Source organism: Sphingobium sp. FW305-3-2-15-F-TSA7, assembly GCF_058787155.1.
Window position 1 is genome coordinate 17,929 of the sequence record NZ_JBYSZM010000028.1, and the last position, 57,671, is coordinate 75,599.

Below are 57,671 nucleotides of genomic sequence, written 5' to 3' on the forward strand. Positions count from 1 at the left end.
ATTCCGGCGAGAGCCGGAATGACGTGCCGGGTCATGCGCTTAGGACACACATCGCATCGCTATCCCGCCCCCAAGCTTTTCACCCATTGCTTTCCGAGCCATATTTCCGCAAGGAACGCCGCTCTTTCCACCATTCGGACTCGACGATCATGGCCGCCAAATGGGCCCCTGAAAGCTGGACGAAATACGAGGCGCGCCAGCTGCCAAACTATCCCGACGCAGCGGCGCTTGCCGACGCGACGAAGACGCTTGGCAGCTTCCCTCCGCTCGTCTTTGCGGGCGAGGCGCGCAACCTGACGGCCGAGCTGGCCAAGGTCGCCGAAGGCAAGGCGTTCCTGCTCCAGGGCGGCGACTGCGCCGAGAGCTTCGCCGAATTCCAGGCGAACAACATCCGCGACACGTTCCGCGTGATCCTGCAGATGGCCGTCGTCCTCACCTATGCATCCAAGCTGCCGGTGGTGAAGGTCGGCCGCATGGCCGGCCAGTTCGCCAAGCCGCGCTCGGCCGATCTTGAGGATATCGGCGGCGTCTCGCTGCCCAGCTATCGCGGCGATATCGTCAACGACATCGCGTTCGAGGCGGCGGGCCGCGTGCCCGATCCGCAACGCATGGTGCGCGCCTATAGCCAGTCGGCGGCGACGCTCAACCTGCTGCGCGCCTTTGCGCAGGGCGGCTATGCCAATCTCCATCAGGTCCATCGCTGGACGCATGATTTCATGGGCCGCAGCCCCTGGGCCAAGAAGTTCGGCGACGTCGCGGATCGGATCGGCGAAGCGCTCGACTTCATGGAAGCGTGCGGCATCAGCCCCGAGACGGTGCCGCAGCTGGCCGGCACCCAATTCTACACCAGCCACGAAGCGCTGCTGCTGCAATATGAGCAGGCGCTGACCCGGCAGGATTCGCTGACCGGCGATTGGTACGATACCAGCGCGCACATGCTGTGGATCGGCGATCGCACCCGCTTCGAGGGCAGCGCGCATGTCGAATTCCTCCGCGGCATCGGCAATCCGATCGGCATGAAGTGCGGCCCGAGCCTCGAGCCCGACGCGCTGCTCAACCTGCTCGACACGCTCAACCCGGCACGCCAGCCCGGCCGCATCACGCTGATCACGCGTTATGGCCATGACAAGATCGAGGCCGGCCTGCCCAAGCTGGTCCGCGCGGTGATGCGCGAAGGCCATCCGGTGGTGTGGAGCTGCGACCCGATGCACGGCAATGTCGTCAAGGCCGCCAATGGTTACAAGACGCGCCCGTTCGAGCGCATCCTGGCCGAGGTCCGCGGCTTCTTTGCGGTGCACCGCGCCGAGGGCAGCTTCGCGGGCGGCATCCATGCCGAGATGACCGGGCAGAACGTCACCGAATGCACCGGCGGTGCCGTCGACGTGACCGAGCAGAGCCTGGCCGATCGCTACCACACCCATTGCGACCCGCGCCTGAACGCAAGCCAGTCGCTGGAGATGGCGTTCCTGCTGGCCGAGATGCTCAACCAGGAATTGAAAGAGCGTCGCAAGGCTGCGGCCTAAGCACCTGACGATGATTGTGCAAGCGCGCCTCGCAGACCGATAGGTCTGCGGGGTGGAGCTCTGTCGCGCGCTTCGTTATGATCGATCCGGGCGCGTTATGATGCCCGGGAAAGGACCGTCATGCCCCAGTTCCATCGCCATACCGAAACCATCGTCAAATCCGGCATCAGCTTCGGCTCGGCACTCGCCATCGCGATCTCGTGGAGCGTCAACAAGTCGATCATCTGGGCAATCATCCACGGCTTCTTCTCGTGGCTCTACGTGATCTGGTATGCCGTGATGCGTTGATCTATTCCGCTATCGGGACTCAGTCCCGATAGCGGAGCGCCTCTACCAGCAGGGCGAAGGCCGGTGAGAGCTGCCGCCGGCTCGGATAATAGAGATGATAGCCCGGAAAGGGCGGACACCAGTCGGCCAGCACATGCACCAGCCGCCCCCGGGCCACATCCTCATGGATGTGATCGTCGGGCATGAAGGCAATGCCGAAGCCCGCCCTGGCGGCATTCAGGATCATCTTCGCGTCGTTTAACACGAGTTGGCCGTCGACCCGCACTCTCAATTCGCGACCATTCCTCTCGAACTCCCACGCATAAAGCCCACCAAAGGTGCGCAAGCGCAGATTGATGCATTGATGGTCGGCCAGGTCCTGCGGCGTTCGAGGCCTGGGCCGCTCCGCAAAATAGGATGGCGCCGCGACGGCCGCCATGCGCAGATCGGGCCCGATGCGGACCGCGATCATGTCCTTCGCGACCTGCTCGCCCAGCCTGACCCCGGCATCGAAGCGCTCGCTGACGATATTGGTCAGGCTGGAATCCACGCTGAGTTCGACATGGATATCGGGATAATCGGGCAAGAGTTTCCCGATCACCGGCCAGAGCACGGTGTTGGCCGCATGTTCGGGGGTGGTGATGCGGATCGTTCCCGCCGGCTTGTCGCGCAACGCGGACAGCGCGGCCAGTTCCGCGTCGATCTCGTCCAGCGCCGGACGGAGCGTGCGCAACAGCCGTTCGCCCGCATCAGTGGGAACGACGCTGCGCGTCGTCCGCGTCAGCAGGCGGACGTCCAGCCGTGCTTCAAGCCGGCGAACGGTGTGGCTGAGTGCCGATTGCGAGGTGCCGAGCTTTGCGGCGGCGCGCGTGAAGCTGCGTTCCTCCGCCACGGTCATGAAGGCGTTGAGATCGACCAGCTCCTCACGACGCATTCATGAATCTCCGATATGACTTCATGCCAATTCTAGCGTCTTATCGGGGGCAATGGCAGCGACTATTTCCATGATATGCGGCATCGGTGCCGAACGATCCAATATGGAGACGATCATGCAGACGCGCAGACTTGGAAAGAACGGACCCGAGGTTTCGGCGATCGGCCTGGGATGCATGGGGCTGAGCTATGCCTATGGTCCGGCGACCGACCGGCAGGATGCGATCGCGCTGCTACGGGACGCGTTCGAGCGCGGCGTGACATTCTTTGACACCGCCGAAGCCTATGGTCCCTTCGCCAATGAGGATCTGCTGGGCGAAGCGCTGGCCCCGATGCGCGACCAGGTCGTGATCGCCACCAAGTTCGGCTTTGCGAGGGGTGTCGTCACCGACGGCCTGGACAGCCGGCCGGAGAATATCCGCCAAGTCACCGAGGCCGCGCTGAGGCGGCTGCGCACCGACCGGATCGACCTGCTCTACCAGCATCGCGTCGATCCCGACGTGCCGATGGAGGATGTCGCCGGCACCGTGAAGACGCTGATCGATGAAGGCAAGGTCGGATATTTCGGCCTGTCCGAGGCCGGTGCGGAGTCGATCCGGCGCGCCCATGCAATCCAGCCCGTCGCGGCGCTGCAGAGCGAATATTCGATGTGGTGGCGAGAATCCGAGCAAGAAATATTGCCGCTTTGCGAAGAACTGGGCATCTGCTTCGTGCCGTTCAGCCCACTCGGCAGGGGTTTTCTTACCGGCACGATCGACGCAAGCACGCAGTTCGACAGCGACGATTTCCGCAATATCGTGCCGCGCTTCACGACGGAAGCCCGGACAGCCAATCAGGCGCTGGTCGAACGGCTGGGCGAGATCGCGAAAGCGAAGCAGGCGACATCCGCGCAGATCGCGCTCGCCTGGCTGCTCGCGCAAAAGCCCTGGATCGTGCCGATCCCGGGCACGACCAAACTCCATCGGCTGGAGGAGAATATCGGCGCCGCATCGGTCGTGCTGACGCCCGAAGATCTGCACGAGATTCGCGATGTACTCGCCGCGATCGATGTGCAGGGCGATCGATACCCTTCGCATCTGCAAGCCCGGGTCGGCCGCTGACAGCGCCCACCTCGCCGAATGGATGGATCGCGGGGTCGACGCACATGCAATTCATATCGCCAACGGATCAAAAAACCGACCTCCTGCGTCTAGCACATGAACACCTTCGGAAGGCAGCACCGCATGACATCGGATGACTATGTCGGCTTCTCACGCAGAGCGGTGCTTGGCGGCAGTGCTGCCGCCTGCGCGGCCCCTGCCATTCCGGTATCCGCCGCACGGCCTGATGCACGCCGGCCAGCCAGCGCCACCTTGCCCGTGACCTTCAAGGTCAATGGCAAGGAGATGCATCTCAATCTCGATCCGCGCACCACCCTGCTCGACGCGCTGCGCGAACATCTGCGGCTGACGGGTACAAAAAAGGGCTGTGATCATGGCCAGTGCGGCGCGTGCACCATCATCGTCGACGGGCGGCGGATCAACAGCTGCCTGACGCTGGCCGTGATGCACGAAGGCAGTGAGGTCACCACGGTCGAGGGGCTGGGCACGCCCGAGCGGCTGCACCCGATGCAGCGCGCCTTCGTCGTCCATGACGGCTATCAATGCGGCTATTGCACGCCCGGGCAGATCTGCTCGGCGGTAGCCATGCTCGACGAGATCGAGGCGGGCATTCCCAGCCATGTCACGGCCGATCTGAACAAGGTTTCTTATTCCGACGCGGAAGTGCGAGAGCGGATGAGCGGCAATATCTGCCGCTGCGCCGCCTATTCGAACATCGTCGCCGCGATCCGCGACGTGGCGGGAGAAAAGGCATGAGGCCCTTCACCTATGAGCGCGCGACGAGCGCGGCGGCGGCGGCACGTGCGGCCGCCCAGCATCAGGGCGCACGCTTCATCGCGGGCGGCACCAATCTGCTGGACCTGATGAAACTGCAGATCGAGACGCCGACGCATCTGATCGACGTCAATCCACTGGGCCTCGATACGGTCAGCGAGACCGATCAGGGCGGGCTGCGCATCGGCGCGCTCGTCCGCAACACCGATCTGGCGGCGCATAAGCGCGTGCGCCGCGATTATCCGGTACTCAGCCGCGCGCTGCTCGCCGGTGCCTCGGCACAGCTGCGCAACAAGGCGACGACGGCCGGCAATCTCCTCCAGCGCACGCGCTGCCCCTATTTCTACGACACCAGCAAACCCTGCAACAAACGCAAGCCCGGCAGCGGCTGTGCCGCGATCAAGGGGTTCAACCGCAATCTGGCGATATTGGGCACGAGCGATGCCTGTATCGCGACGCATCCGTCGGACATGGCGGTGGCGATGCGGCTGCTCGATGCGATGGTCGAGACCGTTGCCCCCGACGGCACCACGCGCGCCATCCCGATCGCGACATTCCACCGGCTGCCCGGTGATACGCCCGATGTGGAAACGGTGCTGATGCCCGGCGAACTGATCACCGCGGTGACCCTGCCCCGTCCACTCGGCGGCACGCATATCTATCGCAAGGTGCGCGACCGTGCATCCTATGCCTTTGCTTTGGTTTCGGTCGGCGCCGTATTCGGCAAGGACGGCAGCGCACGCTTCGCATTCGGCGGACTCGCGCCGCGGCCGTGGCGTATCGACGCCGCCGACGCCGCGGCACGCAACGGCCCCGATGCCGTGGCCGATATCGCGCTGGCCGGTGCGGTGACCACGCCGCTCAACGCCTTCAAAACCGACCTGACCCGGCGCGCGCTGGCTTCGGTCTACGCCGAACGGGAGGCACGGTCATGAAATTCGACCAGCCCGCAACCGCCAATCCGATCGATCGCGGCCGCGTGGTCGGCATTCCGCACGACCGCATCGACGGCCCCGCCAAGGTCACGGGCAGCGCGCCCTATGCCTATGAGCGCCATGATGTCGCGCCCAATGCCGCTTATGGCTGGATGGTCGGGTCCGCGATCGCCAAAGGCAGCATCAGATCGATCGACACGCGCGATGCCGAAGCGGCACCCGGCGTGCTCGCCGTCGTCACCCACAAAAATGCCGGCCCACTCGGCAAGGGCCGGATGAACACCGCGCATCTACTCGGCGGCCCCAGGATCGAGCATTATGATCAGGCGCTGGCGGTGGTCGTTGCCGAAACGCTGGAACAGGCGCGCGACGCGGCGAAGCTGGTGCGGATCGACTATGCCCGCGAGGATGGCCGCTTCGACCTGAAGGACGAAAAGGGCAAGGCGGTTGAGCCCAAGAGCGACCCCGATACCAAAGCGGGCGATTTCGCCGCTGCCTTTCCGAAAGCGGCGATCCGGATCGACCAGACCTACACCACCCCCGACCACAGCCATGCGATGATGGAGCCGCATGCGACGACCGCGTCATGGACGGGCGGGAAATTGACGCTCTGGACCGCGAACCAGATGATCGCCTGGGCAGTCAGGGAATTGGCGCTGACCTTCAAGATGAAGACCGAGGATATCCATGTCATGTCGCCCTATATTGGCGGCGGGTTCGGCGCGAAGCTGTTCCTGCGCGCCGATGCGGTGCTGGCCGCACTTGGCGCACGCGCCGTCGGGCGACCGGTCAAGGTCGCACTGGCCCGGCCGCAGATTCCCAACAACACCACGCATCGCCCCGCCACCATCCAGCGCATCCGCATCGGCGCCGACCGCAACGGCGTGATCGACGCGATCGGCCACGAGGTCTGGTCGGGCGACCTGCCCGGCGGTGGCCCCGAAGTCGCGGCGCAGCAGACACGCCTGCTCTATGGCGGTGCGAACCGGATGACCGCGCATCGGCTGGCGACGCTCGATCTGCCCGAAGGCAATGCGATGCGCGCGCCCGGCGAAGCGGTCGGCCTGCTCGCGCTGGAAGTCGCAATGGACGAGCTGGCCGAGGCATGCGGGATTGATCCCGTCGAGCTGCGCATCCGCAACGACGTGCAGTTCGATCCGGAGAAAGGCCCCGAGCGCCCCTTCTCCAGCCGCAAATTCGTCGAATGTCTGCGCCAGGGTGCCGATCGGTTCGGCTGGTCGCGGCGCAATCCCATCCCCGGCCAGGTGCGCGACGGCCGCTGGCTGATCGGCATGGGCATGGCCTCCGCCTTTCGCAACAACCTGACCCAGGCATCGGGCGCGCGGGTGAGCGTCGATGGGCAGGGCCGCGTCATCGTCGAGACCGACATGACCGATATCGGCACGGGCAGCTATACGGTGATCGCGCAGACCGCCGCCGAGATGCTCGGCGTGCCGCTGTCCGAAGTCACGGTGCGATTGGGCGACAGCCATTATCCGGAATCGGCCGGATCGGGCGGGCAATGGGGCGCGAACAGCGCCACCGCCGGCGTCTATGCCGCTTGCGTCGCGCTGCGGAGCAAGCTGGCGCAGCAAGCGGGCTTCAATGCCGAAGATGCAGTGTTCGAAGGCCGGACGATCAAGTCTGCTGGCCGCACGATCCCGCTGAAGGAGGCGGCGGGTCGCCAGGGCACCACAGCCGAGGACAAGATCGAGTTCGGCGACCTGACCGAGCGCTATGCCCAGGGCACGTTCGGCGCGCATTTCTGCGAAGTCGGCGTCGACATGCACACCGGCGAGACGCGCGTGCGGCGGATGGGCGGCGCCTTTGCCGCCGGGCGCATCCTCAACCCCAAAGCGGCGCGCAGCCAGGTGATCGGCGCAATGGCGATGGGGGTCGGCGCGGCGCTGATGGAGGAACTGACCGTCGACACGCGCTTCGGCTATTTCGTCAATCACGACATGGCCGAATATCATGTGCCGGTGCACGCCGACATTCCCGAACAGGATGTACTGTTCATCGAGGAACTCGACGACAAATCCTCACCGATGAAGGCAAAGGGTGTCGGCGAGCTCGGCATATGCGGCGCGGGCGCGGCGGTCGCCAACGCAGTCTACAATGCCTGTGGCGTGCGCATCCGCGAGTATCCGCTGACGCTGGACAAGGTTATCGGCGGGATGGCGAAGCGGGTGGCGTAGGAGACCCCATGCACCTCCCGCGCCGCCGCCAGCCATCTTCACGCAAAGCTGATGAAATCCCAGCCGAGCGCGGCCTTGGCTTCGTGTAACGGGGAAATCGGGTTAGGATCGAGCTGGATCAACATCGGCGCCTCCGCGCTGGCCTGATAAAGCTGGATCATGCCCATTTGCGGAGCAAGCGGAAGCGCGGTCTGCGCGGTGGTGGCGGTGACCGACTGGTCGCCGATCCTGACGGTCTGGCTCACCGGATCGTAGCGCAGGATGCGGGCATCGCCGTCGAAGTCGAGCGTCATCCCCACCGTGCCGACCGGGATCGCGACCCTGTCGTCACCGGAGGTCAGGATCACGAAGGATCCCGTGCGATGCGCGGTATAGCCATGCGCGGGATCGGGCAGAAGCAGCGTGTCCCCTCCCCTGTTGAACGATGCGCCGAGAACGGCGTCGCCACCCAGTAGCGTGACCCGCGCCGTGCCGTTGGCAGCGAAGACCGTCGTATCGCCCTCGAAAATGGCGTCGCTGTCGGGGGTGACGATAAGGCGCGATGTCGCCGCCGGGTTCGCACCTGTCGGCAGCACGGTGCCATCCGCCGCGGCGTTGATCTGCAGCGCGGTCGCGGACAGCGTCTGCGTGCCTATTTTGACGCTGGCGCTGGCGCTGTCATAGACGAGCGCGCGCGCGCCATCGGCGAAGACCAGCGCCATGCCCACATCGCCGACCGGAATCGAGACGGTGGTGTCGCCATCGGTCAACACCGCATAGGAGCCTGAAAGCACGATGCTGTAGGCATCGGCATTGCCGGACAACCGCACGATGTCGCCACCGCTGCTGAACGAGCCGTTGAAGGTGATCGCGGACGGCTTGTCGAGGATGGTGATGTCCTGGAAGCCGCTGGTTCCAAAGACATTGCCCTTGCCGCTGATCGCCCCCTCGAAGCCGCTCGCGGCGATCAGGCGAAAGCCGGTTTTGGCATCGGGCATGGTCGCCACCTGCACCGTCACCAGCTGCGAGCCGGTACCGCCATGGCCATCATCGGCCGTGACGGTAAAGCTGTCCGTGCCCGTGAACCCGGCAACCGGCGTGTAGATGAAATTGCCCGCGCCGGTCGTCGTCACACTGCCATGCGCCGCCGTGCCCGTGGTGTAGGTCAAGGCATCGCCATCCGGATCGCTGCCCTGGACAGTGAAGCCGATCGATCGCCCGGACACGCCGCGCAATTGCAGCGTCGGATCGGAGAAGCCGGGCGCTGCATTGACGGTGCGGATGAGGCTGGCGGACGCCGTATCCCAGACATAGGTGCCATCGGCGAAACGCAGATATTCGATATCCACAAGCCGGTCGTCACCTTCCGCCGCACTCGATACGAGGAGCGCACCGGTGCCCGCACTGACGGTATAGGCCGAGCGCGGCCCCACGAAGATCGCGACGTCGTTCCCTGCACCGCCGTCGAGCCGGTCGTTGCCCACGCCCCCCGTCAGACTGTCATTACCTCCCCCTCCCCGCAATTCGTCGGGGCCGATATCGCCGGTCAGGCTGTCTGCCCCGCCAGTGCCAATGATCGGGAGGAAGGTCATATTCGGATCGACCGATGTCGGTCCCGGATTCGGTGGAGGCGCAACCGCATCCGGAGCGTCGGGGATGACCAGCACCGCGATCTCGGTCGCGCCAAAGCGGATCGCGCCCCCCGTCAGATCCGCGACCGATACATTGCGAACAAGCAGCGTGTCGCCGGCTGCAAATGTGACAAGGACATCGCTGCCCTGCTGGACAATCGACTGATAATTCGAATAGCCGCCGATATCGATGAAATCGTGGCCGGCTTCGAAATCGGTGATCGCATCCTGACCAAAGCCGGTGCCAAAGCGGAAGCTGTCAATCCCGCTCCCGCCGCTCAGTGTGTCGTTGCCAATACCGCCGGACAGCGTGTCATTGCCGAAACCACCGAAAATATATTGATGGCCGGCGCCGGCGAGCAGCATGTCGTTGCCATCATAGCCATGGAGCGAGCCGACCAACTGGCCGGGCCGTCCGTCATAAATATCGTCGCCACCGCCCAGATTCACATCGCCGTCGATCGTGCCCGTGTTGATGAGCACGTCGCCATAGGCGCTGAGCTGGACACGCCCGTCGAGCGTACCGCTGTTATAAACCCAAAGGCCATAATCGAGCACCGGCGAATAGCTCGAAAGTTGGACGACGCGGATCGCGTAGTCGGCGCCGATCGTGCCGCTGTTCCAAACCGTCGCGCGTGATGCGATGTTGAGGTAGAGGCCTGCGCTGTCGATCGCCGCCGTATCATCGGTGACAGCGATCGTTCCGCTGTTGACCAGCATCGGCTGCCCCGCCAGTGGGTGTGCCGACATGGAGTTCTCGATTCCGTTGCTGGCAGAGCCGCCATGCACGGCTATCTGACCCGAATTGACCATCTGGCTCACCGAGCCCGTATTGGTGCCTTGGTCGATACCGCGGCCGATGCCGGCTGCGTTTACGGTGATCGTGCCGGCGTTGACGAAGGTTCCCGCAACTGTGCCGAAGGTGTTGGGATGGAGCCCCAGGATCGCGCTTGCGTCGTCGTCGAGACTTGTCGCGGCGATCGTGCCGAAGTTCCAGACCGCCCCGATGCCGTTGATGCCGATCGCCTTCGCATGTTCGGCGGTCACCGCAAACGTCGCGCCACTCTCGTTGACGAACCAGTGATTGCGCCCGCCATAACCGTTGGCGATCGAGCTCGCCACGCCCGCAGAATAGGGCGCGTCGATGGTGGTCGAGAAACGGACGGTGCCGGCATTCCACACGCCGAGCCCGCTGATGCCCAACGGTGCCTCGAGCGCGATCGCGGTCGACTGGATCGTCGAATAGCGGATATGCAGTGGTTGAGTGTCACCCAGATCGAAGACGGTGTCCGCGTCGATCACCAGATTCTGGGTCGGAAAGAACGTCTCGTCCGGGATATCCGGGATCGTCACACCGGTCGGCCCGCTGAACCAGAGATTGCCGTTCATGAAGCTGGCGGTCTTGGCGCCGCGCACCAGGATGCTGTCGCTGGCCGAAAGTACGATGCGGACGTCGTTGCCCATCTGCTGCAGCGATTGATAGGCGGTGTAGCCGTAGATCTCGATCGAATCGCCGGGCGAGAAATCGGTGATCTCGTCGCGCCCGTCGCCCGCCTCGAAAATGAAGACGTCGTCGCCGGCCCCACCCGTCAACATATCGTTGCCGGCGCCGCCCAGGATCACGTCATTCCCGGCGCGGCCGTCGATCCGGTCATTTCCGTGGAAACCGACCAACACCTCACCGATCGCAGCGCCCAGGATCGTATCGTTGCCGCGAGAGCCGATGATCTGTTCGAAGCCGCGGACATAGTCCACGTCCTGCGAGGTGCGGATCGTGCCGGCGGCAAGGTCGGCAAGGATAGCCAGCGGCGATCCGAAATAGGAAACCATGTCGAAGCCGAGGCCACCGTCGAGCGCGTCATTACCCTGGCCGCCCTCGACATAGTCGTCGCCGGCACCGCCGGAGATCACGTCGTCGTGTGCATCCCCGAACAGCAACTCGTCGCCGGCCCCGCCGATCAGCGTATCCCTGTCGTCACCGCCTTCGATCGAGCCTGAATGCGTGCCGCCCCTGCCGTCGTACAGATCGGCGCCGGCCCCAAGCAACGTCCGGCCGGCCATCGTGCCGCTGTTCATGACAATGTCGGCGCCCGCGTCCATGACAACGGTTCCGATCACCGATCCGCTGTTGATGAGGGTCTCCGAAGCGCCGCTCGGCGAAACGTCGAGCGAATAGAAGGCGATCTCTGCAGAGATCGTCCCGGAATTGGTGAAGACATTGCGCTGGTTCGCGGATTGCGGCGCACTTTCGGTCAGGATCCCGATCGACTGGAACGGCGATGCCGGCGCGGTCGTAACGCTGATGGTTCCGCTATTGTCGAAGGCCCTGGTTCCGTGGCCGGGGAGATAAACCCCGACCGCGAATTCCGGCCCCTCTACCCGGATCGTCCCGCGATTGTCGAACGCGGCGGTTCCGCCGAGATAAAGGCCGTAGACGTCTGTCCCGCCCGAGACGGAGATCGTTCCCACATTCAGGAACCCAGTGTTCCCGGCTGGATCGAAGCCGCCGAGAGCGCCCACGACCAAACCGGTGCCGCTGACTTCGAACAGCCCGTCATTGCGGAACGCAATGCCTATGCTCGGCGCGTAATAGCCATAGGTGGATGAGGATATGGAGGTGATGCTGAAACGGCCGTCCTCCGCATTGTGAAACAAGCTCTGTGTCGATGTCGGATGGAATATATCGATGCCGAACCCGACGGACCGGCCCGCCGTCGAGGGCGGTGAGATCGCGATGTCGACAGTGCCGTGATTGACGAACTGCGCCTTGCCGTCATTCGATGCGTAGATGACTCCAGCCGCGGAACTCTGCTCGACGGCAGGATTTGCAATTGTCACGGTTGAGCCCGCTGCGATCACCAGCGTCGTCTCGACGTGGAGCGCCTTGCCGGCCTGAATGACGGGATCATAGCCGTCGAAATTCGACACGTTGAACTGCGCGACCGTCGTACCGACGAACCGTACCGACAGTGGGCTGGTGATGCCGATGTCGAAGGCGATATCACTGTCATAGGTCAGGACAACGTCGTTGCCGTCCTGCACCAGCCAGGCTGCGCCCGAAGCGAACGGATCGAAGGCCGAATTGACATGCGTCCCGAAGCTGAAGACATCGCCCCCGGTTCCGACCTGAAAATCGGTAACCGTCAGGATGAAGCCGTGGACACCATCGACCGCTTCTATCCGATCGCGACCGACCCCGAGCGTCAATGTCCCGAATGAACCATCGGTGATGATCCGATCGTCGCCCGCGCCCAGGTCGATCGCGTAGCCGCCCGCTTCCATCGCATTGTAGGCGTCACGAATGATCACGAAATCGTTGCCGCTGCCTGCATCGAGCGAACCGGCAGGCAAGCCGCTGTCGATGAGCCCCTGAGCCCAGGCGAACCGCAAATAGACCCGGTCGTCACCCACACCGCCCAGTGCAACATCCATCCAATCGATCGTCAGCCGGTCGTTACCGGCGCCGCCATCGATCTGGTCCACACCAGCGCCGCCATCGAGCGCGTCGTTCCCGGCACCACCGAGAAGCGTATCACGTCCGGCATCACCGAAGAGAATGTCATCATCATCACCGCCATCGAGCCGGTCATCGCCTACACCACCCACCAACAGATCGCGGCCCGCCAATCCGGTCAGCCGATCATTGCCATCGCCGGCACGGACGATATCGCGACCGGCCGTTCCGCCGAAACTGTCGTCATCCGATGTCGATGGTGCCGTGTCGCGCGCGGGATCGATGCCCAGATTATACGCGGTGAAGTTTTCGACGCTGGTATTCTGGAAAGTGACGACGGTGTTGTAGCTGGTGAACCCTCCACCATAGCTCATCTGCAGCAGCGTATCGGCGCCCGACTGGATCAACCTTGCCTGACCGGTCTGGAACGGATCGTAGATATCGGTGCCATCATCGGGATAGACGGTCACGAACGGCAGATCGCGGCTATACAAGTCCATATAACCGACCCAGTCGAGAACGTCGCCGCCGTTCCCAGTCTGAAAATCGGTGATCGTGATCGGCACCTTGACCTGTGATGCCAGTGCCTGGTCAAGCACGACCGTGTCGGTACCAGCGCCCAATGTCAGCGTCGTCCCACCCGATGGCATGGAGAGGATACGGATCCGATCATTGCCTTCGCCCATGTCGGCGATCAGTGCCGCGACATGCCCGGACGCTTCGAAGACCTCGAATTCGAGAGTATCGTCGCCGGTACCAGCTGTGACCGAAATCGTCTCGGGCGCGAAGGTGTAGATGTGCCGGACAACCAGCGTGTCGTTTCCGTCACCACCGGAAAGGCTGTCCGATCCGTCACCGGTGTCGCTGATATGATCGTCGCCATCGCCACCGATCAGGCTGTCATTGCCGAAGCCGCCCTCGATCGTATCGTTGCCCGATCCCCCGTCGACGGTGTCGGTGCCGAAGCCGCCGAGGAGCCGGTCGCTGCCGCCCAGGCCATCGATCCGGTCGCCGCCAGCGGCGCCGACGAGCGTGTCGGACAAAGCCGTACCCTGTGCCGTGCCATCCGCGACAGCGCCCCCGTCCGATGCATAGCCTGCAAAATTGAATCCGGTCAGGCTGGCAGCAGAGACGCCCTTGAGAAGCACCAGCACCTCGGTCTCGTCGGCGCCATCACCCCCATCATAGTCCCAGAGTATGAGCGTATCGGCGCCTTGTTGCGCCAGGCGAAGATGGCCAGAGGCAAAGGGGTTGCTTGTTCTGTCCCATCCCTGACTGCGCGTCAGCATCAACCCGAGATCGAGTTGATCGCCGCCAGCGCCGGCGGCGAAGTCGGTGATCACCAGCGGCGACCTGTCCGCAAGCAGATATTTGAACTGCGCGCCGAGTTCGACCCGATCCTGCCCGTTGCCCAATGTCAGCGTGGTTTCCGCGCGCGCATTGTCCAGGAAGAAATAGTCGTTCCCGGCCCCCAGATCGACCGTCAGCCTGGCATTGACGGCCTGCGTGCCAATGCCCTGAAAACGTTCCACGATATAGCTGACGCTATCGTTCCCCGATCCCGCGTCGATCGCAACGATATCGGTCCGCGACGGCAGGACGCTGGAAATGACCCGCCGGACGAGACTGATCTCGTCATCCCCTGCCCCGCCGTCGACAACATCATTCCCGCGGATGTCGCGGATAATGTCATTCCCGTCGCCGCCGCGCAGCAGGTCGTCGCCATCACCGCCATCAAGCAGATCGTTGCCGGCGCCGCCATCGAGTGCCTGGTCGCCCCCATTGCCGGTGAGTGTGTCGTCACCGCCAAGACCGTTGAGCGCACCGGAAACGGCAGTCGCGAACAAATTGTCATCACCCGCGGTGCCGCTGACGGTCGTCGCCGCCGGCGCGGAACCATCCGGTGCCCAACCTGAAAAATTCGCTGCGACCAATTGCCCCGGCAAAACATTGACCAGCCGAACGACGTCGCGCGTATACGTTTCGCCAGTACCAGGGCCATTGCCGTCATAGTCGAGCCGGACGATCGTATCAGCGCCATCCGCGACCAGCACGACATGTCCGCTGGCAAAGGGGTTTGCGGCCGGAAAGATGGTGAGCGGTGTCGGATTCGTGAAAAACCCCCGCAGCAGATCGGACAGGTCGAGCGCGTCACCGCCAAGGCCGGCCGTGAAATCGGCGATAACGATCGGCGAGAAGCCGATCTGGGAACGCAAGCCATCGCCCATCGGAAAACCCAATGCGACGACATCCTGCCCGGCACCGAGCGTGACCGATACATTTTCGAGCCGTGTGGAGGACAATGCCCGCCCGAAGAGCAGCACGTCGTTGCCCATACCGAGCGAGATCGCGGCACTGCCGAAGCGATTGGAATCGAACGACACCAGGTCATTGCCGTCACCGGCATCGACCGACGTGATCGTCTGATAATAGGAAAAGGCCGTGGAGCCGGCCTGATAATCGACAAAGGTGACACGATCGTTGCCCGCGCCGGCATGGATCGCATTGTGCGTGCCACCATCGTCGGTGATCAGATCGTCACCGTCGCCGGCCGCAACGATATCGTCACCGATCAAGGCACGGATCGTATCGGTGCCCGCAGTGCCATCGAGCAGATCGTTTCCGCTCGTTCCCGTCAGGTCGGCCATCCTCACCCCGCCACGCAATCACGTCCGTGAGGCGCGCTACCAGCGCCCTCCCGGCGAGCCATCGACAATTACCTCCGGCTTTCCAGCGTTTTCGGTCCAGATCAACTGTAAATGCGCTTCATCGAACGACCGAGATCGGCGGGATGCGAAGCGGGTGGCCGAGAAGACCTCTCGCGCCTTTCCCCGCTCCCGCATCGCCGTCACGCGAAGTTGATGAAATCCCACCCGACCGCGACCTTGGCGTCAGCCAGCTGGACGACGGAAATCCATGAATTCAAGATACCGTTGAGGATTTCCACCTTGTCCGCGCCATGGCTGATCAGCAGATCGTTGCTCGAACTTCCCTGATCGAGATTGGCCGCGGCAAAGCCATAATCGGCTTCTCCCGCTCCCGTGACCCGGATCACGTCGTTGCTGGTCATGCCGCTGATGCGCACATGGCTCGCCTTCGTCGCATCGTCGACCAATATATAGATCTTGTTTGGATCGAGCTGGAACGACACTGGCGCCTCGGCGCTGCCCTGATCGAGCGAAAGGGTGACGAGCTGCTCGGCGAGCGGTTGCGCGGTCTGCGCGGTGGTGGCGGTCACCGACTGGTCGCCGATCTTCACGGTCTGGCTCACCGGATCGTAGCGCAGGATGCGGGCATCGCCGTCGAAGTCGAGCGTCATCCCCACCGTGCCGACCGGGATCGCGACCCTGTCGTCACCGGACGTCAGGATCACGAAGGATCCCGTGCGATGCGCGGTATAGCCGTGCGCGGGATCGGGCAGAAGCAGCGTGTCCCCTCCCCTGTTGAACGATGCGCCGAGAACGGCATCGCCACCCAGCAGCGTGACCCGCGCCGTGCCGTTGGCGGCGAAGACCGTCGTATCGCCCTCGAAATTGGCGTCGCTGTCGGGGGTGACGATCAGGCGCGATGTCGCCGCCGGGTTCGCACCTGTCGGCAGCACGGTGCCATCCGCCGCGGCGTTGATCTGCAGCGCGGTCGCGGACAGCGTCTGCGTGCCTATTTTGACGCTGGCGCTGGCGCTGTCATAGACGAGCGTGCGTGCGCCATCGGCGAAGACCAGCGCCATGCCCACATCGCCGACCGGAATCGAGACGGTGGTGTCGCCGTCGGTCAACACCGCATAGGAGCCCGAAAGGACGATGCTGTAGGCATCGGCGTTGCCGGACAATCGCACGATGTCGCCACCGCTGCTGAACGAGCCGTTGAAGGTGATCGCGGACGGCTTGTCGAGGATGGTGATGTCCTGGAAGCCGCTGGTTCCAAAGACATTGCCCTTGCCGCTGATCGCCCCCTCGAAGCCGCTCGCCGCAATCAGGCGAAAGCCGGTTTTGGCATCGGGCATGGTCGCCACCTGCACCGTCACCAGCTGGGAGCCGGTACCGCCATGGCCATCATCGGCCGTGACGGTAAAGCTGTCCGTGCCCGTAAACCCGGCAACCGGCGTGTAGATGAAATTGCCCGCGCCGGTCGTCGTCACACTGCCATGCGCCGCCGTGCCCGCGGTGTAGGTCAAGGCATCGCCATCCGGATCGCTGCCCTGGACGGTGAAGCCGATCGATCGCCCGGACACGCCGTGCAATTGCAGCGTCGGATCGGAGAAGCCGGGCGCTGCATTGACGGTACGGATGAGGCTGGCGGACGCCGTATCCCAGACATAGGTGCCATAGGCGAAACGCAGATATTCGATATCCACAAGCCGGTCGTCACCTTCCGCCGCACTCGATACGACGAGCGCACCGGTGCCAGCACTGACGGTATAGGCCGAGCGCGCGCCCGCAAACATGGCAACATCCGTCCCGCCGCCGCCGTCCAGCAGGTCGTTGCCCGCGCCCCCCGTCAGACTGTCGTCGCCGTCACCTCCGCGTAGCTTATCGTTGCCCGAAAGACCGCTCAGCAGGTCGTCACCGCCGTCTCCCCTCAGATCGTCGGGGCCAAGATCACCGCTCAGACTGTCTGCCTTGCCCGTTCCGACAATCGGCAGGAAAGTGGCGTTCGGATCGACCGGCGCCGGCGCAGGCCTCGGCGGGAGCGCATAAGCGAGCGGCGCGTCAGGGATGGTTTGGGTCGCGATATCCGAGGCACCGAAGCGGACCGCACCATGGACGAGGTCCGCGACGACGACGTTGCGCACGAGCATCGTATCGGCCGCAGAAAAGGTGATGAGCACGTCGCTGCCCTGCTGGGCGATCGACTGCCAGGCGGAATATCCGCCGACATCGATGAAATCGCCGTCCGTGCCGACTTCGAAGTCCACGATCAAGTCGTGGCCGAAACCAATGCCGAAACGGAAACTGTCGATTCCCGCTCCACCGTTCAGCGTGTCATCGTCCGCTCCTCCGGAAACGATATCGTTTCCGAACCCGCCAAAGACGCTTTGACTGCCCGCACCGGCAAGCAGCGTGTCGTCGCCGTCATAGCCGTCGAGCGAGCCGTTCAACTGCCCCTGCCGACCATCGTACAGATCTTTGCCTACACCAAGATTCACATCGCCATTGATCGTTCCGGTGTTGACCAGCACGTCGTCATAAACGCTGAGACGGACTTGGCCGTTGAGCGTGCCGCTATTGTAGACCGTGATATTATCGCCGGCCCATGGCTCATACTGTCCGCGAAGACTCACGTAGATCGCATGGTCGGCGCTGATGGTGCCACTGTTCCAGACCGTCGCTTTGGCCGCGGTGTCGAGATAAAGTCCGACACTGTCGAGCGCCGCCGTCTCGTCGGTGACCGTGATCGTGCCGCTGTTGACCAGCTTGGGCTGGTCGCCTTGCGGATGCGCGTCCATGAAATATTCGATGCCGTGGCTCTCGGTGCCGCCATGGACGATGATCTGTCCGGAATTGAACATTCTGCTGACCGAGCGGGGAATGAAGTCCCAATCGATCGCGCGTGCAGCCTCCGCCGCATCGACGATGATCGTTCCGGCATTGACGAAACCTCCGGAATCGAGCCCCAGCACCGCGCTCGCATCGCCACCAAGGCTGGTCACCGCAATCGTACCGTGGTTGATGACCGAACCGAAGCCGGACATGCCGACAACCCTGGCGTTCCCCGTCACCGTCAGCGTCCCACTCACTTCATTCACGAACCAGCGGCCGCCGCCGATGCCGTTGACACTTGAACCCGATATTCCCGTGGAAACAGACACATGATCGCCGGTCGTGAATCTCACGGTACCGGCATTCCAAAGACCGATAAGCGGGGCACCGACCGGTGACTCGAGCACGATGGCGCTCGCGGTTGCGAACGGCGGAACGGCCGAATATCGGATATGGAGTAGTTGCGGATCGACGAGTTCGAAAACGGTGTTCGCATCGATCACCATGTTTCGATTGGAATAGAAGGTCTCGTCCCCAACATTGGGCGTGATGACCCCGACGGAGCCACCGAACAGCAGATTGTCGCTCGCGAAGGTCGCGGCGCTCGCGTTGCGCACCAGGATGCTGTCATCGGCCGAAAGCACGATGCGGACGTCGGCGCCTTCTTGCTGAATGGATTGATAAGCGGTGTAACCGGCGATCTCTATCGCATCGCCGGGCGAGAAATCGGTGATCTCGTCCTGCCCATCGCCGAGTCCGAACCGGAAAATGTCGTCGCCGGCCCCGCCGGTCAGCGTGTCATTGCCCGCCCCACCCAGAATTACGTCATTCCCCGCGCGGCCGTCGATCCTGTCGTCGCCGCGCTGCCCCGCCAGCACCTCACCCAGCGCCGATCCATATATGGTGTCGTTACCGCGCGATCCGTAAACCCGCTCGAAATTGCGGATATGATCCGTTTCCTGCGACGTGACGACAGTACCCAGGGCAAGATCCGCCAGGATCGCCTGCGACAAGCCAGCATAGGAGACCATGTCATCACCGGCCCCGCCGTCGAGCATATCATTGCCCTGACCACCTTCGACATAGTCATCGCCCGATCCGCCGTCGATCACGTCGTTCTGCGTATCGCCGAATAATGTGTCGTTACCGGCTCCGCCGATCAGCGTGTCATTGTCCCGGCCACCCCTGACCCAGCCGGAATGGAGGCCGGACGAACCGTCATAGAGATCAGCACCGATGCCCAGCAGCGTCAGCCCATCCATCGTGCCGCTGTTCCGCACGACATCCGCACCGACGCCCATGACCACTATGCCGTGGATCGCGCCGCTGTTGATCAGGGTTTCGGATGTCCCGCCGACCGGAAAGATATCGCGCGAATAGAAAGCGATATCGGCTGAAATTGTGCCGGAATTGACGAATATATTGGTCTGGCCGGACGTCTGCGCCGCGCCGTCGGTCAGGATGCCCACAGACGCGTAGAGTGACCCCGGCGTGGTGGTCGCCGTGATCGTGCCGCTATTGCTGAATCCCCGCCCCGCATAGCCGGCAAGATCGACGCCGACGGAAATCTCCGGTGCGGAGGCCGAGATGGTTCCGCGATTGTCCAGCACGCCCCAACCACCGAGGCGGACGCCGTAGGCATCGGTTCCACCGGAGACCGAAATCGTTCCATTGTTCAGGAACTTTCCGGTTTCCACCGTATGAAAACCGCCCAGCACGCCCATTGCCATAGCCGCCCCCTGGACCTCGAACAGGCCATCGTTGCGGAACGGGACACCGAAGGAGGGTGCGTAATAGCCGTAGGTTTCGCCCGAGGTCGATCGCACGCTGAAACGACCATCCGCCGCATTGTGGAACAGGCTTTGGCTGGAGGACGAAAGGATATCGTCGATCCGGACGCCCGCTACCTTGCTCGCCACGAATTGCGAGGACGTCGTGATCTCGACCATGCCATGATTGACGAGTTCTTTCCTTGCGTCTCCGCCCCCAAAGACAAAGGCAGCCGCCAATCCATTTTGGAGAATTGGAATGGAATTCTGCACGTTCATCGTCGTGCCTGGGCCGATCACAAGTGTGGAATCGACGTTGACGGGTGTCGAACCGCTCAGCGTGGGATCATAGCCGTCGAAATTATAAGCGGTGAAGTCTCCAATAGATGTCCCGATGAAACGCACCGAAAACGAGCCGGAAATTCCTATACTTTGAGCCACCTGAGTGTCATAGGACATGACGACGTCATTGCCGTCCTGTATCAGCCTCACCGCACCAAAGATGAAAGGGTGGGCGGCGGGATTGAGATATGGCCCGAAAGCGAAGATGTCACCACCCTCGCCGGTCTGGAAGTCGGTTACGATGAGCACGGAGCCGCCCGAGCCCTGGACCGTTTCGATCCGATCGCGGCCGGCACCGAGCGTCAGAGTCCCGAAAGCACCATCGGTGACGATCCGATCATCGCCCGCGCCTAGATCGATCGCATAGCCGCCCGCCTGCATCGTGCTGTACGCGCCGCGGACGATGACTAGGTCGCCGCCATTCCCGGTGGCGAGCGATCCGAACGGCAAGCCACTGTCGAGAATATGCTGATTCCAGGCGAATTCCAGATAGACCTGATCGTCGCCATCGCCTCCAGACGCGATATCCATCCCGTCGATGATCAACCTGTCGTTGCCGTCACCACCATCGAGCGTGTCCGCGCCGGCGCCGCCATCGAGGGTATCGTTCCCGCTGCCGCCCCGGATCGAATCCTCTCCGTCATCGCCAGTCAGAAGATCGTTGCCGTCGCCACCATCGATGGTGTCGTTGCCCGCGCCGCCGGCCAGCAAGTCGTTGCCGGCCAAGCCGGCAAGCTGGTCGTCGCCAGCAGCACCGTGAACCATATCCCGCCCCGGTGTTCCGGAAAAAATATCGTTTCCAGGCGTGGACGATGCGGTGTCCCCCGGGAGAGGCACGCCGAGATTATGCTCCGTAAAACTCGCGAGATCGGTGTTCTTGAAAATGACGATCGTTTGGCTGAAACTCCCCACCTGCAACAGCGTATCGGCACCTGACTGGACAAGCACTGCCAACCCCGTCGAGAACGGATATGATATGTCGCTGCGGTCGTCGGGAAGGCCATTCTGCGGAGCGGGTCGCCATATCAACGTGTCGAGATAGGCGACCCAGTCCAGTCTGTCCCCCATATAGCCAGTCTGGAAATCAGTGATCGTGACCGGAAGTGAGATGCCTCCGATCCCGCCGGTCCCGAGTACCACCGTGTCGACACCCTCGCCCAGCGTCAGCGTCACTCTGCCCGCCGATACCAGCCTTACCCGATCATCGCCGCTGCCCATGTCGGCAATCAACGCCGAGCCTCCGCCCGACCCATAGGTTGTAAAATCCAGCGTATCATCGCCTGCACCACCCGAAACGGTGATGGTTTCATCTGTGGCGGTATAGCTGTGGCGCACGACGATCATGTCGTTGCCGCCGCCGCCCGACAGGAAATCCGATCCTTCAACCATATCGGTGATTTGATCGTCGCCCTCGCCGCCGATCAGAGAATCGCTGTCAAAGCCGCCTTCGATCGTGTCATTGCCCGCCCCTCCGTCGATCGTGTCGCGCCCGAGGCCACCCGATAACCGGTCATCGCCACCCAGACCGTCGATCCGGTCTGCCCCACCACCGCCCGCATGACCGTCCGCACCGGCCGTTCCCGTGAAGACATCCGAAACTATGCCTGTTTGCCCTGGCGCGTAGCCCATGAAGTTGGCGGCGGTCAGATCGTTGACCGAGACGCCCTTGAGCAGCACGAGCGCTTCCACATCACCGGTGCCGTTTACGCCATCAAAGTCGCGCAGCACCATCGTATCCGCGCCGACCTGCGCCAGGCGCAGATATCCGGACTCGAAGGGGTTGGAAGCTCTGTCCCAACCATAGCTCCGCCAGATTATCAGGCCGAGATCGAGTTGATCGCCGTCCGCGCCGGCCGCAAAATCAGTGATGATCAGGGGTGTGTTATTTGGAAACGAATACGCCAGAAAAAGCATGCCCAGTTCGACACGATCCCGCCCGCTACCCAGCGTGAGCGTGGCTGCTGTCAGATCCGTATCGAGGTAGAAATAATCGTCGCCGGAACCCAGACCAACGGTCAGATCCGCGTCGATCGATTGGGTGCTGTAGTCTCCAGTCCGCTCCACCGTATAGAGGACACGATCATTGCCATCGCCGGCGTCGATGACGACCCGGTCGATGCGTGGCGGCAGGTCGGCGGCGATGACGGTTCGGAACAGCGTGATCTCGTCGTCGCCCGCTCCACCTTCGACGGTGTCGTTGCCGCCCTCATCGTTGATGACATCATGGCCGCTTCCGCCGCGAAGCAGGTCGTTTCCACTTCCACCATCGAGAAGGTCGTCGCCGATCCCACCATTGAGCGTATCATCACCAGCCAAGGCCTGGATCGTATCGGCGTCTGCAGTGCCTTCGAGCAGATCATTGCCGCTCGTTCCGATCAGATACGCCATCCTCATCCCCCGCTACGCAACTATGCTTACGAGACGCGTTCCGGACGCGAGCCCGACAAGCCTTGAACAATTGTCGGGGCTTCTCAGCGTTTTCAATTCGGATCAATATAAAACTGATCGATTATCGAGTGTTCGATGCCGCGGAATCGTGCCGCCAAACACAGGAGACCGACGCGATGAGCAATATTGGCGACCAGCTTTTACGCGATCTGCGTGCCTTCGGACTGGGCTATCCCGGTGCCCATTCAAAATCACCCTGGCCGGGGCATGACGATCTTGCGGTGAAGGACAAGACCTTCGCCTATCTCAGCGCCGATGGCGAGCCGTTCAGCGTGTCGTGCAAGCTGCCTTATACCAGCGATGTCGCGCTCGGGCTCCGTTACGCGCACCCCACCGCCTACGGGCTCGGCAAAAGCGGCTGGGTGACCTTCATGCCGGCCGGAGACGAGATGCCGACGTTCGACCAGTTTCGGCAATGGATCGACGAAAGCTATCGCGCCCAGGCTCCGCGCCGACTGGTCAAGGAACTGGATGCGCGCGCCGAATGATGGGGCGGCCGGACCCATAAGCCGCCGGGTGCGTTTCAGCCGAGGTTGATGGGAACGGAGCCGATACGACCCGCCCCTCTCCCGAGCGAAAACAGGAGCAACATATATGAAGCCATTCGCACTCCTCGCGACCATCGCGCTTCTTGGCGGCAGCACCGCCGCTATCGCGCAGCAGCCCCAGCATCATCGCCCGCCGCCGCGCCCACCGCTCCCCGGCCCCGGCCATGGTCCCGGCGGCAACTGGACGACGATCGGTTATACGACCGTCGGCGCCGGCCGCGATCGCGACGTCATTCGGGTGCGCGGCAACGAACGCCATCGCCAGATCCGGGTCTGTGCGCTAAATCGCTCGATCGAGATGCGCGATCTCGACGTGCGCTTCAACAATGGCGGGCGTCAGGACATCCGCGTCAGGCAAGTGATCCGCGCGGGAACCTGCACCGCCGCCAAGGACCTGAAGGGTCAGCGACGCAACATGCAGAGCGTGCAGATCGTCTATTCGCGCATTCGCGGCATCCTGCCGGTCGTGCGTATCCAGGCACGCTGAACAAGGCGTGAGCACGCGCCGCGCGTGCCCCGCCGTGCTCATTCATATGCAAAGACGGCAGCGGCATATTCGAGCCGGATCGACGCCATACGATCATTGCCACTTGCCGCCCGCCAGACGCGGCGCGTCGGCCAGGCCGTCCCTCGCCCCGCCACATTTCCCTCGTCGGTGACGATATCGTCGGCCGCGCTCCATTCGAGCCCGGCCAAACGCAAATAGACCGGTGGCCGGAGCGGATAGTCGGTCACCGACACCATCGCCCCCAGGGCCGTCATCTCGAACAATGCCCGGGCAAAGGCGAAAGGCAGACGAATGCAGCCATGCGACGCCGGATAGCCTGGATTCCAGCCGGCGTGGAGCGCGATCCCGTCCCAGGTCAGGCGCTGCATGAAAGGCATCGGCGCATTGCTGTAGAGGTTCGACCGGTGCCATTTCGCCTTTTGCAGGATCGGGAAATCGCCCAGCGGCGTCTCCTTGCCCGGCTTGCCGGTCGATGTGGTGGAGGCGCCGATCAGCACTCCACCGCGATAGACATAGACTCGCTGGAGCGCGATGCTGACGCTGATCGTCAGCGGCCCTTCGGCCGCCGCCTGCGCGGTCCAGATTGACTCGCCGGGCCGCAGCAATGCTGCCGCCCGATGGATCGTCGAGTCGTCGCTCGACGACTCCGCCCGCGCTGCAGAAGCACAGAAAAGCAGCATTAAGAGCATCAGCCGGCACGCCGAAAGGCTGCGTCGCAAGAGCGGGACTCGGGCCATCGCCGCAGCATTCCATCGCGCGCGGCCAACGGCAAGATTTGGTAAACAAAAAGTTAAGACCTGCATATTTTAACGGCAGACAAGTTCCGTCATCGTCGCGTCGCTCGTTCGCCGCTTCGACCGAACAGGCCGACCCGCTACGACAGGCGCATGCGGACCTATGAGCGAACATCGAGGAAACCAGGCGCCGGGGCCGAACGGCTTCGCACGACCTTGCGCGTCCTGCTCGCCGTCGCCTATCTTGGCGCAGGCGCGCTCCATCTGCTATCACCCGCAGGGTTCGTCAGGATCGTCCCGGACTGGGTGCCCTGGCCTTCCGAAATCGTTCTGCTGACCGGGCTGTGCGAGATTGCCGGCGCCATCGCCCTGTTCATACCGCGGTTGCGCCGAACCGCCGGGACGATGCTGGCGCTTTATGCGCTGTGCGTATGGCCCGCCAATTTCAAGCATGCGTTCGACGGCATCATCATCGGCGGCGTCACGCTCGGCTGGTGGTACCATGCTCCACGCCTCGCGCTGCAGCCCGCCATCATCTGGTGGGCGCTGTTCGCCGGCGGCCTTGTCGACTGGCCGTTTCGCCGCAACCGGCACAATTCGGGGACGTCCGGGTCACCGCCCCCTTGACGGAATCACCCACCACGCATAGGGACGCCGCTCGCGCACCGCGGCCCCTTCGTCTAGCGGTCTAGGACGTCGCCCTCTCACGGCGAAAACACGGGTTCGAGTCCCGTAGGGGTCACCAAGCTTTTCAATGACTTATGGTCACTGAAAAAGCGATCAAGATTTCCGTGTCGACACGTGAATCCACTTGCCTCGAAATCATTCCAGGTCTCGGCGATGCCGACGCGGGCTTGATGCCGCTGCCGCAGATTCCGTGAAACTCAGTGTTGCGGGTATTGAAGCACCTGGTGAAGGTCCGGTCGCCGAGATGATCAAACCGACAGCTTGAAACCCCGCCAGCTTATTCAAATCGCTGGAGATTCTGCTCGACCATTCGCGTAGCCCCGGTGAAATCGGGATAGCACAGGTCGGGATTCTCGCGAAAATGGCGCATGAATGCCTGTTCGGCCTCCAGCCATTTGCCGCTGCCCTCAAGTGCCTCGTCCAACTGGTCGCGCGGGATAACGACGATACCGTTATCGTCCGCCAGTATCGCATCGCCGGGATTGACCGCCACGCCGCCGCAGCTGACGGGAATGTTCATCTCGCCACCCATGCCGCGATATTTAGTCGTGACCGGGCTGATGCTGCGCGCCCACATCGGCAACCGCGCCTCGCGCGCATCCGCCAGATCGTTCACGGCCCCGTCGACGATCACGCCCTCCAGCCCGGTCGCCGCGGCGGCATGGATCGTCGCCCCACCCCAGTTGCACGTGCGCTGATCCTGTCCACGATCGATGACCAGGATATCGCCCGGCCGGGTGAATTTGAGCGCATAATGCGCCATCACGGAATCGGGCACCGTAATGCGCACCGTGACGGCCGTACCCGCGATCTTGCTCCCCTCCAGCCGCGGCAGCATGCCGCCATCCATGAAACCGGATTCCAGGTGATGGCCGACCGTCCCGGTATCGAGCGCCAGCAATGCCTGCCGCTGCTGCTCCGTGATCTGTTCCGGCATCGGCTTCACCACATAAAGCCGTCGTTCCGGGAGCATCGCCATCATCGCCTCTCAATCGTCGCCAGTTCCATGGTACGGCTAGGACAGACGGATAACCGGCGCAATTTGGGCTTTCCGATGCCTTTGGATCGGAAAATCCGAGCGTCGGACAAATCAGAAGGCGTCGACCGGGATCTTCAGATAGCGGATACCGTTGGGCTCCGGATCGGGCAGCCGGCCGCCGTGCATATTGACCTGCACCGCCGGCAGCATCAGCCGCGGCATATCGAGCGTGGCGTCGCGCGCAGCACGCATCGCGACGAACGCGTCCTCGTCCATCAGGACATGGGCATTGGATTTACGCTGTTCGGCAACGGTCGACTCCCAGGCAAATCGATCCCGTCCCGGCGCCTTGTAATCGTGGCAGAGCATCAACCGCGTCTCGCCGGGGAGCGACAGCAGCCGCCATATCGATCGGTGGAGCAGGCGCGCATCGCCGCCCGGGAAATCGGCGCGCGCGGTTCCGTAATCGGGCATCAGCACGGTATCGCCGGGAAAGGCGGCATTGCCGACGATATAGGCGATGTCGGCGGGCGTGTGACCGGGCACATGCAACGCCATCGCTTCCAACCCACCGATGCGAAACCCCTCGCCATCGTCGAACAGATGATCGAAGTCCGATCCGTCGCGGCCAACGCCGAGGCCGAAGATCGGCGCGAACAGGCGCTGCACCTCGACGACGCCTCGTCCGATCGCGGTACGACCGCCCAGCCGGCGCTGGAGATAGCCGGCAGCCGAAAGATGATCGGCATGGACATGCGTCTCGAGCAGCCAGTCGATCGTCAGCCTCCGGTCGCGAACATGGTCGGCGACCGCGTCCGCCGGGCCGACGAGCGTGCGCCCTGAGACGGGATCATAGCCGAGCACCGGATCGATGATCGCCGCATGTCCGGTTTCCCGATCCTCGACGAGATAGGTGACGGTGAAAGTCGCCTCATCGAAGAAGCTGGTCACTGCGGGCCCGCCGGACACGGCGGCGCGAACCTGCGTGCAGGCCCGTTCGAGCGCCGGATCGGTCATGAGCGCTATTCGCCGAGCGCGACCGGCCGCGAGGGATCGGCGATCCATTCGCTCCACGATCCGGGATAGAGGCGCGCGCCGCCGAGCCCGGCGATCTCGAGCGCCAGCGCATTGTGGCACGCCGTCACGCCCGACCCGCATTGCAGGACAATGGCGTCCGCAGCGGCCCCGCCGGTCACCGCCGCGAATTCGGCGGCGAGCAGCGCGCCGGGTTTGAACAGGCCGTCGGCGCCGAGATTGTCCTTGAACGGGCGATTGCGTGCGCCGGGGATATGGCCCGGCACCGGATCGAACGCCTTCGCCTCGCCGGTGAAGCGCTCGCCCGCCCGCGCATCGAGCACCAGGAATTGCGGCCGATCGATATTGGCGAGCACGGCCTGGGCATCGACGATCCGGTCCGCATCCGGTGCCGTCGCGACGAAATCCCCTTCGGCTACCGCGACCGCACCACCCGCCTCCATCGTACCACCGGCCGCACGCCATGCGGCGACGCCACCGTCGAGCACGGCCACCGCATCATGGCCGATCCAGCGCAGCAGCCACCAAAGCCGCGCCGCATAGGCACCGCCGGCATTGTCATAGGCAATGACCTGCATGCCCCGGCTCAGCCCGGCATCGCGCAATCTGACGGCGAAGACAGCGGGATCGGGCAGCGGGTGGCGACCATTGGTCCCGCTGGCAGCACCGGAGAGATCGTCGTCGAGATGGAGATAATGGGCACCGGGCAGGTGCCCCTCATCGAACAGGCGCCGTCCCGCGGCCGGGTCGGCAAGATCGAAGCTGCAGTCGAAGACAGCGGCCTCCCCGCCCTCGATCAGATCGCGCGCCGCAGCCGCACCGATCACCGTTCCGTAAGCCACGCAATCTCTCCTAGAAGCGGTAACGAACCTCCACGCCATAGGTTCGCGGCTCGCCATAGACCAGCTGGTCGAGCCCGCCGAACACGCGGGCATAGGTCCGATAAGCCTTTTGCGTCAGGTTCTTGCCCCAGAGCGCGATCGTCACGCCGTTCGCGGTTTCATAGCCGATGCGGGCATCGACCAGAGCATAGCCGGGCTCGCGATATTTGGGCAGCGCCTCGGGCTGGAGATAGGTCTCGCCGTTATAATTGACCGCGCCGGTCACGAACCCCTCTCCGCTGCCGATGCCGATGCGATATTCGCCCTGCGCGCCGAGCGTCCAGTCGGGGGTGAACTCGATGCGGTTGCCGGCATAGGAAATGGTGACGGCCGCTCCCGGCGCGGAATAGTCGAAGCGCGTATATTTCGCATCGAGATAGGCTGCATTGGCCGACAGGCTGAGCCCCTTCATCGGACGCAGCGTGGTCTCCAGTTCGATACCGCGGATCTTCGCCTTGCCGGCATTGGTGACCTGGATCGACGGGACCGGGCTGGCGGCGGTGGCGACGATCTGCGCCACCTGCTTGTCCGAATAGTCCATCTGGAACGCGGCTAGGCTGAAGCGCAGCATCCGGTCGAATGCCTGCCCCTTGATGCCGATCTCGTAATTGACCACGGCCTCGGGCCCGAACACCAGATCGTTGGGGATCAGATTGGGGGCGGAGATGGTGTCAAGGTTGAAGCCCCCCGATTTGAAACCCTTGGAAACCGTCGCATAGGCGGTGAAAGCCGAGCTGGGCTTGTAGGTCAGGCTGCCCGTCCAGGAGACATTCTTGTCCGACCGGCGCAGATCGTCGAAATCATAGCTGAGCAGGGGCCCGCGGATCTGCAGATAGTCGCCGGTCTTCTTCTCATAGGTATAGCGGATGCCGCCGGTCAGCGTCAGCGTGTCGAGCAAATCATAATCAGCGTTGAGATAGGCCGCATAGCTGTCGGTGATCGCCTTGGCCCGGTTGATCGCGCCGTTGGCAAGCGATCCGCCGATGAAGATGTTGCGCACCGCGGTGCCGCGCTGATGATAATAATAAAGGCCGCCGACATAGCGGAGCGGCCCGTCACCGGGTGAAGTCAGCCGAAGTTCCTGGCTCGCCATCTGGACGAAATCGGTCAGCGGATTGGAGTTGAACAGGTTGACCGGCAACTGATCGATGTCGCTCGACACGGTCACGTCGATCTTGCGGTAGGCGGAGATGGAGGACAGCACGAGCCCGCCGGGAAGACGATAGTTCGCGGTCAGGCTGGTGCCCCACATGTCACGCTTGTCGCGATTGGGCTGGTCGGTGTTCGCCTCGAAACGCCTGCCGGTATAATAGGGCGCGGCGGCGCCGGCGGGCGAGGCCATTTGCGACTGGAGCGTGGTGCGGCGATCGCGCGTGATGTCCGCATTGAGCGTGATGTCGAGGCTGTCGCCGGCCTTGTAGAGCAATTGGAGCCGCGCCCCCCGGCGGTTTTCGTCGTTCACGTCCTGGCCGTCGAAGATATTGTGGATGTAACCGTCGCGGTCGAAGGTCGCGACCGTCAGCCGCGCCGAGAGATTGTCGGCGAGCGGCCCGGAGATGCTCGCCTGGGTGCGCAGCGCATCGTAATTGCCATAGCTCGCATAGGCGCTGCCCTCGAACGTATCGGATGGCGCCTTGGTGGTGATGTTGATCACCCCGCCGATCGTATTCTTGCCGAACAACGTGCCCTGCGGTCCTCGCAGCACCTCGATCTGTGCGATCTCCGCCAGGTCACTGTTGTAACCCGAGGTGCGCGGCACATAGACGCCATCGACATACATGCCGACGCCCGCCTCGATGCCGATGTTGCGCGAGTCCCCGCCGACGCCGCGAATGGTGAGCTGGGTGGAAAGGCTGCCGCGTTCGGTGAACTGAACGCCGGGCATGATGTGCGCCATGTCGCGCAGCGAGGTGACGCCCTGGCTCTCGAGCTCGGCCTGGCCGAAGGCGGTCACCGACAGGGGAACGTCCTGCAGGGATTCACTGCGACGCCGCGCGGTGACGACGATATCACCACCGCTCGCATCATCCGCATCGGCGCCCTGGGCTGCGCCATCCTGCACGGGTGCCGCCAGCGCCCTTGCGGGCAACCCTGCACCGGCGCACAGCGCAATCGTCGACACGCAGAAAAGAGCTTTCCGAATAGACACTCTTATTCTCCCCGAAATATTATTTATTTTTGAACGACGATAACTACTCACCCCCATGATCATTCGGATCATGCGATCTACACAAGTAATAATGACACCATTGTTTCGAATAAAACTTTTTATACCGATAAAAGTCTATTGGTTATCCTTATCCAGATGCCGCATTCAGCGATTTACTGCGAACAGATCGCACGAGCAGCCAGAGCGTCAGCGTCGCGATGGCCATGGCAGGGACGATCACCAAGCCCATGGCATGCCGCAGCCCCGCCGGATCGGCCGGCGCCATGCCCGAAAGCGCGCCGACCAATGTCGGCCCCAGCCCGAGCCCGACGACGTTGATCACCAGCACATAGAGGCCGGAGACCTGGCCACGCGCCTCGGCCGGGGTGACAAGCTGGATAAAGGCCGGAACCACGCCCATGGGAAAGGACACGGCGAAATGCAGCCCGCCAGCGACCAGCAGCGTCGCCGTCATGCCGTGAGCCCAGGGCAGAGCGAGCGCGAAGGGCAGCCCGAGGATCGCCGCAATTGCCGCCACGCGGACATGCGCGTCCGCGGCATTCCGCCGGACCAGCGCATCGGCCAGCCAGCCGCCCGCCAGCAATCCGACCGGACTGGCGATCAGCACCGTCATCCCATAGACGACACCGATCCGGTCGGGCGCCAACCCGAACTCGCGACCGAGCAATGCCGGCATCCACGAGACCAGCGCATAGCTGGTCAGGATCACGCCGGACATGCCGAGGAACAGCGGCACATAGATGCCGGGCTTCTCACGCACCGCCGCGAGCATCGACACGCGCGCGGCACGATCGCCGCTCGCTGCCGGGCGTCGCGGTTCGTGGACGAAGGACAGGAGCAGCACGAAGACGATGCCCGGCGTGGCGATGGCGACGAAGGTCTGCTGCCAGGCGCTCAACCCCTCGATCAGCGGAATCCCCTGCCCGCCGCCCGACTGGAAATGGCGATAAACGAAGCCGGTGATCGCCAGCGCCAGGCCCGATCCGACGACGCCGCCGACCTGGAACAAGCTGATCGCGCGGCCGAGCTGCGCGCGCGGGAACCGGTCATGGACGATCGAATAGCTGGCCGGCGCCAAACCCGCCTCACCCGCACCGACGCCGATCCGGGCGAGCAACAGGTGCACGAAATTGCCCGCCAGCCCGCAGGCGGCGGTCGCGATGCTCCATATGCCGACGCCCAGGATGATCGTTCCCTTGCGCGACCAGCGGTCGGCAAGCCAGCCGAGCGGAAGCCCCATGATCGCGAAGAACAGTCCGAACGCGATGCCATGGAGCAGTCCGATCTGTGTATCGCTGATGCCGAGATCGGCACGGATCGGGTCGACGAGCAGCGACAACGCGATCCGGTCGATGAACGACAGGATCAATGCCGCCATCAGGAGGAGAACGACCAGCCAGTCGCGCAATCGTGCCTGTCGCACCCCTGTATCCATGATCAGCCGCCTGCCTCCGCGGAATCGAGAAGCCGCATCGCCTCGGCAACACGGTCGGCACCGTACAGCGCCTGCGTCGCTTCCGGCGTCACCTTGCCGCCGCGCAAGTCCGCGGCAAGCGCCGCCGCTGGACGAAGCCGCGCTTCGCCGAACCCACCGCCGCCCGGCGTCTCGACCCGGACCGACTGACCTGCGGCCAGAATCAGCCGGGGCTGATTGGCGGGGATCTGCACTTCACCTTCGGCTCCCTTGTCGCGGATGATGCGTGCGACCGCCCCCTTGCCCCCACCGAACACGCCATCGGCGGGAATGATGGTGCCCTCGCTCGACGCGTAGCAGAAGGTCTCGTCATCGAGCGCGCTGATCTGGCGCGCTATGCCCATGCCGCCACGCCACTCGCCGGCGCCGCCGCTGTCGGGGATCAGGCCATATTCGTCGACGACGAGCGGATATTCATTCTCCAGCGCCTCGGCGGGCAGATTGGACGAATTGGTGATGTGGACATGCGTGCCATCGACGCCGTCATGGCGCGATCGCCCACCAGCACCACCGCCAATCGTCTCGACATAGACATAGGTGCCGGCGCGGCGGCGTGATCGCCCCGAAAACACCATGGCGGGCATGGCGTCATTGCTTGCCGCCATCACCTGTTCGCGCGGCAGGAAATGAGCGAAAGCGCCGATCACCGATGCCGAGACACGTTGCGCGGTATTGGATCGCATGCCGATCGCGGCCGGAAAGGTGGGATTGGTGATCGTGCCCTCCGGTGCCTTCATCGTGATCGCATCGAACATGCCCTCATTTGCCATCAATTCGGGATCGAGCATGGTCTTGACCACATAATAGACGCTCGCGAGCATCGCGCTTTCGGGCATGTTGTAACTGCCGCGGCATTGCGGGCCGGAACCGTCGAAATCGACGGTCAGGCGATCGCCCTCAATGATCAAGGTCGCCTTGATCGCCACCGGATCGCCGCCGAAGCCGTCATCGTCGAGATAGCTGACATGGCTTGCCGATCCGTCCTTCAACGCCGCGATACGGTTGCGCAGGCGGCGCGCGGTGTAGGACAATATGTCGTCGATCGACTGTTCGACCGAGGTGAGGCCGAGCTGGCGGACGAGCTCGAGCATGAGTTGCGCGCCCTTCTCGTTCGCCGCGATCTGGACCTTGAGGTCGGCAATGCGGTCGGCGGGCTCGCGGCTGTTTTCCGCGATCAGCGTGAGCATGCCGGTGTCGAGCTCGCCTTCGCGGACGATGCGGACCAGCGGAATACGCAACCCTTCCTCGAACACGGTGCGCGCCGTGGGCGAGACCGATCCGGGATAGGTACCGCCGACATCCGAATGATGGCCGATATTCGCCGCAAAGAAGCGGCATTTGCCCTCCCAGAAGATCGGCGTCACGATCGTGATGTCGGGTGCGTGAGTGCCGCCGGCGAGGTAGGCGTCGTTGCAGATGAAGACATCGCCATCGCGGACATTCTCGATGCCGTAGCGCTCCAGCACGGTCTCCACCCCGCCCGATAACGAACCCAGATGCATCGGAATATGCGCGGCCTGCGCGATCAGGCGACCACGACCGTCGAACATCGCGACCGAACAGTCCTTGCGCTCCTTGATATTGGGGGAAAAGGACGCGCGGACCAGGCGATTGCCCATATCCTCGGTGATCGACAGCAACCGGTTGGAGAAGACCTCCATCGCGATCGGATCGAAGAGCTTGTCCTCAGGGATTGCGGGAATGAAATCGGCGTCCGCCATGTCGGCACTCCTACTCGAAGATCGAAACGATGAGATTGCCGACCGGATCGACCGTGATGGTCTGGCCGGGTTGGACGACGATCGTCGAGCTCATCTCCTCGATGATCGCCGGGCCCGCGAAGGTGCGCCCCACGGGCAATTGCGCGCGGCGGTAGATGCCGGTCTCCACCCAGCCATGGGCGGGACCGAAATAAACTTCGCGGCGCCCCTTGATCGGCTCCACCCCCGATGCGGGGACGGACGCGCCGTGCGACACCTTGGAGACGCGGCCTACCGCCTGGACGCGGCAATTGACGATCTCGACCGGCCGATCGGTCACGTCATACCCATGTTCATGCACATGTTGCTGGCGGAAACGGGCGATCATGCCGTCGAGGCCGGCGGGATCGACGCCGTCGAGCGGCACCGTCACCTCGAAATTCTGCCCGTCATAACGGGCATCGACCATGATGCGCAGCGCGCGCTTCTCCTCGACGACGCCCTCGCGATCGAGCCAGACACCTGCTTCGGCGCGCATCTCGTCGAGCACGACACAGGTCCGTTCCCACGCCGCCTGATCGGCGATGCTCAGCACGCTGCGGACGAAATCCATCGCGATGTCGGACAGCAGAATGCCGCGTGCGCACAGGGTTCCTGGTTCCTGGGGGATCAATACCGTGCGGATCCCGCAATCCTGTGCGAGGTCGCAGGCATGGAGCGGTCCGGCGCCGCCATAAGCGAACAGCGCGAAATCGCGGATGTCGTAGCCACGCTCGGTGGAGACCGAGCGGATGGCGCGGCTCATATTGGCGTTGGCGATCCTGAGAATGCCGAATGCAGCATCCTCGACCGACAGACCCAGCGGCTTTGCGATCTTCTCCTCGATCACCGCGCGCGCCGCGGCGGCGTCGACAGGCAGGCGGCCCTCCAGCAGCGCGACCGGGTCGAGCCGGCCAAGCACGATATTGGCGTCGGTGATGGTCGGCTCCGTCCCGCCACGGGCATAGGCGACCGGGCCTGGCGCGGCGCCGGCACTGCGGGGACCGACCTTGAGCGCACCGGCATCGTCGATCGCGGCGATACTGCCGCCGCCCGCGCCGATCACATGGATGTCGATCATCGGCGTCTTGACCGGATAATCGGCGACCAGCCGGTCGGACGCGAATAGCGGCTTGCCATCGACGATCACCGATACATCGGTGGAGGTGCCGCCGACGTCGAAAGTGACGAGATTGAGGAAATTGGCGACACGGCCAACCTCGGCCGCACCGATCACGCCGGCCGCCGGCCCCGATACACAGGTGCGCACCGGTACCTCGCGCACGGTCTGCACCGACATCAGTCCGCCATTGGAATGGACGGTATCGAGCTCGCCGACGATGCCGAGATCGCTGACGCGACCAAGCAGACGTTCGAGATAGGCGCCCATGCGTGGCCCCATATAGGCGTTGAGCACGGTGGTGGACATGCGCTCAAACTCGCGGAATTCGGGCAGCACGCTCGACGACAGGCTGACATAGGCATCGGGCAGGATACGCCGCACGATCTCCGCGGCACGACGCTCGTGATCGGGGCGGCGATAGCTGTGGAGGAAGCAGATCACGACCGCGGCCACGCCGGCATCGGCCAGCGTCCGCGCGGCCGCCTCCACCTGCGCTTCATCGAGCGGCACGCGCACCGTGCCGTCGGACAGGACGCGCTCGTCCACCTCCAGCCTCAGCTCGCGCGGGACCAGCGGCGTCGGACGAGTGATCGAATAATCATAGAGATGCGGCCGGGTCTGGCGCCCGATCTCGAGCACGTCGCGAAAACCCCGCGTCGTGATGAGGCCGGTCAGCGCGCCTTTGCGCTCGATCACCATGTTGGTGGCAACCGTCGTGCCATGGCCGAGATGCCGGATATCGGCGGGGTCGACGCCATGCGCCGAAACGAGATGCGCCAGGCCGGTACCGATCGCCTCGGACGGATCGTGCGGAGTCGACGGCACCTTGAAATAGTGGACCGCGCCACCCTCCTCATCGAGCATGGTGAAGTCGGTGAAAGTGCCGCCCACATCGAAACCGATACGATACATCAGCCTAGCTTCCTCTTGTTGATCCAGGCGTCCGCGATCATGCGTCACGCATCGGACGGGCACCCGGATCTCTCACGCAGCGAACGGCGGATGCACCGAACGCGTTTCGAGGATCAGCACCTAATGTCCGGAAACCGCTGTCGCCTAACGCGATTTTCCGATGCCATCCGATCGGGCTTTGCGATCCTGGCGCAACGGACGCGGAATCCCGTCGGTCACAAATTTCGCCGATACGTTCCGATCGGAAGAAATGATTGGGCTTCTGCGGAGCAACGCGCCCTATTGCGGTTTCGGATCTTCGCTGCGCCGCCGACCGCTTCCTCCCGGTGGGATGAGGCTTTAGGGTCCAGACTTTCCGGAGCGACGTCACGGTATGAACACCCGTTTCCTAGAGACCTTCGTCTGGCTTTCACGGTTGAAGAGCTTCAGCCGGACGGCGGAGAAGCTCCATGCCAGCCAGCCCGCAGTGTCGGGCCGCATCGTCGCGCTCGAAGACCTGCTCGGCGTCACGCTCTACGAGCGCAACGTGAAGGGTTTCGAGCTGACCCCGGCCGGCCGCCGGATCCTCGATCGCTGCGAAGAGATCGTCCAGCTCTCGCAAGAGCTGAAATCGATAGCGACCGAGGATAATGTTCTCGGCCGCCCGATCCGGATCGGCGCATCCGATGCGATCAGCCTGAGCTGGATGCCCGATCTCGTCGAAGTGCTGAACGCCAAATATCCCGGCTACATGTTCGACATCGTCACCGATTCAGCGCCCAATCTGTCGCGCGCACTGCTTGCCGACGAACTCGACATCGCGCTGATCGCCAACGGCATCGACGAGCATCGCATCGTCAATGCGCCATTGTGCAACTATCGTATGGCGTGGATGGCGAACCCCAGGAAGTTCGACGTTCGCAAGCCGATCAACATCGAGCAGCTTTGCGACCTCCCGATCATCATGCCGCCGCCCTCCACGCCCGGCTATATGTGGCAGGTGGAGTATCTGAAGCGGCACAATATCGATTATTCACCCGACGCGAAGCGGCCGCTGCGGATTTCCTGCGGCTATTCGCCGGGCACCGGTATCCAGATGGTCGCGCTCGGCTTCGGTGTGATGCCGTTGCCCGTCCTGCTCGCCAGGCCATGGCTGACCCAGGGCGATCTGGCACTGATGCCGGTCAAGGAGCCTTTTCCGCCCTGGTGCATGTTCGCGTCCTACAAGTCGCCGCCGACCATTCCGGTGATCACGGGACTGGTCGAAACCGCACAGGCAGTCGCCAAGGCCTTTGCGGACCGCCGCGGCGGGGATGATTTCTGGCCCTAATCATTTACCGCCGCCTTGATATGGCGGCGCCAAATATCGATCCGTCATGAGGATGCTTTTGCATTCTCGATTGCGTCGATGAGGACGCGTTCGTCCCCGATATGGTTCATCAGGATCAGGATGAGGCGAGCATTGATCCGCTGGCTCTCCGCGGCATCGCATCCAGCGTGCGCGTCAAGCAGACGGGCATAGACGTCGTCGGGCTTCGTCAGATTGGCTTCGGTCATCAACGTCATAGGCCCTGAGCTTTCAATAAAGCGGCTCGAACATGTTCCGCATCCGGCCGCTTCCAGCGCGCGGCGACATATTGATCGGGGCGGATCAGCATGGCAGCCCCCTTGCCGAGCGCCAGGCGTTCGGCCACGACTTCGCTTCCGGGGGTGGCTGCAAGCTCGATCAAGCGCACCCCATCCGGCAGAGGCAGGTTGACGCCATTGCACACCAGAGTGAAGTGCCCTTTGAGGCTTTCCAGCAACCAGCCTGAACCCAGCGGAGCATCGATTGCCGGCGAACCTGGAGCAATGCCAAGGCCATGCCAGTCATCCTCATCGGGCGTATTCAGCGGGCTGTTCGGGTAGCTGACCGGCGTGGACAAGCGACCGCTGTTCACCAGCGCGCGTGCAAAGCCGAATTCCCCGGCCAATTCGAGAACAGCGTCGCGAAAGACATGACTCGCCTCGTTCTTCGGAGAGAGGAAATCGGTCGAGCGCGTCGAGTTGAGGATATTCTCGTCCGCCGTGACGATCGCTTCGTGATCATATGTTTCGAGCAGCGAGGTGCCGGCGCGTCCGGTCAGGACATGGTCGAGCTTCCAGCCCAGATTGTCGATGTCGGCAAACCCGCCATTGCAGCCCCGGGCACCGAAGGGCGAAACCAGATGCGCCGAATCTCCGGCAAAGATCACGCGCCCGTGTAGAAAGCGCGCCATTCGCCGGCACTGGAAGCTGTAGATCGAATACCAGACCGGCTCATATTCGATATCGTCGCCGAGCATTCCCCGGATCAGGGGATCGACATTTTCAGGCCTTGCGCATGTTTCGCGATCGATGCCCGAACCAAGCTGGAAATCCAGACGCCAGATGTCGTCGGGCTGCTTGTGCATGAGCGCGGTCTTGCCGGGATTGAAGGGCGGATCGAACCAGAACCACCGCTCCGACGGCCGGTCACCGCGCATCCTGATATCGGCGATCAGAAAATTGTCCTCGAACACGCGTCCTTCGAACTCGAGGCCCATGTCCTTGCGCATCGTCGACCGACTTCCGTCGCACGCGACAACCCAGTCGGCATGCTGCCGGTAACATCCCTCGCCCGTCATCACCGACAAATCGACGCCATCCACCCCTGGGGTCACGCCTGTCACCTCATGGCCCCAGCGGAGTTCCACGTTCGGCAACTCGGCCAGTCTCGCGATCAACATGTCTTCGAGACGATATTGCTGCAGATTGATGAAACCAGGCATTTTCTGGTTCTTCAGGGGCAGCACGTCGAACTGGTAGACGGGGTCCCTTCGATCCTTCCAGAAGACCTTCCCGACATTCCAGGTGACGCCGTGCGGAACCGCAGCCTGCGCCACGCCAAGACGATCGAGAATGTCGAGGGACCGTTTCGAGTAGCAGATCGCTTTCGATCCGGCGGCGACAAAGTCGAACTTGCCCAGCACAACCACCTTGTGGCCGCGCATACCCAGGTCGATGGCCAGGGCCAGGCCCACGGGACCGGCGCCGACAATGGCCACCGGCGCCTCGCATCGGTGTTGCGGCGGTATCGGCGTCGTGCCGATCGAACGCCAGACGGGAAGCTCCGGGTTCAACGCGGTCAGCCCTGAAGCTGATCCCAGACCTGCCGGTCGAGTTCCATCGTCCAGATTTCGGGCCAGTCCTTGCCGTCCATCTCGTCCCAAAGCCGCTTCACATCGAATGGCAGACAATGTTCGAAGATCGGCCAGCGGCCGAATTTGGGCGCAAGCGCTTCGTGGCACGCCAGAAACGCGTCCTTCAACGAACCGCCGCTGCCGTGAACCTTCGCGGTCTGCGCGATCATCGTCGTCAGGAAATCCCGCGTCTGTTCGATCGCGCGATCGCAAGCAGCCCTTCCTTGCGCCACTGCGCCTCGACCGCCCACAAGCCGCTCGGCCGGGAATGCCTTGACCCTGTCGAGAGTGGCGGTGGACCAGTCGAAATGGAAGGCATCGCCCGTGTACAAGGCGGCTTCGGCCTCGACGAGATCGCCGGCAAATAATGTGCGGCTCTTTTCATGCCAGACGACGATGTCGCCGGCCGTGTGGCCGCGTCCGCAGAACTGCAATTCGAGATGCCCGCGATCGCCGCCCAGCTCGATGCGAAGATTGTCCTGGAAGGTCAGGGTCGGCCAGGTGAGGCCGGCTATCCCCTCGGGCTCCTTGAAAAGACGCGGCATACGGCCGAACTCACTGGCCCAGTCCTGCTCCCCGCGTTCGGCGATCAGCCGGCGCGTCGCGTCGCTGGATATGATGACGTCCGCCTCGAAGGCACTCGCGCCGAGGACGCGGACCGCATGATAATGCGTCAGGACGAGATACCGGACAGGCTTGTCGGTATGCTCGCGCAGCTTCGCCAGCCAGTCGCGTGCCGCCGACGGCGTGGCGCGAGCCTCGATGCAGACAAGAAAATCCTCGCCTTCAAAGGCGCCCACATTGGGGTCCCCTTCAGCCGTCAGCGCATAAACGCCGTCGGCGAGGATCTCCAGCGTCTCGGTCTTGGGGCTGAGATCCGAAGAGGATGCGAATGATTTGGTCATGATGCCCTCAGGGAATGTGATTAAGCAGGCTGTATTTGAGGAAGAAGTCCACCTCTTTGTAATCAGGATATAGGGCAACAATCCGGGCCGTTGCATCGGCCCGATTCTTCGCCGTGGCGACTATGCGCAGATAATCGTCGAAATAGCGGATCTGTGCGTCGACCATCGACAGATCGCCCGGATCGCCATGGCCGGGATAGACGACAGGATTGAGGGCACCGAATTGCTGGCGTATCCGCACCAGTTCGGCGCGCCAGGCCGCCACCCGCGCCAGCGTGATGTCATCGCCCATCCAGGGATGGACCTTGTTGTAACCAAGGTCCGACAGAAACAGCGCGTTGATCGAGCGGCAATAGAGCGTCGCCATGTGCGGTGCTTCGGTCGCCGGATAGCCGGTGCTGACCTCGCAGCCTCCTCCCCCGGTCAGGTCCAGCGTCGCGCCGGGAAGCAGCCCGATCGTGCGTTCATAGTCGAACCCCTGGGGAAATGCCGCCGATCTGGGCCGCAAGGGGCGCTCCAGGGGTGACTCCGCTTCGGTCGCGCCGCCCTGATCCATATAGATCGCATAGTCCTTCACATCGCGCCTGATGGCCTCGTTCGCCACCCGGATGCGGGCCTTCGGAAACCGATCCCGAAAGACATGCATGCCTGTGAAATGGTCCGTGTGGCCATGCGTGACGAAGACCTGCGTCAGCGGCAATCGCAACGAGCGCACCAATTCGACGAGTTTTTCAGCTTCATACCCCTTGCGCTGGACATCGACGACGGTGAGGCTTTTGCCATTGGAAATTATGAAGGAATTCACCGTGGCAAAGCCGCCCTTGTAGACGGTCACCGTCAGCGGCGGCGCGGCGGGCTTGGCGGACACCGACGCCGGAATTGCAGCCAGGAGCAATGCTCCCAGCAGATTAGAGATTCTTGAAGCCATTGGTTTCCCTTGCGAGTGTATCGAGATAGCGCTTCAGGAATTCACGGCGTTCGGGGAGGAGCGCCTGACCAGCCTTCGACACCACTTTCGGCGGCACCGCATCCAGATTGGCCTTCAGGCCGTGCACGACGGCGAGCCCGTCCGGCGAACCGCCAATGATCGTCCCCGTCAAATCGACGGTCGCGGTCAGCCGGGCAATGCCGACCGCGCCCAGCCAATCGAGAGCATCGGCATCGTGCAAGTAGGTGGCCTCCGCCCCGACGGGATCGCGGAAGAACATATGCGTGCGGATGGCCGACTGCACGGCAGGCAGCTTCGCCATCGGAAAGCCCGCGTCTTTGAGGATATCCCCCACCAGTGCGGCCGCGCGGTCCGCATGATCGACATCCTTCTGGGCATAAGCCGGGAATGCCGCGATGTCGTGCAGCATGGCCGCAGCGAAGAGAATATCGTCGTCGACTGCGACGCGATCGGTGCCGGCGAGTTCCTTGGCGAGTTCATAGTCCCGCACGGAGTGGCTATAGCCCCAGGCCGGATGCTTCAGCTTGGCCTCGGCGAACTGCCGCACCTTTTCGCGCCATCCGGTATCGGGCTGAGCCGAAGCCGTCGTAACCGACAGAATGGCGGCGATGCCCAGGAACAGCCTTGCAATCATGCCCCCAATTCCTTTGCCAGATCGTCGACCCAATCGTCCTGAAACGCCTGCGCGCGAGCGCCGGGCTGCCACAGCGAGAACATTTCCATTTCATGGTCTTCGACCGCGGTGCGGATCCCGCTCAGCGTTTCGAGCACAGCATGGCCGCAAAACGGCACATAGGCTTCGGCATAGCCCCCTTCATGAACGACCACGAGCCGCCCGCCGCACAAGTCCGCGGCTGCCTCCATCACCATCCGGGTCATCTCGCGAAAGGATTCGCTGTGAAGCAGCATCCGGGCGAGCGGGTCCACCGCATTGGCATCAAGACCGCCTGCGACCACGATCGCCTCGGGCCCGAATGCCGCCAGCGCGGGCAGGACGATCTTTCGCATCGCCCGCAAATAGGTTTCATGCCCCGACCCGGCCGGCAGCGGAATGTTGATGTTGGTCCCCTGCCCCGGACCACCGCCCCTTTCGTCCGCGCCGCTATAGCCGGGCGGAAAGCAGCGGTCCTGATGGATGGAGATGGTCAGCGTGTCGGCACGATCATAATAGACATGCTGGGTGCCGTTGCCATGATGAACATCCCAATCGAGTATGACGACTTTCCCGAGACCATGTTTCGCTCTCGCGGCCTCGACGGCGATCGGGATATTGCACAGGAGACAAAAGCCCATCGGCATATCCGGCAGGCAGTGATGCCCTGCCGGCCGGCACAGTGCATAGGCATTCGCGAACTGCCCGGCGACGACCGCATCGAGCGCGCCGACGGCCAGACCGGCCGAGATGCAGGCGATCTCATAGCCGCCCTTGCTGAAGGGCGCGAGTTGGCCGAGATCGCCTCCGCCCGCATCGCTTAGCGCCTGGAAACGATCGAGATATTCGGCAGGATGGATCCTGAGCAGATCCTCCCTGCAGGCGGGCTCTGCTCTGGGCAAAGCAAGCGAGTCCACGATCCCGGAGGCCTGCGCCAGGTTCAACAGCCTGCGCTTCGAATCCGGCGTGTCGGCGCCATAGGTGCCGGTCGGCGGTTGAACCCAGGTGTCCAGCGGGAAGAACAGCGCCTGGACGCCCGTCGAATGCCAGAAGCAGCGTTCGTTCTGGTAGAGTGCCGTGCGCGACATTTTCCGGCCCTTTTCTCTAGCGACTGCCCGCAGTCTCTCGGGCAAATATCCTGCTGCCGGCGATCCAGGTCTCGGCGGGCTGGATCGTGTGGATCTGCGTGACCGGGATGTCGAAGGGGTTGCGATCGAGCACGACGAAGTCGGCCGATTTTCCGGGCGCCAGCGATCCGGCCTCGCGATCGATTCCCATGCGGCGCGCGGCATTGATCGAAAACATGTCGATTGCCTGCGGCAGCGTGATCGCCTCATCCACCCCAAAACTGCGTTCGCTCCCTCCGGGATTGCGCCTGGTGATCGCAGTCTCGATCCCGATCCATGGATTGGGTGTGGGAACGACCGCCCAGTCTGACCCGGCAATGGTCAGCGCCCCGGCCTTGAAGCCCTCCTTGATCGGCCACACCCGATCGATACGGGGTTTCCCCACCGCAGTGGTGATGTCGTCGTTGATGGGTTGCGGATCCCAGAGATAGGGTGAGAACTCGACCGCGACGTTCAGCGCCTTGAATCGGGGTAGATCAGCCGGATCCACAAAGGTGGAGTGCCCGACCTGATGAATGGGACCACCCAGGCCATTGGCCTTGCGCGCCGCCTCGATCGCATCAAGGGCCGCGCGAACGGCACGATCGCCGGCCGCGTGGAACATCACGGTGATGCCCTGCTTGTCCCATGAGGTCACGAGTTTCGCCATCTTCTCAGGATCGAAAAGCAGAAGCCCCTCCGCGGGCGCGTTCGGCTGCCCGGCCTGATACGGTGCGAGCATGGCCGCAGTGTGGCTTTCGGTGGGGACACCGTCAGCGAAGACCTTGATGCAATTGGCATTGAAGGTCTTGCGGCCATATTGCCGCCGCGCCGCCACCGTCTGTTCGAAGCCGGGATTTGCCTGCCCCGCTTCCGAAAAGGCAATGCAGGCCTGCACATGCTGGCGAAGAAGGCCCTTGTCGGCAAGTTGCGCATAGACTTCGAGATCGTCGCGATAGGCCATGGCCTCGACATAGCCGACCACGCCATATCCCGAGAGCATGGCCAGGTGCCCCTGCAGGTTGCGGACCGTCTGCGCCTGTGGCTGGGGCGGGATCTTGGCTGTCACCAGCCGCCCCGCGGTTTCCCGCAGGATACCGGTGGGCTTTCCGGCACCATCGCGTTCGATGATGCCGCCTTCCGGATTGGGTGTAGCATCGGTGATGCCGGCAGCCACCAGCGCAAGCGAATTTGCCCAGATACTGTGGCCGCTGACGTCAAACAGCATGACGGGGTTGTTCGGCGAAATCCGGTCGAGCGTGGCCGTGGTGATCGGCGTGCCCTGCAGCAGCGAGGCCTGCCATTGGCCGCCCGCGACCCAGTCACCGGGCTTGGCCGCTTTCACACATGCAGCGACAAGATCGAGCAGCGTTTGCGCGTTCGCATCTTGCGGGATGCTGCACTGCCCCTCCCCCCCTTTTGCCTGCAAAATCGGATGTACGTGCATGTCGTACAAGCCGGGCAGGATGGTCTTTCCTTTGAGATCGACGATCTGACGCGCCCGCCCGCGCCATTTCGCCGCCTCGGCTTCGTCGCCGGTTTTCGAAATGCGACCGGCGGTCACTTCCATGGCGCTGCGCCATCCGCCTGGCGTGTAGATCTTCCCGTTGACGAACAGGATGTCGGCTTGCGCGGGTGCGGCATTGGCCACGCCCGCCGGGCAAGTGAGGGCGAGCGCAACTGCACAGGAAAGCACGATCGGTTGCCGGAGCTTCGGTCTGTTGAAACGGAACATTACGCGGGTCCTTCATTCTTGCCCGAACGGGCCTGCTCGCCAGATTTTCAGTAACGATAGCTTGCGGTCAAACCGAAGGTGCGCGGACGGAGGGTTTCGCGACGGAAGAACTCCCCGGGGTTCTGCGCGCGTTCCCGGCGCGTCCATGTCGCCTTGTCGAGGATGTTGTTGACGAACAGCGAGATATCGAAGTTGCCGGGGCGAACGCCGAGACGCGCCGACCAGAAGGTCACCGCCGGTGGCAACGTCAGATCCGTGTCGATCGCACCATTTGCCGGGTTGAGGAAAGGCGGCAGCGACGTCTGCTTGGCCCGATAGTCAAAATCGGTCCGGAAATATCCGCCTCTGGATTTGAACAAGTCGAAATCATATTGCCCGTGCAGCGAGACCGTCCATGGCGCGCCCAATACGTGATCGCCCTTGCTGATGATCGGCACGGTTGCGGTCGGTCCGCCCGTGATGGTGTCGAGGAATTTTGCATTTACATAGCCGACCTCGGCCTGGAGCGTCAGCCGGTCGGTCGGCTTGAGTTCCAGCTGAAGGTCAAATCCGCGACTGCGCGCCTGCCCAAGGTTGGACGAGAACTGGAAGCCGCATGAGTTGAGTCCGACGGGCTGCTGAATGTCTTTCCAATCGATCTGATAGACGCTGGCCTGAACGCTGCCGAGGCCGCCGCCGAAACGGCTCTTGACGCCCAATTCATAACTCCAGACCGAGTCCGACTTGAAATTGGCCGGCCGTCCGCCCGGGTAGCCGATCGAAGCGAGCTCGGGGCCGCAGAAAGTCCCCACTTGCGGATTATACCCACCCACGCGGAAACCGCGGGATGCGGACGCATAAACCAATGTGTCGGGCGTCACCTGATAGTTGAGGCCGAATTTCGGGGTAATCGGATTCTCGGTCTGTCGGCCGCGATCTTCGACGAGTGGTCCCACGACGAACCCCTGCGCGATACTGTGAATCGAGAAAACGGTATGGCTGTAGCGCAGGCCGGCGATCGCGGAGATCTTGTCGGTGATCTTGTAGGTCAACTGGCCGAATATCGCAGCCTGCTTGTCGGTGGCGACCGCATTCTGGTCATAGACCGAAAACCCCGGCTGGGGATTCGCCTCACCGAAAAGATAGACCGGCAGATAAGGGTCGACGACCTGCTGGAGTGACGTCTGCCTGGCATGCGCATAAAAGCCGCCAAGCACCCAGCTGAAGGCGCTGTCCGGCTGGCTCGACTGAAGCCGGATTTCACCCGTCCAGTTCTTTTGCGCGATCAGAAAATCGGAAGGCGCCTGTTGATCGGGGAAAAGAGGCAGGCTGTTCACACCCGTGAACAGCGTCTGATCGAAAGTGGTATAGTCCTGGACGAATGTCTGCCGACGATCGAAATAGGACCCGACCGCGATCAGATCGACTCCGCCAAGCTCCACGCTGGCGTTCAGCGCCGCAAGATAGAATTTGTCGCGGCTCTTTTCGCGGACCTGATTGGCATTGCGGAAGTCATGCTGGTCATAGTCGGAGTACAGCTCCCAGGATTCGGCGCTGTCATTGCCCTTGATATCCTGGAAGAAGAAGGACGGCGTGATCTTGACGGTCGACGATGGCTGCCACGTCAATGCCGCGCGGCCGACATAGCTGTCCATCCGGTTCGCGTTCTTGTCGACGACCTGTTCGGTGAACGAACTGATCCTGTCGACGAAGCCGCCGTCACGGCGAAAATAACCGCTTGCGGCGAAAGCCAGCGTGTCGGCGACCAGCGGCCCGCTCAGCGCGACACCGGCTTCGCCATTGGCCCCGCCATGCTCCGTGCTGCTGAGTTCGGCGCGTCCATAGATATTCAGATCGCCGAAGCTTGGCTGCTGGGTGATGAAGCGCACGGTACCGCCTTCGGAACCGGCGCCGAACAGCGTTCCCTGCGGACCGCGAAGCACTTCGACGCGCTCGAGATCGAAGACGACCGGGTAGGTGTTCCCGCCGCCATAGCCGAGTTGACGGATCTGGATCGGCACATCGTCGATATAGACGCCCGTCGTCGCGGCGCCGACCGACGAATTCACGCCGCGGATCGCGATGTTCGAGGTCGTGTTGCTGCGCTCGATCGTGACCCCCGGGGTCTGACGGACGATATCCGAGAAATCCCTGATACCGCGGCTGTCGAGAGTCTCGCGCGACAGGGCGCTGACGCTGATCGGCACCTTGTTGATACTCTCCCTCTGACGCGTCGCCGTGACAATGATCTCGCCGGGATCGTCAGCTTGATCGCCGGCCTGGCTGTCCTGCGCAAAAGCCGCCGGAGCGGGAGCAAGCAGCGCCAGCGGGCTGATTGCCAACAAGATTTGATGGGTTTTGGTTCGCATGAGTAAAGCCTTCGCCTCCCTGAGATTTGTCTTTTTTGACCACCGTCGATCTGCGATCGATGGTAGCCGAGCACGAAGAATTCTTCTGTCACCTGAACTGATGACACCTGCCTGGCGGCTGCGCATCGCGCGGGATCAAAGCATCAAAAGTTTCGGAGCACCTCGCTCAAATCTTATATTTTCCGCACCGGGTCATCGCGCCGCAAAGTCTCGAATATACCATGGACGACATCACCCGCTCCGCCACTCGCATTTCCGGTCAACGCATTTTGTTTGATCGAAACTATCTTTTCTTCGATCTTCCATCGGATACCGGATTGGGACGGCGGAATACCATTTCGCCATCTATGAACGTCATCATCACGCGCGTTTCGTGGATTTCGGTATTTGGAATTTCATAGGGATTTTGCTCCGTTACGATGAAATCGGCACGCATGCCTTCGGCCAGGGCGCCGGTCCGACCGAGCCCCATCAATCGGGCGCCATTCTCCGTGAAGAGTTTGAATGCCTGCTCCCGACCGATCGCTTCCGTCGGCGCGAGCTGCTCCGCACTGCCGCCGGGACGCGCGCGGGTCACCAGGGTTTCGATCCCGAGCCATGGATTGACCGAGGGGATCACCGGCCAATCCGAACCGGCGACGACCAGAGCGCCACTCGCCACCCCTTCGGCGACGGGCACCCAGCGCGTCATTCTCTCCGGGCCGACCGCCTTGAGGATATCGACCGAGGCAATGGGCGTCGGGTACCAGATGAAGGGGGAAAATTCCCAGGCGGCATGGAGCGCCTTGACCCGAGGGATATCCGAAGGATCGACGAACGTGCTGTGCCCGACGGCATGGATCGGCCCATTGGGGCCATTGGCATTGCGCGCATAGGCAATGGCGTCGATCGCGGCCCGAACGGCAGCATCGCCCGCCGCATGGAATTTGACCGACAATCCCATCTTGTCGAAGCGCGCCAATGCGGCATTGAGATCGGCCTGCGGGATCATCAGCAGCCCCCGCGCGGGACGCGTGTCCCCCTCCCCGCGATCGGCATAGGGTTGCAGCATCGCTCCGGTGTGGCTTTCCGTTGGAACGCCATCCAGGAACAGCTTGACGCAATCAGGCTTGAATCGTGTCGTCGTGAAGCCGGCCCGGTTTGCGATCAGCCGTTCGCCCATTTCGTTCTGGACGGCTTGCTGCGCGTCCCAGACGATGCATCCCCGGATATGCTGCTTGACCAGCCCCTCCCGGCTGAGCTGCGCGAAAGGCTCGATATCGGCGTCGCGGATCGAGGCCACGGTGAAAGCGGTGATGCCGTAGGACAACATGGTATCGGTGGCCCATTGGACCGCCGAACGGCGGGCTGCGAGGCTGTCTGCGGGCAAGATACTCTCGACCAGGCTGGTCGCATTCTCGCGCAGCAGACCGGTCGGCTCCCCCTTGTCGTCACGTTCGATGATACCGCCCACGGGATCGGGCGTATTGCGATCGATCCCCGCGCGCTGGAGCGCTTGCGAATTGACCCAGATGCTATGGAGCGCCTCGTCGTTGAGCAGGACGGGATTGTGCGGCGCGATCGAGTCCAGAAAAGCACGCGTTTGCTGGCCCGGGAGAAAAGCCGCCGCAACCCAATTGCCCCCCTTGATCCACTCGCCGGGGCGCGTGCGCGCGGCGCAGGCCTTGACCGATGTCGCGATCACGTTTGCCGCTGCGCCCGGCGGAAGCTGGCAACTCGCCGCCGCAAGGCCTGCGAACAGGGGATGCACGTGTGAATCGACCAGACCCGGCATCACGGTCATGCCGCGGACATTAAGTTCCCTCGCCCCGCGGCTTAGCAGCTTGCGCATCGCGGCGGCCCTGCCGACGCCGACGATCCCCCCATCACGGACGGCCATTGCCTGCGCCCACCCTTCCGGAGTCTTGATCCGGCCGCCAAGGACGAGCAGCTCCGATCGCGCGGGCTGGCCGCTTGCCGTTCCGGTCAGAGCCAGTGCCGCCGCGATGGACAGGCTCCAGCCCAACCGGCGAAGAGCGGAATGCGGCCGCATCAGATCATCCCCAGAAAAAACTGGTTGCTGTGCGATATCCGGTAGCGATCATAGGCGCGGCGTCGGTACGTGAGCACCGAGGACTGGGCGATGCCCAGGTCCAGTGAGATTGCTTCTGCGGTCATACCGACCATCGTACGTGCGCAGACCGCGCGCTCGCGATCCGTCAGGTCGCCAAAAATCTGTCCGAGCTGAACCTCGATCTTTCCTATCGAACATCGTGGATCGACAGCCAAAGCGCTCATGACAAGGGCTCCCTATAGCCTAGAGGGTTTCGCCGAGACGCGTATGATCCAGCCGCGTCGCTTCGCTTCGGATCAAAGCCGGAATCGCGGCCGCGAGCGGCAGATGCGTCTCGTTGCAATATGCCAGGACTGCCACCGAATCTTGCGGCGCCTTGTATGGAACGGCCATCTTCTTCATCTTCTTTCTCCCCCTATGCGCCGACGACGGCACGTTTATCGGTCACGCGCCGCGCCTTGCCCTCCGATCGGGCAACGCCGCCGGGCTGCACGATCTGCACGTTGACGCTGACCCCGATCAGCGACTTGATCTTGTGGATGAGGTCCCGGCTATCGCGCTGCTGTTCGTCGACCGACGCTTCGGGACGATGCTCGACCGCAAGCGTCATGACATCCATCCGGTCGGGCCTGGTAAGCTCGATCGCATAATGCGGCGCGAGCGCCGGGCAGGTGAGGATCACTTCCTCGATCTGGCTGGGAAAGACGTTCACCCCGCGCACGATCATCATGTCGTCGCTGCGCCCCGTGATCTTCGCGATACGCCGCATCGGCCGCGACGTGCCCGGCAGCAATCTGGTGAGATCCCGCGTACGATAACGGATGACCGGCATCGCTTCCTTGCTGAGCGATGTGAAGACGAGCTCGCCCTCTTCGCCGTCGGGAAGAACCCGGCCCGTTTCGGGGTCGATGATCTCAGGATAGAAATGATCCTCCCAGATCGTCGGACCGTCCTTCGCAACGCCGCATTCCTGCGCCACGCCCGGCCCCATCACTTCCGACAATCCGTAGATATCGAGCGCCTGGATCGCGAACGCGCCTTCGATTTCCCGCCGCATCGCTTCGGTCCAGGGCTCGGCGCCGAATATGCCGATCTTGAGCGAGGTCGCGGCAGGATCGAGACCGCGTTTGTGATATTCGTCCAGCATGGCCAGCAGATAGCTTGGCGTCACCATGATGATGTCGGGCCGGAAGTCGGCGATCAGTTGCATCTGCTTTTCGGTCTGGCCGCCACTCATCGGAATGACGGCGCAGCCGAGTGCCTCGGCCCCGTAATGCGCCCCGAGCCCGCCGGTGAACAAGCCATAGCCATAGGCGATGTGGACCTTCATGCCGCTTCGCCCGCCGGCCGCATGGATCGATCGCGCGACAAGCTGCGCCCATGTCTCCAGATCGGCTTTCGTGTAGCCGACGACAACCGGCTTGCCGGTCGTCCCCGACGACGCGTGAAGCCGTGCCAGCCGCTCCTGCGGCACGGCGAAGAAATCGAAGGGATATGCGTCCCGAAGATCCGCCTTGGTCGTGAAGGGAAAGCGCGAGAGATCGTCCAGCGAGCCGAGATCGTCGGGATGGGCGCCGGCGGCCTCGAATTTCTCCCGATATCGCGGATTGCCCGCATAGGCATGATTGAGCGACCAGCGCAGGCGTTCGAGCTGAAGAGACCGCAATTCGTCGATCGACGCCCGCTCGATCGGATGCAAGGTCTCGATCACGAGTGGATCACCTGAACCGACGTGCATTCGGCCAGGCCAAGCGCGGCGAACTCGACCCCGATACCCGACTGCTTCACCCCTCCGAATGGGGCGTCGGGACGGATCGCGCCATGATTGTTGATCCACACGCTGCCGCATTCGAGGCGGGCGGCGATCGTGCGTGCCTTTTCTGTGTCGCTCGACCAGACCGAACCGCCCAACCCGTTCTCGCTGGCATTGGCCTTCGCAACGACGTCGTCGAGGTCGGTGAATCTGATGACAGGAATGGCCGGCCCGAACTGCTCTTCATCGACGATCGCCATGCCGTCCTTCGCATCGGCAAGGATCGTGACCGGGTAGAACGACCCCGGGCCGTCGAGCGGTTCCCCGCCACACAAGACCCGCGCCCCTTCCCGCTTCGCACGCTCGACAAGGCTTTTGACCCTCTCGAACTGCATCGGATTTTGAACCGGACCGAGATGGCTCGCCGCGTCCAGGCCATTGCCCGTGACCACGTTCGTGGCAAAGGCAACCAGCCGCTCGCAGACGTCGTCATAGACTGAATCATGGACATAGAGGCGCTTGAGCGCCGCGCAGGTCTGCCCGTTATTGATGAAAATGCCCCAGAACAGCTTCTCGATGCTGGCATCGAGATCGACATCGGCAAGCACGATGCCCGCATCGTTTCCGCCCAGTTCGAGCGTGAGGCGCTTCAGGTTCGCCGCCCCGCTCGCCATGACCTTGCGCCCCGTCGCCGTCGAACCGGTAAAGATGATCTTGTCGATCCCCGGATGATCGGCCATCGCCTGCCCGATCTCGTTCCGGCCGGTCACGACATTCAGCACGCCCGGCGGCAAGGCGCTCTGCAACAACTCGCCCAGTCGCAGCGTCGCGAGCGGCGTATTGGGCGAGGGTTTGAGAACCACCGTATTGCCTGCCTGAATGGCCGGCATGATGTGCCAGATCGCGATCATCACCGGGAAATTCCACGGCGTGATCGAACCGATCACGCCGATCGGCTTGCGATGGAGAGTCACACGGGCGGCATCGTCATCCTGGATCGTCTCGACCGGAAGCTCCAGGCTCGCCGTATACCGCGTCCAGGCGATCGCCCCGCCGATTTCCCATTGCGAGCCCAATCCCCCCAGAGGCTTGCCCTGCTCGCGCGTCGTCAACTCGGCAAGTTCCGCCGCATTTGCCTCGATGATCTCTGCCATCCTGACCACCGCCGCATTGCGATCGGCCTGCGGCCGCGTGGACCAGGCGGCGAAAGCGCGTCTGGCAGCCGCAACGGCGGCGTCCAGCTGGTCGGCCGATGCGGCCGGCGCCATCGCCACGACCGCCCCCGTGGCTGGATCATATACCTCGAATGCCTCGCCTGCGGGCAACTGCTTGCCGTCGATGGTGAGGGTGAACGCGTCTGTCATGGCCGACGGCCTCTCTTTTCTGGTTTGATTGAATCAGGGTTTTGCCGGTTGTTGCGCCTTCGACCGGAGCTCGGGCGGCATCTGCGCGATGAGTGCCGCCCGAACCGAATTCACGTCCTGCAGGCGGCGTTGGCGCAACATGCCGATCTCCGCGGCGCTGAAGGGCTTGAATTCGGCGGACACGGTCGGCCCCATTGTCGGAACCAGCCAGTTCATCAGCGCCGCAAGATCGGCATCGCCGAGCGTCGAATTGGCGACGCCGGGTACGCGCACGAGGAACTCCCGCCCTCCGGGCACCGTCAGAAAACTGGCAAGAAACCCCCGCATCGGCGGAACCTTGCCCGCCACGCCGTCACCATTGGGCGTGTGGCATCCCTGGCAGTTGGTCATGTAGTTGACCCGCGGACTGCGCGGCGTGCCGGTTTGCGCCGGCGACGCAAAGCCAGTCAGACCGGCAACCGCGCAGACAGCAACCGCACAGACAAGGGCCGCAAGACGCCGCATTGCGCTAGCCCGCTGGCCCCAGCACGACGGCCGTCGAACAATTGTAAACCAGGCCCGACTGGGTTCCGAGGCACCAGTTTATGTCGTTCGCGCCCTGCGGCTGATAAACCGGGGTGTCGCCTTCATTGCGATTGCACATGCACCGTCCGCAGGCGGACTTTCCGCAGCAATCATTATAGGAGATCACATAATCCTTGCCGTCCACCGGATTGCGGCAGGTGCCCACCCAGGTGATCGGCGATGGTTCGGAACCCGGGCCGCAACTCGACACCGATCCGCCGCAGCAAGAGCAGAGAAAGCCGTCAATGGCACAATAGCGCCAATAATCGCAGGATGCGGGATCCCCCTTTTCCCCCGGCTGGGGCTTCGCGGACTGGCCGAGGGCGCGGGAAACCGGCAGCGCCGGAATGGTCGTGACGAAGGCGGCCGCACTTATTCGCGCCAGAATGTTGCGGCGTGAAATGCCCTGCGCCGCGCGACGCGCCATCAATTCGGCAATTCGATCCAATCTCGACATGGCTTCAACTCCAACCCCATCAATTCCCGACGCGTTCTTGCGCACGCCGGGACAGAAATTCCTGTAGTGACGCGACACCGAGGTCCTGCGCTGCCAGCAGGCTCTCAAGGTGTTCGCGATTATTGACCAGGCCGGTGGCGGCGAGCCTTCCGTCGCCGGCGATCAGCACCGCATGCGGCAGCTTGGATACCCCATAAGCCAGGCCCAGCTTGGTCGAGAGGACAAGCGGGAAGTCGTGAAGCTGGCGCTCCTCGACCATCTTCCGCTGGGCGATCTCGTCGCCATCGCTCGCGAGCACCACCCTGAGCCGATCGCGCTCGTCATGGGCCAGACGCTTGATGACGGGGAGAAGCGTCTTGCAGACCGGACATGTCGGTGAGAGGAAAAAGACCAGCATCGATCTGCCCGCATCGGCGACACCGATCGACACCGGCGTCGTGTCGATCGCTCTCAATTCGAATTTGGGGGCAGGCTCGCCCACCTTGGGCCCGCCTGGCAGTACAAGAGCGCCGACCGGTCCCAGCCGCTCATGCAGCATGCCGACCTGCCTGAAGAGGGCGACGAGCAACGCCGAAAGCACAAGAATGAGAACCCATTGCAGGACAACGGCGACGGTCAGCGCGTGGATCATGATGCAATACTCCGGCCTGGAAGCGCGATCGCCGTGTCGAAAGCCGCGTAGAGCAGCCCCAGGATCGCGAGGGCGACGCCCAGCGAGAAAAAGTCCATCCATGCGAAAGCGCGTGCGGAGGTTGCCGACAGCGCCGACAGCACCGCCGAAGACGCGATCACGCAATTCCGGCCCACCATCAGCCAGCTCAGACGCGGGGCCGTGGCCGCAAAACCGATGCAGCCGCAGTCGATCCGGTCATTGCCCCGCACGATGTTCAGGCCGATGACGGCCGCATAAGCGACGAGCATGATCGCCGCGGCGTGAAGGCCGAGCGGCGTGAGCAGCACAGCGGCTGCCACCGCCAGTTCCGCCGCGATGACGGCGGCGGCGGCAGCCTGGCTCGCCTCGCGCGGGAGGATGCGATAGCCGGCAATGACCGCCCCGGTGCGCGGCCAGTCCCGAATCTTGTGCCAGGCGGACGCCGCGAAGAGGAGAGCGATCCCCAGACGGACGACAAGCGGAATGAGCGGATCAAGCGACATCGATCATTGTCCTGCAGGGGCCGGCTGGATGATCGTGAGTGCTTCGCCGAGCTGATCGACCGAACGAAGCTTTTGCCCGCCAAGGGCATCATAGATGGTCAGGACCGGCGCCCCGAACTCGACGGCATAAAGCAGGGGCTTGTCGTCGTGACTGACCGCGAGCGACGTCGCCGGCACGGCGAGCTTGATCTGCTGCACCCGCTTTTGGGTCTTGATGTCGAAAACCCAGACCTCGCTACCGGGATCCTTCCGCGTTTCAGGGCCGCCCTGATGCATCAGGACATAGAGGCGCCCCGAGGCAGCATGATAAGTGCTCGGCTGTAGCCCGCCGATCCGCCAATTGTCCGGATTTGCCCCGACCAGCGACCATCGCTGGACGATCCTGGGCTTATCCCCCGCACCATCGACCACGATCGCCTCGCTGTTGAAGGTGAAGAACATCCATTGGCTGGGGCCAATCCGGACGGCCTTCTCGGTGGCGGGGTCGGACAGGGCCCAAAGCGGTTTGGAAACACCGGCAAGCTTGACCTGGCCCGACGCATCCATGGTCGCGAGCTGCATCGATCCATCGCCGCACTGCATCATGAACCGGCGCGCGCCGACGGGATAAATGAGTCCGCAGCCGGGTGTCGGATATTCGCCGACAAGCTTTTTGGATTCCAGATCCGCAACCGTGACCGATTGCTCGGGCGTGAAGTTGTAGAGGAGCGCAAATTTCCCGTCATCGCTGAGCGGCGCGCTGCCGACGAACGGAATCCCGCTGAACTTCTTGGGCGGAATGACGATTTCTTCGCCCGGCTCGAGCGTTTTCGACGAATAGAACGTCAACACGTCCGTACGCTCGCCACGCGAACCGCGTGAATGGAAAGTCGCAGGAACAACGAAGCGATCACCGCGCGGATCCAGGCCGAGCATGCCATGCCCGTATCCGCCATTGACCATCCCCACGAACCTGCCGGTGTCCGCGTCGATCAGGTAGGCGCGCCCATCGGCCATATGAAAGAACGAGATATCGTTCACCCATACCCAATGCGCCGGCAGCCTTTCGGGAAGCGACTCTACGGTCAGCTGCTCAGGTTCAAGTTGCGCACTCGCGGGAGCCGCAAGGAGCAGAGCGGCACCGATAGCAAGCAATAGAGTTCGAGACATCTCTGAGTTTCTCCGTGCTTCGAGCTATTTGTTCGTCGACAGATATGCGATCACGTCGGCGCGATCCTTGGGGTTCGGCAGTCCTGCAAACGCCATCCGGCTGCCGGGCATTGCGCGCTGCGGCGCCGCCAGAAAGGCATCGAGGCGCGCCTTGTCCCAGACGATGTTGGAACGGGCCATGGCAGGCGAGTAGTTGAAGCGCGCAAAAGTGCCCGCCTTCCGCCCCACGATCCCAGCCAGATTAGGCCCAAGCCCCGAGCCTTTTGCGCGGTCGACCTGATGACAGACCCGGCACTTGGCAAAGACTTTGGCGCCGGCAGTCGCATCCTGGGCACTGGCCCGATCGCCCCCGATAAAGGCAACGGTCGTGCCGGCGGTGTAGAGCGCCATTGCCGCAAGTTTCACAAACAGCTTCACAAGCCCCCGCTCCTTCCGGCCTGGATCAGCCGCATATTCCGGGGAAAACGCGACATCGCCATCGATGGGACGGTGAACGCCTGGCGGAATCCACCAGCAGACCAGCGGGTCGCCATATGGCCGAACCGGCCACAAATCGCACAAAAAACTCGCAAAAGTTCGAATTTAAAAACTTTGCCCTGACAAAGCAGCGCATCGACAAAGCCTTTCGGAACATTGCGTATCGCGACTGCGCGGTGCGCGACCGGTCGTAGGCTATGCCCGTAAACCTTACATACCCCGTCGACTCGAGCGAGTCGGCATCGCTCCGCCCCGTCCGGCGAAGCAATGGCTGAATTGCGCCATGGTCCGTACGTCCCCACAATCCCCCCTCTCATTTAAATCGAATTTTTTCGAATTTGATCTGTGCAATTTCTGTTGTCAAGATATAAGAAACGACGGAAAGGCCGTTCGAGTGAAGCGGCAGGTCAATTGAGGCAATGAAATGGAATCTCCCCCGGCCATCGCGACGCGCAAACCGTCGGCCAATGCAGGAACGGGACGCGCGACGCAGGCCAGAGGCCGCGCGCGGCGCGCCGAGCTCCTCGCGGCGGCAAGGGCAGCACTCGCCGAACAGTCGCTGGACCAGATCGGCATGGCTGGAATTGCCGAAAGGGCGGGAATCCCGCTGTCTTCAACCTATCATTTCTTTGGAGATATCGGCGAACTCTGGAAGGAGCTCGCCCGAACGGTTGCGACACAACAGGCATCGGAAGATCTGGACTTGCCGCGCGTTTCAACCTGGCAGGAACTGATCAAGGCGTCGCTGATCCATCATCGGAATGCGTTCAATGACGACCCTGCTGCGCGCAAGCTCATGCTGGGGCCTCATACGCCACCGGATATAAAGAACGCGGCCTGCAAGGAGGATTTCCGTTTCGGCACCGCATTGTGGATGGCAGTCCGGTCGCAGTTCGTCCTTCCCGAGCTTGCGGATTCGCGCGAGTTGTTTTTCAAGGCCCTGCTGATCGCGGACGTGTTCTTCTCCCTGTCGGTCGCCGAACATGACAGGGTTGCCGACTACGCCCTGAACGAGGCGATTCTGGCGGTGACGGCCTATCTCAGCATCTATCTGCCGACTCAACTCGCCACCGTGGAATAAGCCGATAGGGGCAGTTTCGCCGGCGGCTATCGCGTCCGCAGTTCTGACGACATCCCGCGCGCGCAAAGGAAGATAGGATAGCGAGCGGCGCCCGAATGCGTGGGCGAAAAGGCAGGTCGTGCCGCGCTGAACGGGACGATCTTCACCAGGATCGAAAGGCGCACGGGATGAAACGAGCGGCGATTGCAAAACTGGGCACCGTTGCTGCTGCGCTGTCGCTAGCCGTGTCGGCAGGCATGTTTGCGCCGAACGCTTCGGCCGCCCCAGGACAAGGTGATTGGCTGATGGTCGTCAAATCGGTCAACGTCGACCCCAGCCGCGAAGAGGCCTTTAACCGGTGGTATGATGAAATCGACATTCCCGATGTGCTCGAGGTCCCCGGCTATATGCGTGCGCGCAGGGGGGAACGTGCGGACCACAGCATAAAGAACAGTTCCACCGACGCCGCGGATTCCTATCTGGCGCTTTACGACATCCGCTCTGCGAATATCGACAAAACCATCATCGCGATGCTCATGGCGAGTTGGCGTATGGATCAGCTGGGCCGTTCGACCGATCTGATCAAGGTCGTCGAACGCGTATATTATCGCCGCCTGGCCCCGCCGATCGCAGAAGCTGGGAAAAATGGTGGGCGTTGGCTTTTTCTTGTTCGCACCGACCGAAGCCCGGGGCCTGGCCAGATGGCACGGCTCGCTGCCGCCAAGCGCTTTCAACACGCCACGCGCTATGGCCTCGACAGAGTGCTCATGCATGAGCCCCGCTCGGTTCCCGCTTTTCTCACGGTTTTCGAGATAGAAGCCGATACGCGTGAGCAGGCGGGGATCGCGGCCGATGCGATCGGGTCAGCGCTGGCAGGCCACGACCAGGGCCTCTATCGGCTGATCAAGGACGAGATGCGTCCTTAGAGCGCGCGACACCGCACACATCAAGATCGTCCGGCGCTCCGAGCCGGCAGGTGATTCCAATCGCTCTAACCCCACACCTCACCGAACACGCGGTTGAAATTGCCGCCGATCACCTTGGCAATCACCGCGTCCTTGACGCCGGCCTGCGCCAGATCCCAGGCGATCACTTCCAGCCGGCGCGGCGTGTTGAGGCCCGGCGTGCTGAACGGCATGCCG

The 57,671-nt window shown here is 63.0% G+C and carries 43 protein-coding genes, 1 tRNA gene and 1 pseudogene (1 of these 45 running past the window's edge); 13 read left to right on the plus strand and 32 right to left on the minus strand.

The genetic code is table 11. The features are described 5' to 3' along the window. Window positions 1-149: 149 nt before the first annotated feature. Window positions 150-1,523 carry a class II 3-deoxy-7-phosphoheptulonate synthase gene (locus tag AC3WN8_RS20625; protein WP_492671359.1) on the plus strand — a complete coding sequence of 458 codons (1,374 nt, stop codon included), beginning with the start codon at window positions 150-152 and terminating at the stop codon, window positions 1,521-1,523. 120 nt (window positions 1,524-1,643) lie between these two features. Continuing rightward, a complete protein-coding gene (locus AC3WN8_RS20630) occupies window positions 1,644-1,811 on the plus strand; it encodes a hypothetical protein (RefSeq protein ID WP_492671360.1) in 168 nt (55 codons plus the stop codon). 19 nt (window positions 1,812-1,830) lie between these two features. On the opposite strand, the gene AC3WN8_RS20635 is transcribed toward AC3WN8_RS20630, so the two are convergent. Continuing rightward, entirely contained in the window at window positions 1,831-2,724 is an 894-nt protein-coding gene (locus AC3WN8_RS20635) for a LysR family transcriptional regulator (protein WP_492671361.1), read from the minus strand. Between the two features lie 115 nt (window positions 2,725-2,839). On the opposite strand from AC3WN8_RS20635, the gene AC3WN8_RS20640 reads away from it, so the two are divergent. From AC3WN8_RS20640 to paoC, 4 genes are all read left to right on the plus strand, one after another. Continuing rightward, window positions 2,840-3,823, plus strand: coding sequence for an aldo/keto reductase (locus AC3WN8_RS20640; protein WP_492671362.1), 984 nt, complete (start codon window positions 2,840-2,842; stop codon window positions 3,821-3,823). A 123-nt stretch (window positions 3,824-3,946) separates the two neighbouring features. Next, the gene (gene paoA, locus AC3WN8_RS20645; protein ID WP_492671363.1) at window positions 3,947-4,579 is read left to right on the plus strand and encodes an aldehyde dehydrogenase iron-sulfur subunit PaoA; all 633 of its coding nucleotides are present in this window, start codon (window positions 3,947-3,949) and stop codon (window positions 4,577-4,579) included. Beyond that, a complete protein-coding gene (locus AC3WN8_RS20650) occupies window positions 4,576-5,532 on the plus strand; it encodes an FAD binding domain-containing protein (protein WP_492671364.1) in 957 nt (318 codons plus the stop codon). Before paoA ends, AC3WN8_RS20650 begins: the two co-directional genes overlap by 4 nt. Next, complete coding sequence (gene paoC, locus AC3WN8_RS20655) at window positions 5,529-7,730, plus strand: aldehyde oxidoreductase molybdenum-binding subunit PaoC (RefSeq protein WP_492671365.1); 2,202 nt, start codon at window positions 5,529-5,531, stop codon at window positions 7,728-7,730. Before AC3WN8_RS20650 ends, paoC begins: the two co-directional genes overlap by 4 nt. 38 nt (window positions 7,731-7,768) lie before the next feature. On the opposite strand, the gene AC3WN8_RS20660 is transcribed toward paoC, so the two are convergent. From AC3WN8_RS20660 to AC3WN8_RS20670, 3 genes and pseudogenes are all read right to left on the minus strand, one after another. Beyond that, on the minus strand, window positions 7,769-15,442 hold the full coding sequence (locus AC3WN8_RS20660) for an Ig-like domain-containing protein (protein WP_492671366.1): 7,674 nt from the start codon (window positions 15,440-15,442) through the stop codon (window positions 7,769-7,771). Window positions 15,443-15,642: 200 nt separating this feature from the next. Then, the gene (locus tag AC3WN8_RS20665) at window positions 15,643-22,113 is read right to left on the minus strand and encodes an Ig-like domain-containing protein (RefSeq protein WP_492671417.1); all 6,471 of its coding nucleotides are present in this window, start codon (window positions 22,111-22,113) and stop codon (window positions 15,643-15,645) included. 483 nt (window positions 22,114-22,596) lie between these two features. Further along, window positions 22,597-22,779 (minus strand): annotated as a pseudogene (locus AC3WN8_RS20670) (calcium-binding protein); the annotation flags it as partial. 170 nt (window positions 22,780-22,949) lie between these two features. Between AC3WN8_RS20670 and AC3WN8_RS20675 the strand changes: the two are divergent. Then, the gene (locus AC3WN8_RS20675) at window positions 22,950-23,321 is read left to right on the plus strand and encodes an MmcQ/YjbR family DNA-binding protein (RefSeq protein WP_492671367.1); all 372 of its coding nucleotides are present in this window, start codon (window positions 22,950-22,952) and stop codon (window positions 23,319-23,321) included. A gap of 106 nt (window positions 23,322-23,427) precedes the next feature. Then, a complete protein-coding gene (locus AC3WN8_RS20680) occupies window positions 23,428-23,868 on the plus strand; it encodes a DUF2541 family protein (RefSeq protein WP_492671368.1) in 441 nt (146 codons plus the stop codon). A 38-nt stretch (window positions 23,869-23,906) separates the two neighbouring features. Here the strand turns inward: AC3WN8_RS20680 and AC3WN8_RS20685 are convergent, their stop codons facing one another. Next, window positions 23,907-24,692 carry a L,D-transpeptidase family protein gene (locus AC3WN8_RS20685; protein ID WP_492671369.1) on the minus strand — a complete coding sequence of 262 codons (786 nt, stop codon included), beginning with the start codon at window positions 24,690-24,692 and terminating at the stop codon, window positions 23,907-23,909. 84 nt (window positions 24,693-24,776) lie between these two features. On the opposite strand from AC3WN8_RS20685, the gene AC3WN8_RS20690 reads away from it, so the two are divergent. Beyond that, entirely contained in the window at window positions 24,777-25,250 is a 474-nt protein-coding gene (locus tag AC3WN8_RS20690; RefSeq protein ID WP_492671370.1) for a DoxX family protein, read from the plus strand. A 42-nt stretch (window positions 25,251-25,292) separates the two neighbouring features. After that, window positions 25,293-25,368: transfer RNA gene (locus AC3WN8_RS20695), tRNA-Glu, on the plus strand. A gap of 219 nt (window positions 25,369-25,587) precedes the next feature. On the opposite strand, the gene AC3WN8_RS20700 is transcribed toward AC3WN8_RS20695, so the two are convergent. From AC3WN8_RS20700 to AC3WN8_RS20730, 7 genes are all read right to left on the minus strand, one after another. After that, on the minus strand, window positions 25,588-26,292 hold the full coding sequence (locus AC3WN8_RS20700; RefSeq protein ID WP_492671371.1) for an RraA family protein: 705 nt from the start codon (window positions 26,290-26,292) through the stop codon (window positions 25,588-25,590). A 108-nt stretch (window positions 26,293-26,400) separates the two neighbouring features. Beyond that, the gene (locus AC3WN8_RS20705; protein ID WP_492671372.1) at window positions 26,401-27,306 is read right to left on the minus strand and encodes an MBL fold metallo-hydrolase; all 906 of its coding nucleotides are present in this window, start codon (window positions 27,304-27,306) and stop codon (window positions 26,401-26,403) included. A 5-nt stretch (window positions 27,307-27,311) separates the two neighbouring features. Then, a complete protein-coding gene (locus AC3WN8_RS20710) occupies window positions 27,312-28,166 on the minus strand; it encodes a sulfurtransferase (protein WP_492671373.1) in 855 nt (284 codons plus the stop codon). Window positions 28,167-28,176: 10 nt separating this feature from the next. After that, entirely contained in the window at window positions 28,177-30,354 is a 2,178-nt protein-coding gene (locus AC3WN8_RS20715; protein ID WP_492671374.1) for a TonB-dependent receptor, read from the minus strand. Between the two features lie 148 nt (window positions 30,355-30,502). Continuing rightward, a complete protein-coding gene (locus AC3WN8_RS20720; RefSeq protein ID WP_492671375.1) occupies window positions 30,503-31,810 on the minus strand; it encodes an MFS transporter in 1,308 nt (435 codons plus the stop codon). A gap of 2 nt (window positions 31,811-31,812) precedes the next feature. Continuing rightward, the gene (locus AC3WN8_RS20725) at window positions 31,813-33,570 is read right to left on the minus strand and encodes a hydantoinase B/oxoprolinase family protein (RefSeq protein WP_492671376.1); all 1,758 of its coding nucleotides are present in this window, start codon (window positions 33,568-33,570) and stop codon (window positions 31,813-31,815) included. 10 nt (window positions 33,571-33,580) lie between these two features. Then, window positions 33,581-35,623 (minus strand): hydantoinase/oxoprolinase family protein, encoded by a 2,043-nt coding sequence (locus AC3WN8_RS20730; RefSeq protein ID WP_492671377.1) that lies wholly within the window; start codon window positions 35,621-35,623, stop codon window positions 33,581-33,583. Between the two features lie 373 nt (window positions 35,624-35,996). Between AC3WN8_RS20730 and AC3WN8_RS20735 the strand changes: the two genes are divergently transcribed. Continuing rightward, the gene (locus AC3WN8_RS20735; protein WP_492671378.1) at window positions 35,997-36,932 is read left to right on the plus strand and encodes a LysR family transcriptional regulator; all 936 of its coding nucleotides are present in this window, start codon (window positions 35,997-35,999) and stop codon (window positions 36,930-36,932) included. A gap of 44 nt (window positions 36,933-36,976) precedes the next feature. On the opposite strand, the gene AC3WN8_RS20740 is transcribed toward AC3WN8_RS20735, so the two are convergent. From AC3WN8_RS20740 to AC3WN8_RS20830, 19 genes are all read right to left on the minus strand, one after another. Further along, the gene (locus tag AC3WN8_RS20740; RefSeq protein WP_492671379.1) at window positions 36,977-37,159 is read right to left on the minus strand and encodes a DUF2783 domain-containing protein; all 183 of its coding nucleotides are present in this window, start codon (window positions 37,157-37,159) and stop codon (window positions 36,977-36,979) included. A 5-nt stretch (window positions 37,160-37,164) separates the two neighbouring features. Then, the gene (locus AC3WN8_RS20745) at window positions 37,165-38,742 is read right to left on the minus strand and encodes an FAD-dependent oxidoreductase (protein ID WP_492671418.1); all 1,578 of its coding nucleotides are present in this window, start codon (window positions 38,740-38,742) and stop codon (window positions 37,165-37,167) included. A gap of 5 nt (window positions 38,743-38,747) precedes the next feature. Continuing rightward, a complete protein-coding gene (locus tag AC3WN8_RS20750) occupies window positions 38,748-39,707 on the minus strand; it encodes an MBL fold metallo-hydrolase (RefSeq protein ID WP_492671380.1) in 960 nt (319 codons plus the stop codon). A gap of 7 nt (window positions 39,708-39,714) precedes the next feature. Continuing rightward, the gene (locus AC3WN8_RS20755) at window positions 39,715-40,635 is read right to left on the minus strand and encodes an MBL fold metallo-hydrolase (RefSeq protein WP_492671381.1); all 921 of its coding nucleotides are present in this window, start codon (window positions 40,633-40,635) and stop codon (window positions 39,715-39,717) included. Then, the gene (locus AC3WN8_RS20760) at window positions 40,616-41,362 is read right to left on the minus strand and encodes an HD domain-containing protein (protein ID WP_492671382.1); all 747 of its coding nucleotides are present in this window, start codon (window positions 41,360-41,362) and stop codon (window positions 40,616-40,618) included. Before AC3WN8_RS20760 ends, AC3WN8_RS20755 begins: the two co-directional genes overlap by 20 nt. Further along, a complete protein-coding gene (locus AC3WN8_RS20765) occupies window positions 41,287-42,396 on the minus strand; it encodes a class II histone deacetylase (RefSeq protein ID WP_492671383.1) in 1,110 nt (369 codons plus the stop codon). The genes AC3WN8_RS20760 and AC3WN8_RS20765 overlap by 76 nt, the downstream gene beginning before the upstream one ends. A gap of 16 nt (window positions 42,397-42,412) precedes the next feature. After that, window positions 42,413-44,149, minus strand: a complete 1,737-nt coding sequence (locus tag AC3WN8_RS20770; protein WP_492671384.1) for an amidohydrolase — start codon at window positions 44,147-44,149, stop codon at window positions 42,413-42,415. Window positions 44,150-44,196: 47 nt separating this feature from the next. Beyond that, a complete protein-coding gene (locus AC3WN8_RS20775) occupies window positions 44,197-46,470 on the minus strand; it encodes a TonB-dependent receptor (protein WP_492671385.1) in 2,274 nt (757 codons plus the stop codon). Between the two features lie 310 nt (window positions 46,471-46,780). Beyond that, a complete protein-coding gene (locus tag AC3WN8_RS20780) occupies window positions 46,781-48,529 on the minus strand; it encodes an amidohydrolase (protein WP_492671386.1) in 1,749 nt (582 codons plus the stop codon). Continuing rightward, window positions 48,529-48,774 carry a LuxR C-terminal-related transcriptional regulator gene (locus tag AC3WN8_RS20785; protein WP_492671387.1) on the minus strand — a complete coding sequence of 82 codons (246 nt, stop codon included), beginning with the start codon at window positions 48,772-48,774 and terminating at the stop codon, window positions 48,529-48,531. Before AC3WN8_RS20785 ends, AC3WN8_RS20780 begins: the two co-directional genes overlap by 1 nt. A gap of 19 nt (window positions 48,775-48,793) precedes the next feature. Continuing rightward, window positions 48,794-48,952 (minus strand): EthD family reductase, encoded by a 159-nt coding sequence (locus tag AC3WN8_RS20790; RefSeq protein ID WP_492671388.1) that lies wholly within the window; start codon window positions 48,950-48,952, stop codon window positions 48,794-48,796. Window positions 48,953-48,965: 13 nt separating this feature from the next. Beyond that, complete coding sequence (paaK, locus tag AC3WN8_RS20795) at window positions 48,966-50,261, minus strand: phenylacetate--CoA ligase PaaK (RefSeq protein WP_492671389.1); 1,296 nt, start codon at window positions 50,259-50,261, stop codon at window positions 48,966-48,968. Next, window positions 50,258-51,667, minus strand: a complete 1,410-nt coding sequence (locus tag AC3WN8_RS20800; RefSeq protein WP_492671390.1) for an aldehyde dehydrogenase family protein — start codon at window positions 51,665-51,667, stop codon at window positions 50,258-50,260. Before AC3WN8_RS20800 ends, paaK begins: the two co-directional genes overlap by 4 nt. 33 nt (window positions 51,668-51,700) lie before the next feature. Next, complete coding sequence (locus AC3WN8_RS20805) at window positions 51,701-52,171, minus strand: c-type cytochrome (RefSeq protein ID WP_492671391.1); 471 nt, start codon at window positions 52,169-52,171, stop codon at window positions 51,701-51,703. 4 nt (window positions 52,172-52,175) lie between these two features. Continuing rightward, a complete protein-coding gene (locus AC3WN8_RS20810) occupies window positions 52,176-52,688 on the minus strand; it encodes a methylamine dehydrogenase light chain (protein WP_492671419.1) in 513 nt (170 codons plus the stop codon). 19 nt (window positions 52,689-52,707) lie between these two features. Beyond that, window positions 52,708-53,319 (minus strand): redoxin family protein, encoded by a 612-nt coding sequence (locus AC3WN8_RS20815; RefSeq protein WP_492671392.1) that lies wholly within the window; start codon window positions 53,317-53,319, stop codon window positions 52,708-52,710. After that, complete coding sequence (locus tag AC3WN8_RS20820; RefSeq protein WP_492671393.1) at window positions 53,316-53,843, minus strand: MauE/DoxX family redox-associated membrane protein; 528 nt, start codon at window positions 53,841-53,843, stop codon at window positions 53,316-53,318. The genes AC3WN8_RS20815 and AC3WN8_RS20820 overlap by 4 nt, the downstream gene beginning before the upstream one ends. 3 nt (window positions 53,844-53,846) lie before the next feature. After that, on the minus strand, window positions 53,847-54,977 hold the full coding sequence (locus AC3WN8_RS20825) for an amine dehydrogenase large subunit (RefSeq protein ID WP_492671394.1): 1,131 nt from the start codon (window positions 54,975-54,977) through the stop codon (window positions 53,847-53,849). Between the two features lie 39 nt (window positions 54,978-55,016). Continuing rightward, window positions 55,017-55,409, minus strand: a complete 393-nt coding sequence (locus tag AC3WN8_RS20830; protein WP_492671395.1) for a c-type cytochrome — start codon at window positions 55,407-55,409, stop codon at window positions 55,017-55,019. Window positions 55,410-55,893: 484 nt separating this feature from the next. Here AC3WN8_RS20830 and AC3WN8_RS20835 point away from each other — a divergent pair, with 484 nt between their 5' ends. Next, entirely contained in the window at window positions 55,894-56,550 is a 657-nt protein-coding gene (locus tag AC3WN8_RS20835; RefSeq protein ID WP_492671396.1) for a TetR/AcrR family transcriptional regulator, read from the plus strand. 167 nt (window positions 56,551-56,717) lie between these two features. Next, window positions 56,718-57,455, plus strand: a complete 738-nt coding sequence (locus tag AC3WN8_RS20840) for a hypothetical protein (protein ID WP_492671397.1) — start codon at window positions 56,718-56,720, stop codon at window positions 57,453-57,455. A 65-nt stretch (window positions 57,456-57,520) separates the two neighbouring features. Here the strand turns inward: AC3WN8_RS20840 and AC3WN8_RS20845 are convergent, their stop codons facing one another. Beyond that, window positions 57,521-57,671, minus strand: the 3' end of a protein-coding gene (locus tag AC3WN8_RS20845; RefSeq protein ID WP_492671398.1) for a dipeptidase. The gene runs 1,028 nt beyond the window's last position; only the last 151 of its 1,179 coding nucleotides appear in the window; the start codon falls outside the window, past its right edge; its stop codon occupies window positions 57,521-57,523.

Excerpts from the sequence above, each read along its gene's own strand:
- AC3WN8_RS20625 (WP_492671359.1), top strand. The coding sequence starts at position 150 with ATGGCCGCCAAATGGGCCCCTGAAAGCTGGACGAAATACGAGGCGCGC.
- AC3WN8_RS20630 (WP_492671360.1), top strand. The coding sequence starts at position 1,644 with ATGCCCCAGTTCCATCGCCATACCGAAACCATCGTCAAATCCGGCATC.
- AC3WN8_RS20635 (WP_492671361.1), bottom strand. The coding sequence starts at position 2,724 with ATGCGTCGTGAGGAGCTGGTCGATCTCAACGCCTTCATGACCGTGGCG.
- AC3WN8_RS20640 (WP_492671362.1), top strand. The coding sequence starts at position 2,840 with ATGCAGACGCGCAGACTTGGAAAGAACGGACCCGAGGTTTCGGCGATC.
- paoA (WP_492671363.1), top strand. The coding sequence starts at position 3,947 with ATGACATCGGATGACTATGTCGGCTTCTCACGCAGAGCGGTGCTTGGC.
- AC3WN8_RS20650 (WP_492671364.1), top strand. The coding sequence starts at position 4,576 with ATGAGGCCCTTCACCTATGAGCGCGCGACGAGCGCGGCGGCGGCGGCA.
- paoC (WP_492671365.1), top strand. The coding sequence starts at position 5,529 with ATGAAATTCGACCAGCCCGCAACCGCCAATCCGATCGATCGCGGCCGC.
- AC3WN8_RS20660 (WP_492671366.1), bottom strand. The coding sequence starts at position 15,442 with ATGGCCGACCTGACGGGAACGAGCGGAAACGATCTGCTCGATGGCACT.
- AC3WN8_RS20675 (WP_492671367.1), top strand. The coding sequence starts at position 22,950 with ATGAGCAATATTGGCGACCAGCTTTTACGCGATCTGCGTGCCTTCGGA.
- AC3WN8_RS20680 (WP_492671368.1), top strand. The coding sequence starts at position 23,428 with ATGAAGCCATTCGCACTCCTCGCGACCATCGCGCTTCTTGGCGGCAGC.
- AC3WN8_RS20685 (WP_492671369.1), bottom strand. The coding sequence starts at position 24,692 with ATGCAGGTCTTAACTTTTTGTTTACCAAATCTTGCCGTTGGCCGCGCG.
- AC3WN8_RS20690 (WP_492671370.1), top strand. The coding sequence starts at position 24,777 with ATGCGGACCTATGAGCGAACATCGAGGAAACCAGGCGCCGGGGCCGAA.
- AC3WN8_RS20700 (WP_492671371.1), bottom strand. The coding sequence starts at position 26,292 with ATGATGGCGATGCTCCCGGAACGACGGCTTTATGTGGTGAAGCCGATG.
- AC3WN8_RS20705 (WP_492671372.1), bottom strand. The coding sequence starts at position 27,306 with ATGACCGATCCGGCGCTCGAACGGGCCTGCACGCAGGTTCGCGCCGCC.
- AC3WN8_RS20720 (WP_492671375.1), bottom strand. The coding sequence starts at position 31,810 with ATGGATACAGGGGTGCGACAGGCACGATTGCGCGACTGGCTGGTCGTT.
- AC3WN8_RS20725 (WP_492671376.1), bottom strand. The coding sequence starts at position 33,570 with ATGGCGGACGCCGATTTCATTCCCGCAATCCCTGAGGACAAGCTCTTC.
- AC3WN8_RS20730 (WP_492671377.1), bottom strand. The coding sequence starts at position 35,623 with ATGTATCGTATCGGTTTCGATGTGGGCGGCACTTTCACCGACTTCACC.
- AC3WN8_RS20735 (WP_492671378.1), top strand. The coding sequence starts at position 35,997 with ATGAACACCCGTTTCCTAGAGACCTTCGTCTGGCTTTCACGGTTGAAG.
- AC3WN8_RS20740 (WP_492671379.1), bottom strand. The coding sequence starts at position 37,159 with ATGACCGAAGCCAATCTGACGAAGCCCGACGACGTCTATGCCCGTCTG.
- AC3WN8_RS20750 (WP_492671380.1), bottom strand. The coding sequence starts at position 39,707 with ATGACCAAATCATTCGCATCCTCTTCGGATCTCAGCCCCAAGACCGAG.
- AC3WN8_RS20755 (WP_492671381.1), bottom strand. The coding sequence starts at position 40,635 with ATGGCTTCAAGAATCTCTAATCTGCTGGGAGCATTGCTCCTGGCTGCA.
- AC3WN8_RS20765 (WP_492671383.1), bottom strand. The coding sequence starts at position 42,396 with ATGTCGCGCACGGCACTCTACCAGAACGAACGCTGCTTCTGGCATTCG.
- AC3WN8_RS20770 (WP_492671384.1), bottom strand. The coding sequence starts at position 44,149 with ATGTTCCGTTTCAACAGACCGAAGCTCCGGCAACCGATCGTGCTTTCC.
- AC3WN8_RS20780 (WP_492671386.1), bottom strand. The coding sequence starts at position 48,529 with ATGCGGCCGCATTCCGCTCTTCGCCGGTTGGGCTGGAGCCTGTCCATC.
- AC3WN8_RS20785 (WP_492671387.1), bottom strand. The coding sequence starts at position 48,774 with ATGAGCGCTTTGGCTGTCGATCCACGATGTTCGATAGGAAAGATCGAG.
- AC3WN8_RS20790 (WP_492671388.1), bottom strand. The coding sequence starts at position 48,952 with ATGAAGAAGATGGCCGTTCCATACAAGGCGCCGCAAGATTCGGTGGCA.
- AC3WN8_RS20800 (WP_492671390.1), bottom strand. The coding sequence starts at position 51,667 with ATGACAGACGCGTTCACCCTCACCATCGACGGCAAGCAGTTGCCCGCA.
- AC3WN8_RS20805 (WP_492671391.1), bottom strand. The coding sequence starts at position 52,171 with ATGCGGCGTCTTGCGGCCCTTGTCTGTGCGGTTGCTGTCTGCGCGGTT.
- AC3WN8_RS20810 (WP_492671419.1), bottom strand. The coding sequence starts at position 52,688 with ATGTCGAGATTGGATCGAATTGCCGAATTGATGGCGCGTCGCGCGGCG.
- AC3WN8_RS20815 (WP_492671392.1), bottom strand. The coding sequence starts at position 53,319 with ATGATCCACGCGCTGACCGTCGCCGTTGTCCTGCAATGGGTTCTCATT.
- AC3WN8_RS20820 (WP_492671393.1), bottom strand. The coding sequence starts at position 53,843 with ATGTCGCTTGATCCGCTCATTCCGCTTGTCGTCCGTCTGGGGATCGCT.
- AC3WN8_RS20835 (WP_492671396.1), top strand. The coding sequence starts at position 55,894 with ATGGAATCTCCCCCGGCCATCGCGACGCGCAAACCGTCGGCCAATGCA.
- AC3WN8_RS20840 (WP_492671397.1), top strand. The coding sequence starts at position 56,718 with ATGAAACGAGCGGCGATTGCAAAACTGGGCACCGTTGCTGCTGCGCTG.